Genomic DNA, 44,678 nt, shown 5'->3' on the forward strand with positions numbered 1-44,678 from the left:
TGACCAATACCTCTTTTAGCAGGTATTTTAAAACGCGTGTATATAAATCATTTTCAGATTTTCTTAAAGAGATCAGGATTGAGTACGCCTGTAAATTACTTAAGGAAGAAAAATTGAACATTGACCGTATAGGGTATGAATGTGGTTTTCAAACCTTATCTAATTTCAATAAACAGTTTAAAATGGTCATAGGCAAACAACCACATCAATACAGAAGCGAATATGTGAAAGTAGCCGTTGATGCTTACAGGGACTTTTAGGATAAACGGCCTTATCCGTACATTTGTTAATGCCGGCCCACAAAGGCGAAGATGACGTATTACATGAGATCAGCGAAGGACTGCATGAAACAGTTCGAGATCATGCATCCGACCATTCAAATTGTGTATAATGAAAACAATAAGGGTTATCGAAAGGATTGTGTAAGTGCAAATAGAATCAATGCGCTTAAAGAACCAACGATTTTTAGGGCATAGCAGCATGGAAAGCACACAGATATATTTGTTTATAATTCCTGCTGTTGCAAATATGGCTACAGAACCTTGTAACACCTAGTGACTATTCAAATATAGCATTATTATTAAAAAAAAATCGAGAGTTCGAATCCCTCCCTCTCTGCTGTTGTTACTCATAACTAATTTAAAATCAATTAGTTGGTGATTTTTGTTTTTGTTATGGGGCTAAGTGTGGGGCTAATAATTTAAAAATGTAACGATGTGATATTGCTGTCTTACAAGCAAAGGGTCACTGGTTCGAACCCAGTAACTCCCACTAAAAGGGAATTCAAAGTTCTCCAAAAGCCTGTAATCGTATGATTTACAGGCTTTTATGTTTTAAGCCCTGCCAAATCAAACCAAAGAATTTCAAAGTTTAGGATACCTATTCGACTACCTGTTTTTAGTTTTTTACATTTGAGGTATTCAAAAGTGGCTTATTTAACTGTAATACAGTTACTTACAACATTAAAAATTAGCTTAAAAAGCGCGTTTTTTAAGCATGTTTGAGGCCGTTTTCGATACCAACTTAATGTTTGAAACAGGTCATATTTGGCGTATTTTATTACTAATCAATAAGTTCATGAAAACAACACAGTCATTTGGTATTGATTTCACAATTCGTTCCGATAAAAAAAAGGATGGAAAATCCCCTATCTACGCATGTATTACCGTTAACAGCAAAAAGTGTTTTTTTGCCGTTAAGCAAAGTATTGATTTAAAAACTTGGGATAATCGTAAAGGGCTGCCAAAAGGCAGTAAAGAAGAAGCCAGAGCGATTTCGTCTTATTTGGAGAACCTTCGTCGCACTTTAGGCAATATCTATCAGCAGATGCTTCTGAAAGGCGTGTACTTAACAGCAGAGGCGGTAAAGGACAATTATTTTAAGACAGAGATTGCTATCTATAAACTTTCAGATCTTTTTCAGTACCATAACGAAACTGCATTAGCTACGATAAAGGCAATTACGCTATTCATTGAAAAAAAACTAATTGTTAACCAGTTTTAACAACTTGGTTTTAAAGTCGTCTTCCTCAGGTCGCATGGCGTTTACATCAACTACCGCTCCGTTTTTATTTACCAGCGCGTAATGGGGTATGCCATCGATATTAAATTTGCTGGCTAATACGTTCCAAACATCAGTGCTCACACGGTAATGCTCGCCCTTAATGTTTTTTATTACGTTATTGTAAGCATCCACCGGAGATGATTGGTTGGTAATATATAGGAATACTACATTTTCATTTTTCAGATCCTCTTTAATAGGCGCTATGGTTTCAATACCCATGCGGCAGGGAACACACCAGGTAGCCCAGAAATCGACATATATGGCTTTACCTTTATATTTTTTTATAATTTCTGCAAATGCGCTGTCGACAGGGGTTTTTGGGGTTTCGTTGGCAACAGACTCTCTAATTTTTATACTGGCCGCAATTTTATCACGGACTTTTGTATTCTGATCAACAAGCGCCTGGTACAAATAAGGGTATTTATAATCTGGCTTAATTGCTGTTAATTGCTTTGTCGTTAACGGAATATAGGTATGGTCGATATTTTCAGACCCGATTTGTAAATTCATTACTTCTAATGCGAAACTAATATCTTTTTGTGCTACAGCGGTTAACTCACGTTTCCGTGAACTTTTTAGTTCCACCGTAAATTTTTCACTTAGTTGAACACTATCTTTGGCAAAAATGGCTGAGATAACAGAATGGTTTTTTTTATAAACGGCATTAATTACATCCTGATCATCTGAATTTGCCACGGAATCCATTGCGGCCAGTGCTTGTTTTTCTTCAGTGCTTAATGAAGTTTTGTTTTTTAATTCGGCAACGTATAACGATAAAATTTTTCTATTAACACTAACCAATATAATGTCCAGATATTTCAAACTTCTAATAAAATTGCCATAATCATTTGATACAACGTCCGCCTGGCTGTTTATATCAATATACTTAAGGAAGCTTAAATAAGTCGAGTCTAATTTTGCAGGAGGTATTGCATTAGTACGTTGTGTGGTTGGTATATTATGTTTTTTACGGTAAGCATCTTCACGTAAATAATTTACCTGTAGTAATCGTTGCGCAGCCTCATAATTAATGTTCAATACCGTAAGTTCATAACCCTTTTTGCTTAAATTGTGGTCGGCCCGATATTTTTCAAGATCGGCTAATTTGTTAGTCCGTTTGTCAAGTACAGCTTTCTTAAAAAGGTTTATCTCAAGGTCGGGATTATTGTCGAACACTTTACTGTAATCAAAAAATGTCATATATCTTGTCGCGTCAAGTTCATAATTTAAACGGGCGTTATCACCCATATAAGCCATGGGCAGTGACTTTTTTGTAATGTCGATAAACTGGAAAAGGTGTTTGCCTGGTTCAATAAAAACATTCGAATTAAAGCAGGGGATCCTTATAAAACACTCCTCAGGGTAGTTCATCGGCATCTTTGCCGAAAAGCTACCGTCGGCAGCTATGCTGATTAGGTAAGCATCCTGCCCGCCGGTTACAATATTATTAATAATTATCTGGCCTGTTTTATAGCCTAATTTTGACGAGTATCCATTTATGTAACCGTTATAATAAGCCGTATCATTTTTAAATACCGGTAAAGTAAATCCCTTACCGTCAGCAGCATACTTCATATCGCCCGGTTTGTCCCTTAATAGCTGCATGATTTTTTTAGTTTCCCCGGCATATATCCCGGTGGTATCATGTTTTACATACAACTCGCGGATATCCTTTCCGTGCTGCAATTTAATATCAATAATATTGCCGTCAGTTTTAACTTGTCCGTAGTTCCATACTGTATTATCATAAACAATTTTATTGTCGTAAAGCCCCAGTAGCCATTGTTTGCTGCCCTCGGTTTTGAACCAGTTACCCATTAAAGCAACAGGTATAACCGCCTGTTTTTTAACCGCCATCAATTCAATATCTACTATCTTAAAGCTGTTGTCGCTATCACTTTCTATGTAATCGATTTTTGGTGTATTTGGGTCAATAGGCGGAAAAGATATGGTAAAAGAAACTTTTCCGTTTTCAGGAGTGAATTGCTGGTCAAAAGGCATTCCCGAAATGGATTTAGCCACCAGTTTTTTATCGGCGGCAACTATATAAGAAGCGGACGATATACGGAACCAGGTTCCGGGCCAGTATTGGGCACTAAAATAAAGTGTGGTTGCCGTATCGCTCACTGCGACTTTGTCAATGGTTATTTCCTTCGCATTGGTTGCGCCTATTGCAGGCAGCATAACATTTTTTTGTGCCATTGCGCAAAAGCAGGATAAAGCAAGGCAAATAGATAAGGTGGTTTTTTTCATTACAAGGTTTAAGTATTTGATTTTGGAAGCATTAACGCAACTGGTTTAGTTCTATTTTATGCGCTTATGTTAAAACAGATGTAACTATACAAATTAAAAATATATAATGTTATAATCGTTTTCTAAAAAGGTGACTTAAAAGGCAATAAATGCTGTTTTAAGGCTGTAATTTAGAGCCAAATACCGCTCGCTTCATACGTTTCGTTATATTAACCTTGCTGTCAATACGTACACTTGATATTTCCTTGTATTGTAAGCCTTTCTTTTAACTCAGAAACTACATTTTTTTGCCTTTTAAGTCAACTTTTTAGAAAACGATTATAAGATATACCATTGTTAGCATATAGCCAAAAGCAGGTATGTTATGAACGACAGCGAAATTCATTCCTGCTTGTGCGGCAGCGAGGCTGGCGGCGGAATGAAACCCGCCGCCGCGATGGCCTGCGTGGTGCAATGCAGCCGCTTGCCGCATCTGTGTGGGTATTCGCCTAAAATCAACTTACATACCTAAACCCTGGCTTTGCTCGGGCCTCTTTTTTCTTTTCCTGCCTTCCGGGATGTTTGGCATATCTTTTTCTGCCCCGTTGTCGAATAATTTATCGAATATACTCCGTTGATGGTGAGATTGCTGGCGTTCTTGCTTTACGGTCTGTTCTTCCTTTCGCTTTTCTTTCATTTCCTGCCGTTCCTCATAATCTCCATGCTTTAGGGTATTGGCATATTTAAAAGTTTCTTTTAGTTCCCGCTCATAACTAAACATTTTATCAAACCGTTTTTCAGTTGCCTGTTTGAACGCCACACGGTCAAACTGTCCCACCTTTAGGCTATGCGCCTGGTTCTTACCCCTGGAATTATTCAGGGGACTAAGTTTTATACTGTTACTGGCATCTTTCCGACTGACAATAATTTGAACGTGCATCTGTTCGCCGGGTTTCTGATCGCCTTTTTTTGTATGGCCGTTTTTTACTTCTTCATCTTTGTAGGTATAATATCGGTGATTTTCCAGCTTACCAAAATACACCAGGTCTTTATTGCTGTTAATATTGTTACGCTTAAAGTTCAGGGCGTAATCATTCATCACCTGGTTAGCGTATTGTTTCAAGTGTTGTTTAGCACCGTCTTCACCATACTGTTCCTTTAGGTAGCTAATTTCCTTTTCACTCGGACTGATATTGATTAGAAAAAACTTTGTTTCATCTCTGGATAGTTTGGCGATGTTATTATCAATGGTATATCGCACATCATAAGGCTGTATATTGTTTCGCTCATGGTTAAACCAGTATTCTGGCTGATTAAGCTTTTCAGCAACACGGTTTTCCTTTTCTAAATAAGTAACCAATTGCCCGCTACTGCCTTTATTGTTACCTGTCTCATTTTGTGCGATATTGATATACATGGTTATAGCTATTACATTACAAGTTCTTTACCTGTTGCCGTACATGGCAGGTATAGAATTAATGACTGATATACAGCATTTTGAACTTGTAAAGTAACAAATAAATAACACTAAGATGTTATTTACTCAATATAATTGGCAAATAAAGCCATACTTAATTTTTAGTTTTAAGTTTCTGAGGCTAATAATAAATAAATTTATTTCAATCCCTCCCTCTCCACTAAAAACTTCGGTACTACCGAAGTTTACTCAACAAAACCCGCTTATTTTCATAAGTGGGTTTTTGCTTTTTTCTCCAGAACGTGCAAAATAGTTCGATACAGGTCCCGTCAACATATTTAAAATCTATGCTTATTATGCTCTTATGTGGCTACTGTATTCTTTTTACCCCATTCGGCTAATAGCTGCATTACATCATTGAGCGACATCCCCTTTTCAGTGAGGGTATACTCCACCTTTGGCGGGACTTCGGCATATACCTTCCGATTGATGATACCGTCAGCCTCCAGTTCTTTTAAATGCCTGGATAATACCTTTAGTGCTATACCTTCAATTGTTTTATGAAGCTCACCAAATCGTTTGGGGCCTGATAATAACATCCAGATAATAACGGGTTTCCACTTGCCGCTTATGATATTAATTGATCCTATTATTGAGCAATCACAATCCGGCTCTACTTTTTTTTCAATTATTTTTTCTGCTATCATGCTGATAATGTGTATTAGTGTCTTTAATGTCAATACTTGACAAATGTGACATTACTTGACAAAAGTAAAGTTATGGATTAGTTTTGTTAAAAAAAGTGAATATGAAAATATTAATTATAGGTGCCGCAGGTACCATTGGAAAACACGTAACCGCCGCATTACAAAAAGATCATGAAGTAATTAAGGCAGGTTCAAAAAGTAGTGATATACAGGTAGATATATCGTCAACCGAGTCGATAGAAAACTTTTATCAACAGGTCGGAAAATTCGACGCCTTAATTTGCGCTGCCGGGGATGCACAGTTCGGGCCGTTGGCATTTATGAAGGATGCTGATTTCAGGATTGGCGTGAACAGTAAATTGATGGGCCAGGTTAACCTGGTTTTGATTGGCCAGCATTACATTAATCCGAAAGGGTCGTTTACTTTAACATCAGGTGCATTAGCCGATGATCCGATTGTAATGGGAGCAAACATCAGTACGATGAATGGAGCGATCAATGGATTTGTAAAGGGCGCAGCAATAGAGCTGGAGAACGGGGTGCGTATCAATGCGGTGGGTCCTGATATAGTTGAAGAATCTACAGCCTATTTTTCATATTTCCCTGGACATGTTCCGGTTACCATGAGCCGGGTTACACAGGCTTATATCAAAAGCGCTTTGGGCGGACAAACCGGTCAGATCTATAAAGTATTGTAACAGGCACTCAAAAATTAAAAAAATAAAATAAAAAGATAAAAATGGTTTGTGTTCAATAAATGAATTAACAAACAAGTAAAATAAATATTATGAAAATACTCATTTTAGGGGCCACCGGTAGAACCGGTCGTCTTATTGTTGAAGAGGCACTAAAGCACGGCTATGATTTAAATGTTTTGGTGCGAGATAAAAACAAAATATCCTTTAGCTCAAAATCAATTAAAGTATATCAGGGAACACCTACCCGCATAGCGGATTTAGCGGCTGCAATGCAAGGCTGTGATCTGATAATAAGTGCTTTGGGTATCGTCAGAGCCTCAGATGCTCCCTGGTCTAAATTAATAACCGCCAAAAATTTCATATCTGAAAGCATAAAAAATGTTATAGCTGAAGCGGATCAACAAAGCCTGAAACGTTTAATTACAGTCTCTGCGTGGGGTGTTGGGGATACCAAAATGGAGATCCCTTTTTGGCTCAGATGGTTAATTAACTATACCAACCTCCGCCCCGTCTACGCGGAACACGAATTAGGGGAAAAACTATTAGCAAATTCAAACTTAAACTGGACGGCTGTACGGCCTGTTGCCTTAAATGATTCCAATAAGATAAAAACTTTAAAGGTGAGTTTTAATAACTTACCTAAGCCAAGTTTATATATCAGCAGGCAAAGTGTAGCTAAATTCATTGTTGATATCGTGAAATCCGATAAGTACGATATGAAAAGACCAACTATTTCTGAAAATTAATAAGGCTGGGAGGTGCCAACAAAAGGTCTTATCGGTGATAAAACCTACAAGGGCAGCACCCTGCATCAGTAACTAAGGATTTGGTTAGTGAAAAAATTAGCAGAACATCCAAGGGTCTCCGCCTTGTTTTTTATGTCGTTAAAACATATAAGCTCAAAATTAGAATAGTATGAAAGCAGTAAAAGTAATTGGATTTATTCTACTTGGGTTGTTGGTAGTAGTGGCTGCCGCCGGGACTTATGTAAAAGTGGCATTACCAGACACAGGCGCAGCTCCTCAAATTAAAATAGAACGCACAGCGGAACGAATAAAACGCGGCGATTATTTAGCCAACCACGTTTCTGCTTGTATGGACTGCCACAGCACTAAGGACGAGAGTTTGTACGGGGGCCCGGTGGTGGGCGGCTTCGGGGCTGGAGGCGAAAAGTTTGATCAGCAGATGGGCCTTCCCGGCAAGTTTTACGCATCTAATATAACCCCTTATAAATTATTTAGTTGGACAGATGGCGAAATATTCAGGGCGCTGACTACCGGGGAGAACAAATTTGGCAAAGCCATCTTTCCACTAATGCCCTGCGATCATATAGGGCAGATGGATAAAGAGGACGTGTATAGAATTATTGTTTATTTGCGTTCAATTTCTGTAATTAAAAAAGACATACCGGCGTCAGAAATTGACTTTCCGGTCAACTTTATAATTAATACCATGCCGCATAAGGCCAATTTGGGTAAGCTACCATCGGAAAAGGATACCATCAAATATGGCGCTTATCTCGTTAACGCAGCGGCTTGTGTAGATTGTCATAGTAAAAGGTATCATGGGGATATAATCCCTGGAACGCAGTTTGGCGGTGGAATGGAATTTAAACAGCAAGGCGGTGTTGTACGTTCTGCAAATATCACACCGGATAAATTAACCGGCATTGGATCATGGAGTAAAGAGCTATTCATCCAACGATTTAAAAGCTTTGAAGGTAAAGAAGAGCAAGCTGCTAAGCTTAATCTCGGCGATCCACAAATACCAATGCCGTGGTATTTGTATGCCGGAATGAAGGCCAACGATCTTGCAGCAATATATGCTTATTTGAGAACTGTTAAACCAATCAAGAATCAGGTTATTGCGTTCAGAAGTTTTGAAAGCTTGTGAACCCGCTCCTTTATAGTTTAGAAAATCAATTTGTTTTGATGGACTTTTTTTTGAAAGGTGGCAGGACTTCGAACCGATACCGTATTGATTTACAGCAAGTTAATATCTGTCAAAAATGATTGAAAAAAAACCGCCTTTAAATCTCTTTAAAGGCGGTTTTATTGGTATCGTCGGGATGGCAGGATTCGAACCTGCGGCCTCCACATCCCAAATGTGGCGCGATACCGGGCTACGCTACATCCCGAAAATTTTACTTTCAGCCGCAAATATAGTTTTTTTGTTGGTTTTGAATTGGTGATAATCGGGCTATTCCTTTATGGGTATTGTAAACCTGAAAGTTGTCCCTATACCCTCGGCGCTTTCCACATCGATCTTGCCGCCATGCTGAGTTACGAAATCGTTGACCAGGAACAGGCCCAGACCGCTGCCCGTTTCATTATTGGTGCCTGAAATTGAATTAAGGCTCACTTTATTAAACAACTTTTCCCGCATATCCATGGCCATGCCCACACCTGTATCTTCTACAAAAATGCAAACCCTATCTTGTTCCAGTTTGGCATCAATGGTAACAGAACCGCCTTGGGGTGTATATTTAATGGCATTGGTTACCAGGTTCTGAACAATTGACCGTAACATTAAAGAGTCAGCCTTTACATAAATATCCTGCGATGTTTTATTCTCCAGTTTAATTCCCTTATGCCCGGCAAGAGCCCTTAAAAGCTCTAATGCATCTTCAATCCGCTCTTTAAGGCAAATCAATTCAGGATTAAACTGCACCTGCTGACTTTGTTTTTTAGACCAGTCAATAACTTCATTCAACTGAATAAGCAGTTTATTAGAAGTACGATAAATGATCTGCGAAAGTTGTTTGATCTGATTTGGGCTCAAATTTTCTGCATCTTCATTTAATTTGCCGGATGAGGCGAGGAGAGCGGTAAGCGGGTTGCGCAGGTCATGAGAGATAAGTGACAGGAACTTATCTTTGGATAAATTGAGTGCTTTTAATTCATGGTTCAAGTTTTCCAGTTCCATTGTACGATCCAAAACCCGCTTTTCAAGTTCGTGGTTCAGCTGCAACAGATCATTATTGATCCGCTGCACTTTTTCCTCCTGTTTTCTTAAAAGCTGGTTCTTTCTGTGTAATTCGGCAAATACAGCAACTTTAGACCTCAATATTTCCGCATTAAAAGGCTTTCTTATAAAATCAACAGCACCGGCCTGGTAACCCTTAAACATCGATGCCTCTTCATAATCATGCGCTGTAATAAAAATGATCGGGATATGCTTTAACTTGTCGCGCTGATAGATCAGGCCGGCAGTTTCATATCCGTCCATAGTAGGCATTTTCACGTCCAGCAGAATGAGAGAAAAATCCTCCTCCTTTAACAATATACGTAGCGCTTCCCTGCCAGATAAGGCCTTAACGAAAACATAGTTTTCTCTTTCCAGAGCCACTTCCATGGACAATAAATTGTTCTCATTGTCATCAACCAACAGGAGCTTTATGACAGAGTCTGGCACTGATTTTTCACTTTCCATTACTTTTTCTTTGAACACTATTTGATCAGCCATACGCGCATTAATGACAACAACTGGTCCGTTTTAACTGGTTTGGTAATATAATCTGATGCCCCCGAAGAAATGCACTTCTGGCGGTCGCCGATCATCGCTTTGGCGGTTACCGCTATAATCGGTAAAGTTTTATTGCGGGGTTCTTTACGGATGATCTGTATGGTTTCATAGCCATCCATCTCAGGCATCATGATGTCCATCAGCACAATGTCTATCTTTTTATCATTATTCAATATTTCCAGCGCATCCCTGCCGCTTTCAGCCGTGATAACTTCGATATTCGATCTTTCGAAAACGGCGGTCAGCGCAAACAGGTTTCGCACATCATCATCTACAACCAGTACCTTTTTCCGGTCAAGTATATCGGTTTTATCCCGGATGCCATCAATCAATTTTAATTTGCCTTCGCTGATATACTTTTTATTAATATGGAGCAACACCAACATTTCCTCCAGCAGGTAAATATGAGATGAAGGCGTTTTGGTAATTACTTTGTGGTTGAGCCGCTTTAACTGGATCTGCTCATCCTGTGTGAAATCGCGTGCTGAGTGCAGGATAATAGTGGTTTGCGGCTGTTTTAACAGATTGATCTTATTTAAAAGATCCAAACCATTGGCATCAGGCAATACAAAATCAAGGATGATACAATCAAACAGCTCCTTTTTTAAAACAGAAAGCGCTTTTTTTGCAGTAGCCGCACCAAATACTGCTATTTGATCATTAGCCAGTAGGTCAGACAGCCTTTGTAATTCGGTTTCATTGTCTTCTATCACCAATACCCGTTTTTTTGTATGTTCATTGAAACTTACAATTCCGTTGATCAGTTCATCCAGTGAGTTGTTTGATAAGGGTTTCAAACTAAATGTTTTTGCACCAAATTTCATGGCCATTACCTTGTTATCCTCTCCAGAGATCACATGTACCGGGATATGCCTCAAATTAATATCGGTTTTTAGTAATTTGAGGATCTTCCATCCGTTTGACTCCGGCATATTTACATCAAGCGTAATGGCAATGGGGTTATATTTAATAATGCTGTCGAAAATTTCCAGGTAACTGATAGCGACCACCACTTTCAGGTTTAGATCATGCCCCTTATCGATTAGGATCTTGGTAAACCGGAGGTCGTCCTCTATCACCAGCAGCACCCGGTCTTCGGCCACAATATTGTGGCGGTCATCATCTATGACCAATTCGGCTGTATCGATCAGGTTAGGCCGCAGATGCGAAACCGGATAGGCTTCTTTCACTTTAACCGGGATTAATTTCTCTTCGTTATACTTTAGTGGTAAGTATAAAGTAAACACGCTTCCTTTACCTAATTCGCTGCCTACGGTAATAGTACCACCTAAAAGCTCAGCAAAACCCTTACTGATGGATAATCCCAAACCGGTGCCACCATATTTGCGGCTGGTAGAACCTTCGGCTTGCTGGAAGGCCTCGAATATAATGCCCTGGGTGTTTTTTGAGATCCCAATACCCGAATCTTCAATAGAGAAAGCAATAACCGACTCATTAGTGCTTAACGGATTTTCATGACCAGGCCCCGGCCTGAAAATATGTAATTTAACCCGGCCCTTTTCAGTGAATTTAAAGGCGTTGGAAAGCAGGTTTTTAAGGATCTGGTTCAAACGCTGCATATCTGTTTCCATCAGTTCAGGAAGCCCTTCCTGCACATCGATCTCAAACTTAAGGTTCTTAGCTTCAGAGATCGGCTTAAAAGTAGATTCGGCAAAAGCAGCGATCTCCTTAAAGCTTACCGGCATTACATCGGCAGCGATAACGCCTGATTCTATCTTGGAAAGGTCAAGGATATCATTGATCAATTGGATGAGGTCGTCCCCGCAGGAGTGGATGGTTTTGGCGAACATCCTTTGTTTTTCGGTCAGGTTTCCTTCCGGATTTTCGAATAACTGCTGGGCAAGGATCAATAAACTGTTAAGGGGGGTACGCAGCTCGTGCGACATGTTGGCCAAAAACTCCGATTTATATTTGGATGTAAGTGTCAGTTGTTCTGCTTTTTCCTCTAACGAACGGCCCTTGTCATGCAGCTCATCATTAGCGCGCCTTAACTCTTCCTGCTGGGAGGAAAGTTCACCGGCCAGCGATTGTGATTGGGATAACAATTCTTCCGTACGGGTATTGGTTTCTATATTGTTTAGTACGATACCGATGCTTTCGGTCAGCTGATCCAAAAAGTCGATGTGTGTATCACTAAAATTCTCGAATGAAGCTAGTTCGATAACAGCTTTTATATTGTTTTCAAATAGCACAGGTAAAATTACCAGGTCAATTGGTGCGGCACTGCCAATGCCCGAACTGATCTGGAGGTATTCAGTAGGTACGTTAGACAGCCTGATCCTTTCTTTGTCAGTAGCGCACTGCCCAACCAATCCTTCACTAAGCGAAAACTCCTGGTTTATTAATTTCCGGCTTTTCTGTGCATAGCCTGCAAATAGCTTTAGTGTAGGTTCGTCTGAGGCTTCAGGCTGTTCCAAAATATAAAACGCGCCATAACGGGCATTTACCAGTTCGGCTAATTCTGATAATACTTTGTTGGCCACCGCATTCCTGTCGCGCTGGCCCTGCAGCATCTGGGCAAACTTAGCCAGGTTAGATTTAAGCCAATCCTGTTCGTGATTACGTAACGTTGTCCCTTTCAGGTTGGCGATCATCTGGTTAATGGTATCCTTCAGGGCTTCCAGCTCACCTTTGGCTTCCACCCGGATAGTCCGGGTAAGGTCACCTTTTGTTACCGCCGATGCTACCTCGGATATGGAACGCACCTGGGTGGTAAGGTTTTGTGCCAGCTGGTTTACGTTCTCCGTTAAATCCTTCCACGTACCGGATGCACCCGGTACGCTGGCCTGGCCTCCTAAACGCCCCTGCACACCTACTTCACGCGCAACGGTTGTTACCTCATCGGCAAATACAGCAAGTGTATCAATCATTTCGTTAATGGTATCGGTAAGCTGCGCCACCTCGCCCAAAGCGTTAATGGATAAGCGTTGTTTCAGATTGCCTTTTGCAATACCGGTTGCTACTTTTGCAATACCCCGGATTTGCCCGGTTAAATTGGATGCCATCTGGTTTACCGAATCCGTTAGATCCTTCCAGGTACCGCCTACACCTTTTACATGCGCCTGGCCGCCAAGCTTGCCTTCGGTGCCCACCTCCCTTGCCACACGGGTTACTTCCGATGCGAAAGAGTTGAGCTGATCTACCATGGTATTAATGGTGTTCTTTAAATCCATGATCTCACCTTTTACATCGATGATCACCGTTTTAGAAAGGTCACCGCTTGCCACCGCCTTGGTTACTTCTGCAATATTCCGTACCTGCGAGGTCAGGTTACTTGACATCTGGTTCACCGAATCCGTTAAATCCTTCCAGGTACCTGCAACCCCGGGTACAAAAGCCTGGCCGCCAAGGTTACCATCCGTACCTACTTCACGCGCCACACGTGTTACTTCAGATGCAAAGCCACGCAGCTGATCAACCATCGTATTAATAGTTTCCTTTAGCTGCAAAATTTCTCCGCGTACGTCTACCGTAATTTTCTTTGATAGATCACCATTAGCTATCGCGATAGACACATCGGCAATATTACGTAACTGTGCAGTCAGGTTCCCCGCCATTTTATTTACTGAATCCGTTAGATCCTTCCACGTTCCATCTACACCCGGTACGTTGGCCTGCCCCCCTAATTGTCCTTCAGAGCCTACCTCACGCGCCACACGTGTTACTTCGGAAGCAAAAGCCCGCAGCTGATCAACCATTGTGTTGATAGTATCTTTTAGCTCAAGCAATTCTCCTTTGGCGTTTACGGTGATCTTGCGTGAAAGATCGCCTTTAGCTACCGCTGTTGTTACCTCGGCAATATTCCGCACCTGCGAGGTCAGGTTATCCGCCATTTTATTCACAGAGTCGGTTAAATCCTTCCAGGTTCCGCCTACACCCGGTACGTTTGCCTGCCCCCCTAATTGTCCTTCCGAACCAACCTCACGGGCCACACGTGTTACTTCCGAGCCGAATGAGTTGAGCTGATCTACCATGGTATTGATGGTGATCTTTAACTCCAGCATTTCACCCTGTACGTCTACCGTTATTTTTTTTGATAAATCGCCTTTTGCTACTGCGGTTGTTACTTCAGCTATATTGCGCACCTGGCCTGTTAAGTTACCTGCCATCTGATTTACAGAGTCTGTCAGATCCTTCCAGGTACCACCTACACCGGGCACATTTGCCTGGCCTCCCAGCTGCCCCTCTGACCCTACCTCGCGCGCCACACGGGTTACCTCGAAAGAGAATGAGTTAAGCTGATCCACCATCGTATTGATCGTGTTTTTTAATTCCAGGAGCTCGCCTTTTGCGTCTACCGTAATCTTTCGGGACAGATCCCCCTTTGCTACCGCCGTGGTAACCCATGCAATGTTACGCACCTGGTCGGTAAGGTTACTGCCCATTTGGTTTACTGAATCCGTCAGGTCCTTCCAAACCCCGCCTACTCCTTTTACCCGTGCCTGGCCGCCCAATTTACCTTCTGTACCAACCTCAAGTGCCACACGCGTTACTTCTGATGCAAATGAGTTAAGCTGATCCACCATCGTATTGATGGTCTTTTTCAGTTCCAGCATTTCTCCTTTTACGTCTACCGTGATCTTTTTAGAAAGGTCGCCATTGGCCACCGCGGTGGTTACACCCGCTATATTTCGTACCTGGGAGGTTAGGTTACCAGCCATCCGGTTCACGGAGTCGGTTAAATCCTTCCAGGTTCCGGCAACTCCGGGTACTTTGGCCTGTCCACCCAGCTTACCTTCGGTACCTACTTCCAGCGCCACACGGGTTACTTCGGAAGAGAAGGAGTTAAGCTGATCCACCATGGTATTGATCGTGTTTTTCAGCTCCAGGATCTCGCCTTTTGCTTCTACCGTTATTTTCCGGGAAAGGTCACCTTTTGCTACCGCCGTAGTTACCGCCGCCACATTACGTACCTGGGCGGTCAGGTTCCCGGCCATCTGGTTTACGGAGTCGGTTAATTCAGCCCACACCCCTGCTACCCCTTTAATTTTGGCTTGCTCACCTAATTTGCCTTCAGAGCCCACCTGGCGTGCTACCCGGGTTACTTCCATTGAAAACAGCTGCAGCTTGGAAAGCATCTGATTGGATTCTTTTGCGATCCGCAAAAATTCTCCCTTTAAGGGATGTCCTTTTATCTCTAACGGAATATGTTTAGACAGATCGCCATTAGCTACCGAATTGATCATGCCGGCTATTTCCAGCGTTGGAGAAGTTAGGTCTTCAATCAGGTTATTTAACGAATTTACGCCACCGGCCCATTCACCTTTAGCATCCGGTAATTCAATTCTTTTTGATAAATTTCCTTTTTTCCCAATCGTAATTTCCGCTGAAGAGATCTCTGTCACCAAACGCTGATTCATTTCAATAATGTCATTCAGCACTTCGCATATCCGCCCGTTTATCCCGGCCTGGGTAACCGGCATTCTGACATCAAGCTTTCCGTTTTTAACAAGTGAAAGAACGCTTAAGAGCTTTTTTACATCAAGAGAGTCTTCAATGCCGTTGAGGTGGGGTGTTTCTTTTTGCTTTAGGCCAAGCACATCTTGTTCCATTAATTTTTAAGTAATGTTTTCGGTTAATAAATATCTATGTTGTGTCCCGGCAGTTTACACCCTATAAAACGGGCGCAATTACCAAAATATTAGTAAATATATATATAGAAATATTATTATGAAAATTCAATATGGCAGAAGCCAGAAAAAAATATAGACTTAACAATATTTGAGAATGTTTGTTTAAACAAAGGCTTTTAAATCTAATGAAATCTGTAATATTATTACATTTTGCTGACCACCAATGAATAACGGCAGAAGGTTTTTCATAAAACAAGTCGAGTTGTTTCGTCAATTTTACCGTTGGCAGCAAGGCTAAACAACCGCGCAGCCAACGCCTTACCAACACAGCTCAAATCAGCTTCATTTTGCCTTCCTTGAAAATTTTCTCAAAAAATTTGCGTAGTCAAATAACTACATATATGTTTGTAGCCAAATAGCTACGCAATGAACTTAAGACGAGACGTATTTCAAGCCATCGCCGACCCGACCAGGAGGGCAATACTGCTGTTGGTTGCTACGCAAACCATGACAGCAGGGGCGATAGCCTCAAACTTTGACACAGCCAGACCAACCGTTTCAAAACACCTGCAAATACTCACCGAGTGCGAGTTACTGGAACAAAAACAAAACGGAAGGGAAATTTACTATCACATTAATGCAAAAAACATGAAAGAAGTAGCTGACTTTATTGAACCATTCCGCAAAATGTGGGATGAAAGGTTTAACAAACTCGAAACCATAATGAAACAATACAAATCCAAAAAATAGAATAATATGGAACAAAAAACAAAAATCAATGCCGAAGATGGCAAACAGGACCTGCTGATCACCAGGGAATTTGATCTGCCGTTGGAATTACTTTTTAAAGCTTATGCAGAGCCCGAAATTATTGAGCAATGGATGGGAACGAAAGTGCTGAAACTTGAAAATAAAAAGTACGGCGGCTGGCAATTTGAAACAACAGACCCCAAGGGGAACGTGGTATTCCAGGCCAGTGGGGTGATCCACGAGTTTAGCCCGAACCGGAAGATCACACGGACATTTGAGATGGCGAACACACCTTTTGGCGTACAGCTTGAGATAACAGAATTTGAAAAGCTTACCGATGACACCAGCAAAGTGAATATGCACGTAATATATGAATCGGTTGCAAAAAGAGACCAGGTGCTGGCTTTACCCTTTGGCCAGGGAATAAACTGGGCACATAACCGATTGCAAGAGATATTAAGCAAACTAAAATAATTGAAAAATGGAAAAGAGAAAGCTAATTTGGTATTGGATAATTACCGTAATATTATCCTTTTGTGTTTTTTTGGGCGGACTGGCACAGGCTATGCAGGTAAAAGGGGTGATACAGGGTTTTAAACCCCTTGGGTATCCTACTTACTTTATTTCGATTATTGGCGTTTGGAAGGTATTGGGCATAATTGCGATATTAATTCCGAAATTTAAATTGCTTAAGGAATGGGCGTATGCAGGCATATTTTTTGTCCTGACCGGTGCGGTGATCTCGCATATTGCCAGCAGTGATGTGTCAATGCAAATAATTGCCCCGGTTTTACTGGCCGTTTTTACCGTGTTATCGTGGTATTTGAGGCCGGCGGATAGAAAAATCATTTCAGTTAATCAATAAAAGAATAGGATGAATCCTAATTTGCTTTGAAATAAATTCGGCCAATTATGAACAACATTAATAACAATAAAAAGGAGTTGTCACCAGAACAATGTGATGAACTACTCGGCACATTGAAAGCCCGTTTTGAGAAAAACATGAACCGCCATAAGGGTGTTGAATGGACTAAAGTACAAGCAAAGTTGGAAGCTAATCCTGAAAAACTGTGGTCGCTCAATGAAATGGAAAGAACTGGCGGTGAACCGGATGTTGTTGCTTATGATAACAAAACGGGCGAGTACATTTTTTATGATTGTTCGGCCGAAAGTCCTAAAGGCCGCAGAAGCCTTTGTTACGACCGTAAAGCGCTGGATGACAGGAAAGAATTTAAACCAGAAAACAGTGCTGTTGATATTGCTGCGGCTATGGGTATTGAGCTTTTAACGGAAGAACAATACCGGGGATTGCAGCAGCTTGGAAACTTCGATTTGAAAACATCGGGTTGGATAAAAACCCCTGCCGGTATTAGAAAACTTGGCGGAGCCATCTTTTGTGATCGCCGCTATGATACTGTCTTTGTTTATCACAACGGAGCAGAATCCTACTACGCCGCAAGGGGTTTCCGTGGCTCGCTAAGGGTATAGATATTGCACAAAATAAGATACTATGAATCCTAAAGTTGATTTTTATTTTAATAAAGCCAAAAAGTGGCAGAAAGAACTGGAGCAATTGAGAACGATAGCTCTCGACTGCGGGCTTACCGAAGAGTTGAAGTGGGGTTGTCCCTGTTACACGTTTCAGAAAAGTAACATGGTTTTAATACATGTGTTTAAAGAATACTGCGCGTTTTTGTTTTTCAAAGGAGTATTGTTAAATGATGCACATGGGATCCTGGTACAGCAAACGGAGAATGTGCAGTCGGCCCGGCAGGCCCGGTTTACCAATGTTGGGGAAATAGCCGACCTAAAAGCCACCTTGAAAGCCTATATTTATGAAGCCATTGAAGTGGAAAAAGCCGGTTTGGAAGTGGATTTTAAAAAGACGGAAGAATTCACCGTCGCCAAAGAATTTCAATATAAATTAGACCGGATCCCTGCCCTGAAAGCTGCCTTTGAAGCATTGACCCCGGGGCGGCAAAAAGGGTACCTGCTTTATTTTTCTCAAGCCAAACAATCAAAAACCCGCGAGGCAAGGGTTGAAAAATATATACCCCAAATTTTGGATGGGAAAGGGTTGGATGATTAGTAAATTCGATAATCCTTGTTGAGGTATCGTAGTATTTCATACCTACGAAAAAAAAATCGCTCCGGGCTTTGCGTCGTAATCAGAACTTTATACATTTAATATAATAAGCGTACAAACAGATTATGCGTCAAACCTAGTTTCACTGTTAACTTGAATAACCATTGACAACTAAAATTACCTCAAAATGAAAAAGACAGCATTAATAATTTTAGGACTTGCAGCAACATTTTGTCTTGGTTTCTCCTTCAAAACAATCATTACAAAACAAATAGACAATAACAGTAAGATAAAAAAAGAAAGAATTATGAAATTAGGGGCATTTTCAGTTAGTCTTAATGTCAAAGACATTAACGTTTCAAAACAATTTTATGAAAACCTTGGCTTTAAAGTTTTTGCAGGGGGCATGGAAAAAAATTATCTCATAATGAAAAATGAAAATTCGCTCATCGGGCTGTTTCAGGGAATGTTTAAAGGTAACATTTTAACTTTCAATCCGGGCTGGGACGAAAATGCTAAAAACATAGAGGAGTTTGATGACGTCAGAGAAATTCAACGACAACTGAAGAACAAAGGAATTAAATTAACGACTGAAGCTGATGACAAAACTTCCGGCCTGGCAGGTTTTATGATAACTGACCCAGATGGGAATGTGGTGCTAATTGACCAACATCGCTAAATAGCTATAAACATTGGTGACCATGACTAGTGTTGTGTCACCTATAAATTGACATTTAGTCCTGAGTCAAAAAGTCTTTAGTTCTAAGTCAGAAAAAGGCAAAATTTGATTTAAGACTTACGACTAAAGACTCTTGACTTAACACTAATAATTCCAACCGCAGGGTTAACGATTAAAACTTGTTTACTTTGATTGTTTTGACAAATCGACCACATCAGTCTTTCGTGACACAGGTGTAACTACCAAATCCGTGAGCTTGCCATTCACTATCCTACCCTGAACTGTGGTATTATAAGGCGCGTTCAGTTTAAACTCTGTATTGCCCCACTCTTTCGGCCAGGCCGGCAGCAGGATGATTTTTTTACCGTCTATCTGCATTAGCATTTCCTGCAAGCCGTTCTCGCCATTACCGCCATTGTCTTCATCCGGCGCATAATCATGTCCGGTTGCCCAAAATGCCGGGAACTTAAGGGTAGGTTCCTTACGGGCCAAATTGAAAGTTACATAAGTCCTGGCAACATCCGTCAAGCCAAGCATGGCAGCCTGTATCGGGTCCTGTACCCAGCAACCCTTGTCTTTAAATCCGCGCGCATTAAAAGTATTGATCGCTAATTGCAGGTCGGGCTTGCCAAGTCCGTATAACCTGAACGGATAAACCGCGTATAATTCCGGATTTTCCAGGTTTCGCCCCTTAACAGTTTGGGGACCGGTATACGGCAACAATACCTGTTTGCCATCTTTCTCACCTACCGGCAGATCGGGAAGTTCACCGTAGAACCTTTTCCAGTTTTCCCGCGATTTTTCATCGGTTAAATCGGGCGGCAGGGTCATTAACCGGGCCACAACTGCATGTAAGCCGGCAATATCGGGCGCTGGATTATGCACTTTCCAGAACATTTCAATGGAATTGTCGGGATCAAGCAATAATTTCCCCCCGGCATCCCGGCCAAAATGCTTGTCAAAAAATTCCACGCCTGCTGATGCTATTGGCAAAAGCGTTTCCCTGGCAAATTTTTTGTCGCCGGTATACTCATAGTAATCCAGCATCATCATGCTTAACTCCAGTATCGGGGTAAAGTAGTGGCCGGTCCAGTTTTCCTCCACCTCCGGCCCCATGTAAGGCAAGCCACCCCAAAAAGGCGACGTTTCCTGAAAATAGCAGCCACCGTGATGGTAATACCTCTCTACCTGCGCTTTATTACCCGGTAACATATCAAGGTACATTTTAAACAGGGGCAGCATTTCGTCAAAATCACCTGCCATAAGGCGCGGCCAATACATTGGGCGGGTATTTTGCAACCAATATTGCCCACCCCATTCGCGGTAATCCGCATCTATCGCTATTGCCGGAGCTCTTTCGTTCGCCTTAAATTGCGGGTTGTCCACTACGAAAATGGAGCCGTTAAATTTAATAGGATAAGCTCCCCTGCCCGCGCAGGCAGTAATATAGCGTTGCAGGAGATATCCTTGTGTAGTTGTTTTAGCAACATCGTCACCATTTACAAAGATCCAGCTCCGGAGCCAGAATTTACTCCACCATTGCTGATGGGCCAGCCGTTGCTGTTCAAGCGGCAGGGCGTCTATTCCGGTAATTTCGCCATTCAACTTGGCGGACCATTGGTCGGAGGTCAGGTTCTTTGTAGTTAAAGGATAAACCGAGACTAACAGATCATTAACAGCTTTAGTTGTTTCCAGGGTAGTATCATCCCTGGTCACCAGCCCTTTTCCCTTAATAATTCCGCCAAAAACAATGCCGTGCAGGTGTTGGTCGGCATAATCCGGATTTTGATGATACCAGGTAATTTTATTGGCTTGTTTCGGTAAAATGGTATCACCCCCGCCAACCCGCCAGTTATCCAGCGTAACTTTTACTGAAACCGGCTTTACACTTTTTGATTCGACCCTTATAACCGGGTGGTTTGCATCCACCCAAACCCTCAATTGAACAGCATCGGCACCGGTGCCTTCCTTAACCAGGATCTCGCTGTTATGCAGTTTTAGTATTTGCCGGAAAGGGCTTCCCTGCTGTGCCATCGGATTTGGGCTTACGGACACCCGCACTTTTCCCAGTTTCATTAACACGCCGCCATCTTTTATCCAGCTGTTTTTTTCTGTAGCCGCGGCTGCCCCCCAGGCATCGGTTTTCCCTATAAAAAAGCAAAGATCGCCGTTGGGTTCAACCCATACGTTGAGGCCGATATCGCCATTGCCGGTTGGCATGGATTGCATTGAAGTTGGCCCGGGCGTGTTCCAACTTACATTAAAAGCATTCAAAAAGGGAACAATATTAAATTCCTTCTTTTTTACTTGTGCGTTGGCCGTTACGTGTAGCAACACGCCTGTCAATAAGGCGAATAAGGCATTTAAAAATTTATTATTCATTTGGTTACAATTATTTCCTTTTAACAGGCGGGTATTTATAGGTTTAATTATTTGAAGCGATATTAACGATAGCTCATTAATAAACTATTAATTATGGCTTAATTCATCCAAATAGCTGCAAGTTAATAGGGTTTAGATAAGATATAGCAGGGAGCGGCTTATCCGGTCAGCTTTAATAAGTAAGATGTCAGCATTCGAAGCATCATTTTGGTGATTACAAACATTTATACATTTGTACAAAATCATTATAAAAACCAAAAGTGGTTGTATCAAAAGTAAAATCACAAAGGACCGAACAAAATTAAATTTGGGGAAATAAAAAACTCCGTGCCTCTCTGTGTCTCCTTTATGTACTTTGTGGTTAATGATTTTTGCCGCAGAGATCACAAAGAAGGCGCGGAGATCACAGAGACCAAATATTATTTTGAGTATTTTTTAGATTTAAGTCTTTTGATACAACCTCTTCTGATGGTCCCTTCGATGGCAGGACAATTTCCGAAGCATTTTTTTGCGGGACTTAAAGAAATTAACGAGTTGATTATTAGCATTTTACTTCCATGCTGAACTTTTAACTTATTCGTAAGTTGACATGGTCGTCCTGGACGGTCGACTATTGGCAACCCGGCGTTAACCAACTTAATCACAAAATGAACCCATTTGATTTACTTAAATGGTATTCATATTGAAAGGCAGTTTCCTGATCCGCTTCCCTGTCAAATCATAAATGGCATCCGTTAGTGCCGGCGCGAATGGTGGCAGGCCCGGTTCTCCCACGCCACCTGCATCAGATGTATTTTCCATAATATGTACTTCAACAAGGGGCGCATCACTCATGCGCGGCATCAGGTAGTCGTAAAAATTATTTTGTTCCACCAAGCCGTTTTTAAAAGTGATTTCGTGTATGGTGGCTGCGCCCAGGGCCATAACGACCGAACCTTCCACTTGCGCTTTGATAATATCGGGATTAACATACCAGCCGCAGTCCATCACTGCCCAAACCTTGTCGATCTTAACTTTTCCGTCTGGACGCCTGGAAACCTTCACCACTTGTCCCACAGTAGTTTCAAAACACTCAGTGATCGCAACGCCATATCCTTCGTTCTTTTTCCTGGATTTCCAGCCTGACACCTCTTCCATTTTATCGATCAGGTGCTGGCAGCGCTCGTCTTTCAAATATTTTCTCCGAAAGTCAAGCTGATCCTGTCCGGCTAAAACAGCCATTTCGTTCATAAAGCTCTCATACGCAAAACCATTGGTGGAAGCATAAACTGAGCGCCACCACATATTGGGTAAAGGCATTTCGTAAGGAACATCGGCAAAACTGATATTTTTGATGCTGTCGTAATAGGGCTTTAGAAAACCTTCCGAAGTGCTGCCATTTGCCTTATCCCGCGCTGGTCCGTTCCAGTGATCTATATTTTGCCCGGCCATTTTAAATTTCAAAGCACTGATCTCGCCATTTTCAAGCGATCCCTGCCCCCTGTAGGAGATGCCGGCACGATAGGGCCCTTGCCTGATATCATCTTCCCGCGTCCAAACGACCTGAACTGGTGCGCCAATTTCTTTTGATATCGCAACAGCTTCGTAAGGATAATCCAGGAACGCTTTTCGTCCGAATCCCCCGCCTAAAAAGGTCATATTGACGATCACTTTTTCTTTGGGCATCTTGAATTTAGTACTAATATCACCAAGCACCCAATCGGGGGCCTGTATCGGTCCCCAAATCTCAATTTTGTCGGGTTGGTAATGCGCCACGCAATTCAATGGTTCCATAGCCGCATGCGACTGATATGGGGTTTGATAGACCACGTCGATCTTTTTGGCAGCCTGCGCTAAGATATTATCCGGATCACCTTGCTTTTTGAACGAAAGCCCTTCTTCCTTTTTAAGCAATTCCTCGTGGGCTTTATAAATATCGGCGGTATTCACATGGTCAAAACCGCTGTCATCCCATTCAACACGTAAGGCTTTTCTGCCCTGCATGGCTGCCCAGGTTGAATCGGCAATAACCACTACGCCATCGCGGGTAGTATTAAAAACCATCATTTGGATCTTAAATACCTGCTTAACACCAGGAACCTTCCGTGCCGCGGAATCATCAAAGCTTTTTACTTTTCCTCGCAGTCTCGGATTACGTTCAACCGCCGCATATAACATTCCGGGCAGTTTTTTATCCAAACCGAAGATGGCCCCGCCATTGGTTTTCATAGGCGTATCGAGCCTTTGAAGCGGTTTGCGGATCAGCTTATACTCTGAAATATTTTTGAGCTTAACCTCTTTCGGCGGTGAAAGCTTTGATGCGTCCGTCACCAATTCACCGTAATTAAATTTTTTGCCGGAAGGCTTATGGATAACGTGCCCTGACTCGGCGTAGCACTCGCTTGCCGGAACATTCCATTTGTTTGCTGCCGCTGTGATGAGCATTTCACGCGCGGTTGCACTTAATTTCAGCAGTTTTTTATAAGATCCCCTAATGGTGGAACTACCGCCGGTGATCTGGCTCCCGTATTTAACCGGATCACCTATGGCAAATATTACATTGATATCTTTAAGGTTAACTTCCAGCTCTTCGGCAATGATCTGGGGCACCGACTGATAAGAGCCCTGTCCCATTTCTGCACGATGATCGGTCAAGGTAACTTTTCCATCCGTGTCAATACGCATCCAGGCATTAAATTCAAAACCTGGTTGTTCTGCCATTGCTGCTGAGCCCAGTTGCTCTTTTTTTGCGTTTGCAGGAAAATAAAAGCCTAAGCAAAGCGCGGTTCCGGCAACACTGGATACCCGGAGAAAATTCCTTCTTGATATTGCGTTAGTTTCCATAATGACTAATCTAATCTTTTAAATTCTTTATTTTGCCTTAGCTGAAGGGGCATAAGCACCTTTAGCTATCCATAAACGTACTTGTGCGGCAAAAGCCTGCCTGGTCATTGGTGGTAAAGTACGGCCATCGCCGGGGTGCCAGGCCCAGCCAACTAGGTCATCATTGGCCATGTGGTCAATCAGCTGTGCCTTCGTCCGTCCGCCGTTCTGTTTAGGATCCAGCAATTGCAATGCTAATTGGCGCGGTGTACGGCCCTGGAATACCATGCGCATATCGGCAGGCGGCAATCCCCATTTAGGATTTCCAGGCGGCATATGTAAGCCCGCCACATTCTCTGCCTGGTGACAATTGCTGCAGCGCACGGAATAAAGGCCCTTACCGTCAATACCCCGCTTAACATTCATCGTGTGAATATGGCTATCGTCTCCTTGCAATGGTGCATCACCGGACGGGTGGCAGTTCATACAGCGGGAACTCTTCAAAACCCTGTAAACGGCCATAAACGCTTTGGCTGAGCCAACGCTATCCTTAGGCAAGGTTGCATATTTATTCGTCTTTACCGGTGCCGGCCGGAATGACAATGTGATAATGCCTGCTATTAATGCTATGGCACTTATGACGATCAGTTTTCTCATATTTTGGCTCCTCCCGTCTGCATTGTTGCTGCTTTGTGGATCGCAGCACGGATGCGCTGATACGTACCACAGCGACAGATATTGCCTGACATCGCATCGTCAATATCCTGATCGGTTGGGCTCGGATTCTCGCGTAACAACACTGCAGCAGACATGAGTTGTCCGGATTGGCAATAGCCACATTGCGGAACATTCATTTCGTTCCAGGCTAGTTGTAAGGGATGATTATTATTAGTGGATAACCCCTCGATGGTCACAATCTTTTGGCCGGCCGCCCGGCTTATTTGAGTGACGCAGGAACGCACAGCTTCGCCGTTCAAGTGAACAGTACACGCTCCGCATTGCGCGGCTCCGCATCCATATTTAGTGCCGGTTAAGCCCAAAATGTCCCGGAGAACCCACAGCAGCGGCATGTTCGGGTCAGCATCTACCTCGTGGTGTTGCCCGTTGACAGTAATGTTGATCATAAGCGAATATTTAGTTAAGTAAATTTAACTCAAAAATCAATATAAAGGTCGGTTGAATTTTGCTTTTTTGATAACGATATTCAAATAAAAAGTTAAGCTTTTCAAGCAGGTTGTTTTCTGGCGATATTATTCGCGGCTGGAGGGCTTTCTTTATAAATAATATTTTTTGTGCAACCAAAAGGAAATGGCTAGAAAAGTTAATAAAAATCTTTCCCCGCCGGTTCTTTACCAGGGATATTGGGGAAAAATCCCGACAAAACCTTCTTAGCCATTGCCGTATCCATTTTTTGTGACCAGGTAAACTGATTTAAAAAAAGACTAAGAAAAAGAAAGGCTGATAATTTCTTCATAAAAATTAAAATTGGTTAATAGCTGTTCATTAGCAGGGAGATACCTATGTGTCATTCAATAATATGCATTTGTTTGCAGAGGATAGAAGATAATTGATTAAAATTCGCGACTATAAAATATATCTGACCTGTTATCTCCACGCGGCGTTCCTTACCGTAGCGGGTATTGATCATCGTGTTTTAGTGTTATTGCCAATCAATGAACTTACTTGATCTAAAACCATCCTGGACTCAGGCAAAAAAGACGCAAGGGCCCAATCATGAAACATTTCCTGGTAATAAAAATAATTTACTGGTATTCCTTTCCTGTTCATCATACTTTTAAATTTGCGGCAATCTGCTAACAAAATTTCCTGTCCTCCAGTAAAAACACTAACCTTCGCCAGGCCATTCAAATTTCCATAAATGGGGCTTACCAGATAATTCGTCGTGCTCAACTTCCCGGCCCAGGCCTTACCAATCATTTTCAGGAAGGTTACCGCCACCATGACGTCTTTTTTCTCGAGTGATTTAATGCCGGGATTAGTCATCGTTGCATCGAGCCAGGGGGAAAGCAATATCAACTGCGACGGTTGAGGCACACCTTCTTTTTTCATCTGCTCGGCAAGAGCAAGGGCAAACCCGCCACCAGCACTATCACCCATAATCACAACGCTATCAGGCGGAACCTTTGAAAGTAAGTTTTTATACACCTGATCTATCTGCACAAAGCCCTCTTCAGCGGTATGTGCCGGCGTAAGCGGATAGTCGGGAAAGATAACTGTTGCATTTGTTCTTCTCAGCAGTTCACCAATCAAATCCCAATGATAGCTGCCAATACCATACATGTACCCGCCGCCGTGAAGGTACAGGATGTATTTGCCGGATGTTTTATTTTTTGGCGAGACCGTGTACACATTGCGCCCTGTTACAACAGCCGAATCCACATTAAATTCTTCTGTATATTTTGGGGGCAAGGGCGCAGCGGCCTGGTTAAAATTTTTTGTTTCGAAGTCCTTTATTTGACTGGTTTTAAAATCCATTTTCTGTAACTCAGCTTTCAGTCCCTTAGCTTCAGCGCTCATCGGTTTGCTCCAGGTAAAGGTTATACCCGTATCCGCTGCCGGTTGTGCAATTGCACTTTTCACTAAAAGTAAAACAACAAATAAACTCAGTAATTTTTTCATCATTGATTTCGTTTTAACCAAGGTTTTACCGTCGGCGTTTAAATTATATTATTTATAACGTGTTTAGCGATTAGATTTTGAGGGGGTAAATTTCAAAAACATGAAGAAAAAAGCCATGCATCTCACTGAAAATCAGTATCTTAATAGTGTAAATTCTCACATAAACGCTATTGAACACATGCATGACTTAATGGTAAATTTCCACAAAATGCTTCAAATTACCAACTCCGCGCTCAAACAAGATATGAACCAGGATGGGAATCTCCATTTTTATCCACGTAAGCCCACCAAGCTTTCTGACACTGAAATCATTGCATTGTCACTATGTCAGGAATGCCTGGGAATTGATAGCGAGAATTGGTTTTTAGCTAAGTATTAGCAACGGATATATGCCGGTGCCATTATTGCCAAACCAGCCATTGCAGATTCGAACCAAATTAATGCTGATTTACAGACATTTATATTTTTCACAAAATATCGAAAAACAAAAAACCGCCCCTAAATTGATTTAGAGACGGCTTTGCCTGTTGCGTCGGGATGGCAGGATTCGAACCTGCGGCCTCCACATCCCAAATGTGGCGCGATACCGGGCTACGCTACATCCCGAAAGTTTTTCTTTGGGCTGCAAATATAGTTTTTTTATTGGGGATTAAAATGACTTGGCTCAACAATCGGTTAATTGGGCCAGGGCGCATTTCTCTCCGAAGAGTTAAACAAAAAAGGGGTGTAAACACCCCCTTGAAATTCAACTCTTTGCCCTTGGCTTTAACAAAACCCTATCGCCATGCTTTATATTGATTGATCAGCCCATTGGTTGATGAATCGTGTGTATTTACATCGTTATTATCTTTTAGCTCAGGTAATATTTTGCCGGCCAGTTGTTTGCCCAACTCAACTCCCCACTGGTCAAAGCTGTAAATGTTCCATATAATTCCCTGTACAAAAATCTTATGCTCATACATTGCTATTAACGAACCTAAACTGCGCGGGGTTATTTTTTTAAGCAATATTGAATTGGTAGGGCGGTTACCTTCAAACTCTTTAAACGGTGCAATCTTTTCAATTTCCGCATCAGTTTTGCCAGCTTTCTTCAACTCGTCAACAACTACCTCGCGGGTTTTGCCATTCATCAAGGCCTCTGTTTGTGCAAAGAAGTTTGATAACAGCATGTTATGATGTTCACCAAGCGGGTTATGTGATTGTGCCGGTGCGATGAAATCGCAGGGGATCAGTTTTGTTCCCTGGTGGATCAGCTGATAAAAAGCATGCTGGCCATTTGTGCCCGGCTCACCCCATATGATAGGGCCTGTTTGGTAATCAACCGGTTTGCCATTACGATCCACATGTTTACCGTTACTTTCCATATCGCCCTGCTGAAAATATGCGGCAAAGCGGTGCATGTACTGGTCGTAAGGTAAAATGGCATTAGTTTCAGCCTCAAAAAAGTTATTATACCAAATTCCAACAAGCGCTAATGCCACAGGCAGGTTTTGCTCAAGTTCAGCAGATTTAAAATGATTATCCATGGCGTGGGCGCCATCTAAAAGCTCAATGAAATTATCATAGCCTATGCTTAATGCAATAGACAAACCAATGGCACTCCATAAAGAGTAACGACCGCCAACCCAATCCCAAAATTCAAACATGTTTTTGGTATCGATGCCGAATTTAGCAACACCCTCGCTGTTTGTAGAAAGTGCCGCAAAATGTTTAGCCACGTCAGCGTCTTTACCACCGCCGGCAATAAACCAATCGCGGGCGCTGTGGGCATTGCCCATAGTTTCCTGCGTGGTAAAGGTTTTTGATGCTATCAGGAATAATGTAGTTTCAGGGTTTAATCCCTTTAACGTTTCAACTATATGCGTTCCATCCACATTGCTGACAAAATGCATGTTGAGGTGATTTTTATAAGCCTTTAATGCTTCGGTAACCATTACCGGCCCCAAATCTGATCCGCCTATCCCAATATTTACCACATCTGTTATGGTTTTGCCGGTATAACCTTTCCATGTGCCTGAAATGATTGCTTCGCTAAAAGTTTTCATATGCTCAAGCACGCGGTTTACATCAGGCATTACATCTTTCCCATCAACATAAATAGGTGTGTTACTGCGGTTACGCAAGGCAATGTGCAACACCGGCCTGCCTTCGGTTGCGTTAATTATCTCGCCGCTAAACATGGCTTCAATTGCCTTATTTACTGAACACTCCCGCGCCAGCTGCATCAACAAAGCTACAGTTTGCTCATCAACTCGGTTTTTTGAATAATCAAGTAAAATGTCTTCAAACTGAAGCGAAAATTTATTAAAACGTTGATTATCAACTTCAAATAGTTCTTTTAAGCTTTTTGATACAATATCAATGTAGTGGTCAGCCAGGTATTTGTATGACTGAGTGGTAGTAAAATCGGTATTTGGCAGCATAATTGATGATTTTTAAAACAAATGTAATAAGTTAACACTTTGACCAGTATTAAAACCTAAAAGTATGACATCGAAGTGTTATTTCAACCTAAAAGTATGACATATAGTGTTATTTAAACACACCTTACATAGTGTTTGTTTTACAATAAGAGAATTGTCATATTTTCAACAATTTTTGAATATTGTTTGGAGATTCAAAACAAATATTTGATATATTTGCTTAGGTACTAAATAAATAGAGTTTTTTTATCAAATTATTAATCTGCTTAACTCATATAATCCAATGTTTGAAAAACTGTTTATACTTGTCAAAAATAACGCCGGGACGGCTGTTATAGACAACCCTGCAATTCCTGTTAAATATCATGAAGCGGTAATTAACGAAGCTTCAAGTTCTATTATCGAGGTTTTAAAAAACCAGCTGGAAACAGGTAAGATAAAAGAGTTGGTCAAATTTTTTCAATTTTCGGGTATTTACAATAATGCATTAGTATCAAGCATAATAAACAAATTTGCCAACAAGCTCAATAACTTTTATGGTATTGAGCCGGATTCGGCTATGCGTACTGCCAATTCCTTAATAACTCCTGTTATGGCCGAGTTGGTTAAAGAATCAAAAGATGCAAAAAATATAGATTTTGGCTTAAGTAACCTGCTCTCAAAGTTAAATGGTAACCGTACCGATATGAGTGCACTGGTTAACCAGCTGATGGTTGCCTGATCAGATATAAAAGTTGTAAGACATTTTAAGGGCTGTAAGGTTGATACTTTACAGCCTTTTTTTATTGGAAAGAATATTGATAGAACACCGCATTCCAAAGCGGCGCTTAATGGCCTAAATTAATGACATTGCCCGAAGCCCTGCCGCAGATCACCCAGGGCAAATGCATTAAAAGGAGGCTCCGATGGAGCCCAAACAGGAATATTGCGGTTTTCTACAAACGGGATACTCCTTGATTACCGAACGCTTAAATTCTCTTTAATAATGCATCCGCTCTTCCTGAATTGTCTCTTTCATTCGTTTACTTTTTGTGTAAACTCATTGTAGGACAAGCCATTCATAAAGTATATCAATAACTATCATAACTCCTGCAAAACAACCTGTAACAATTAATACAACTTTGAGACTTCTTCTGGCTTTAATTTTTTCCAGGGCATAGTATTTAAACGATTTAACGTATAAAGAATCACTCAGGAGAGATTGTTGAGTTGCAAAAGTGCTTGTCGGCTTAAAATAATCCGAATTAGGATTATTAAGGTTCTTTTTAACCAATTTCTTGTCTGCTTTATTGTATTTGAAATGACGGGCATCTTTTTTTGCCGCCTGCACTATCGAAACAGAATCCTGGATAAGGGTACTTGCATTTGATTGAGCAATAAAAGCAAACATTAGGAATGCGATAATTGAAATAGGTTTCATGGCGATGCCGGTTAGTGGGAATTTATTTAAAGCTATTGACTTACAATTAGATACACAATAGCCAGGTGAAGTCATTTATTCCGGCACAAAGTTAGCTATACCATCCTTAGCGCACCACATTTGGGAAAGTGAAAGCCGCAGATCCCAATCTTCTCATCCCGACGACTCCTGTGTGTACACATCCCTTTTTATTTTTGACTATCAATTTATGTTTTGGGGGCCGCACTTAGTTGAAATCTCTTATAAAATCAACAATGACCCAGAGGATCTACCCATTTGTAGAAACATAAGATTTATTCTTTTTGACTCGTAGAGTCTACCCTTCGCCCATCTAAAGGTCTTGCGGATTAAAGGTAGCCTCTATGAGGCATTAAATTTTGTTGTTATATTTTTCTACAAATGGGTAGATCCTCCGGGTCATTACTCAACAGGACTATTATCCGTACAGGCAATGGTGATCTTTATTTTTCACAGCTGACCTATTGTTCAATTATCCCCGTTAACGTAGTTATCGAGCGGGCTGGTATCAATATTGAATTTTTAACAGCAGTAATTTTTCCGGGTTCCAGTTCTGCAGTTTGCGAGGTGGTATAGGCACGTATAAACCCAACCTTTCCGTTGCTGATGTTTAAATTTATAAGTGCATCATTAACATTGTTATTTATAATGACAGTAGAAAGGTTTTTACCGTTTTTAAATGCCGAAACAAGGAGCGGGCTTTTTAAATCCTGTCCACCGGCGGCATCCGCATCAATCCTTATGGCGTCGGGCCTTACAAAGCGGCTGTAATTACCCAATGCCCAAAGCATTTTGCTGGCGTAGTAGTTACCATCGGTTTTATTTTTATCAACATAAATGAGTCCGTCTTTATAATCATAGGCAGATATTGCTGTCCACCATTGCCAGGCCGAGGCATTTGCAGTAGTAAGATCTGTATGGATAACCTTTGCCAGATACAAGGCGGCGTTGATACCAAGGTCGCGTTTATCGCCATTTATCTCGCCTGCATTATCCCCTAAAATACAATATTCCGATTGCCAGAACGACAAACCCGGGATAGTAGCGATGCTATCGGCAAGCGCATTACGCGTTTTTATAGCAGCAACAATCGGCGAGGTGGTAAAATAGCTGTGCGCCGCAATTGTTTTGCTTACATTTTGCAGGTCGCCAATATAGTTGGGTGAGCCGGTTTTGAAAAAATCATTAACCTGGTTGCCCTTATTCGGTTTGTCACTTTCGGAGAACAGGTAATTAATGCTTCCGGCCTCAGCTACCAATATTTGAGTTTTGATATGATCTTTAACAAACGCCGTATTAATGCTTTTTACCAAGCCTGCAATTTCGTTATTGGTATAGGGGCAGCCTTCCTGTCCGCCATCGCTCCAATCCCATTGCGGCTCATTAACCGGGCTTACATAATTGAACGCAACCTTACTTATCCGCTCAACGCCTTTTATTACATTGGCCAGGTAGCCGGCAAATGCATTGTATTTATCAGGAGTGATATTTATTTTGCCACCGCTGGCATAAGCCTTGCCATTTACGGTAAACTGCACCGGCGGACTATTATTAAAACCCAAAAACTGTGTTACGCCGCGTTGTTTGGCAGCCTTTAAAAACCATATTTGCCCGGCTTGCTTTTGCCAGTTATAGCTGCCGTCATTATTTAAAAATGATTCGGCCCGGCGCCATTCGTCCTTTATGCCGCTTTGCCGGTCTTGTTGTGTGCTGCCTGCGCCAATATTGAACCGCCATAAGGATAAAGCGATCCCTTTGGGTGCCCCGGTGGCGAGCGTATCGCCGCTAAAAAGCAGGTCGGCAATTTTATTTCTTTTTTCATCAGGCCAGTTCCCTATGAACTGGCACGACCAGGCATCGGATGCCCCGAAGTTACTTATAGTTTGATGGGTTTTTAAAAGGTCGATTGTTACGGTAATTGCTTTATCCTGGCCGTTTGAAAACACGGCAGACAGCATCAGTAATAAAATAGCTGGAAGGATTTTTTTAAAGGAATGGTTTAATATCATTGTTGTACGGGAAAATTAAAGGATTATCTTTTTGTTTCTTAGTTAATTTGCCCCCGGGTTAAACAACTGCGCCGTCCACACTTTATAAAAAGAACTTTCATGTCCGTTTCCCGCAGAGGCATAATCGCAAAGGGTTATGCTTACCGGGCCTTTGGCATTTTCGGTATATGATTCGGGAATAAACTTTGCTTTAAAGAGCATATAAACATCATCCGCCGTATTATTTGAAATTTCAGAAAGCTCAATATGGCTGTTGCTATCAGTTACAGGTTTTAGTACAGCCTCTATCCCGGCACCTTCAAACCTTGCGTCGCGGGCCAAAACAATTGGGCCTCTCATAATTGCTATGCTGCGGTTACTTATCCCGGTTTCAATTACCCGGCCCCTCATGTCAAGCTCAAGTGAGATCTTATCCCCGGTTTTCCAGGTGCGCTTTATTGTGGCATATTGCCCCGGTTGCACATTATTAACAGCTATACCATTTACGCTCAGCTTTGTGTTTTTGCTCCATCCTGGGATCCGGATCTTAATTGCCAGATCCTCAGGTTTTTGAAAGTCGATGTCCATGTCTATAATTCCCGTTTTAGGGTAACCTGTGTGCTGGGTTAGCGTAACATTATTACCTTGCGGACTTTTAAGCTTAAAAGTTCCATCGGCAAAATAGTTAACCTGTAAGCCTTCTTTTCTTTCCATAACCATGTGCATCGGGATATTAAAGAGACCTCTTGGCCCGTTGGCTTCACAGCAGTTCAGGCCCATTTCGCATTGTTGGCTTCCCGGTAACCGCTGCCCGTTTAAGGGTGTATATTTTGCCCACGATGTACCGTGCCCGCTCATGGAAGCCAATAAAGCATTGTAATAGGTTCTTTCAGCTTCATCTGCATACTTAGCCTCCCCGGTAAGGCGCAGCAGTTGCTCCGTAAACTTAAGCCATGTTACAGTAACACAAGTTTCCTGGTAATGAACAATCGGGTTAGTTTGAATTGCTTTTCCTCCAAACCACATCTCGGCCGAGGCGCCCGAACCTACAATGTTGATCTCTGTGTCGCGGATGTTTTTCCATGTTTCTTCCGCTGCCTTTTTATAAGATTCATTTCCCGTAAGCCGGTAAAGCTCGATCAGGCCTTCATAGCATGACATCATTTCATAGGCCTTTTGACCTTGTTCCGGACTGTACCAATTTTTAGGTTTTGGAAAACGTGCGCCAACGTTTACACTTGCTTTACTTATTAAGTGCGGCCCTTCGGGAGTTTCCCATTGCCGTACAATTTCCAGCGCAAAATCCAGGTATTTTCTACTCCCGGTATATTTATAAAGCAGGCAGACAGGTTCCAATACCGATGATGCCGCCATCCCCCTGAAATTACCCTTAGTTACAATTATGCCGTCTTTTTTATGGAGATCACTTAGCAGGTTGTCGGCAATACGGGTTGCACCGGTAAGGCTCTTTTTGTCTTTAGTTATATCGTAGTAAGCCAATAATCCCAGCATGCAGTATTTCCTTCCCCAAATATCCCACTGTTCCAAACGGTGGTCGGCAGCATAATTACCAATATAGCCGTCGGGCGTTTGGGTAGCCAGCAAGCCCGAAACGGCATGATCAAGCACTTTTTTCAACCGGGCATCCGGGTAGTATTTATAAGCAAGCACTGCAGACATAAACCATTTACCCCAAAATTCACTTTGCCACTGCCTGGTTTCAGTCCTGTTTGCAGGTTTAAATGGTTCAATAAGCCGGTCTGCATCCTGTACAAGGATGCGGTTATTTAAACAATCACTTAATTTATCAGCTAAATATCCTTTTAAATGCACCGTCTGCGAAGGATCTAATACATCATTTACCGCTTGCCTGTTATTATTCTGAGCGAATATATTGCCATGAAAAATGCAAATAAATACAAAGGCTATACGTGACATTGCTTTTAAAGTACACATAATTGATAAGTGTTAATGAAGATCCGGGCAGGATCAATATTATTTACTAATTAAAGATAATTATATTGTTAATGCCGCTATTTTCTCAAATCACTGGAAAATGGTTGGATTTGTGCAATCGGGTGTTAAAAGAAAGCAGTTTGTATAACGATTGTGACTTTATTAATAATATGATTGCCCGGAACTAATTGCGGAATAGTTTTTATATTTGTATATATTAAAACGTTATGCCAGAAATAACTATAAAATATAAAAGCGCAAAAGCATTGAAGGCTTTACAGAATTTAACTAAGCTATTCGACATTACTATTGAAGGCCCCGTTGGCAAGGTGGCATCAAAAGATGAAGAAAAAGCCGCAACCTTACCTATAACTTTTGCTAAACATCCGGATGTTAAAGCTCTTGCCGGGATTTGGCAGGGGAAGAATATTACTTTAGAAGAATTACGAAAGAAAGCCTGGGGGGATAGGGTTTGAGTTTTGTACTTTGCGATACCAATATCTTCATTTCACTATTTCGGAATATTCAGCAAACGGTTGAAGAATTAGAAATAATTGGCAGCGAAAATGTGCTAATTCCTTCAATTTCTGTAATGGAATTGTACCGGGGAATGCAGTATAAAAAAGAGATGGCTGAAATGCAAAAAAAGATAACTCAATATAACATTTTGCATTATAATGAAGAGGTTTCAAGAAATGCAATCTGGCTAATTAACAAGTTTAAATTATCGCATAATTTGCAAATTCCGGATGCAATTATTGGAGCAATGAGTATTGTTTATAATATAGAATTATTTACCTATAATTTGAAAGATTTTAAATTTATCCCCGGGATTAAGCTCTACACTTAAAAGTTTTATAATATCTCAAAGAGATCAAAGCGCAAGAACTTCTCATCCCGACAAAAAATAAACCGTTTTCAAATAGTGAGCGGTTTTTTGCGTCACCTATATTCCCAAAAACCATAGCGCCTTTTTATTGTAATTTAATAACCGGCTTTTCATAGGCCTGTTGTTGAAAATAAACATTTCTATATAATAAAATCGTAACTTAAACATTCGTGTTCTAATACTAATAGCCAATGTCGCTATTTCATACATCCGGCATGAAAAAAAGGGAGGAAAAGAAATATTTTGATAAAGAGTGGAAGGCAATGAAAAGCAGCCTCAGTACCTTTTTTAAGAAAGAAGCGCAGGAAGATCTGCATCATTTCAGGGTGCAGGTTAAAAAACTACGTGCCTTTATCATATTATCAGACAGTACGGATCATCACCCCAATTTGGCTCAGCACTTTAAACCCGTGAAAAAGATCTTTAAAGAGGCCGGCGAAATCCGGAATGCCTATGTGAACCAGCAATTGGCAAAGGCGCACCAGCCAGCCAGCAATGATTTTATGAGCAGTCAGCATCAGCTGCAGACAGATGCCACCACCAGGTTTAAATCAATGAAGGTTAAACATCTTGAAAAAATAAAGGATGCACATGCAATAATTAAAGGAAAGATAGGGTCAATTAGTAATGTGCACACCAGCCTGTTTTATCAAAACCTGCTGAAGCAAATATCAGGTACTTTGGCAAACCTTAAATTTAATGAGGCGCTTCATGACTGCCGCAAACAGGTTAAAATTTTAATTTACAATCATAAGCTGGTCCACACAGTGCTGGCTATTGGGTTTAATGAAGATTACCTGCACCAGGTACAAACTGCTATTGGCGACTGGCACGATAATGTGCTGGCAATAGAACTGTATTCGGGAGATAAAACAATGGTGACCAACTTAAAGAAACAGGGAACAAAACTAAAGAGAGATATTACGGCACTTACAAAAGATTTTTTTAACCAGGCAACAACAGTTGTTGAATTGCCGGTTGAACAACTAAGTTAATAAAAGTTATGGGCGTAGAAATTGAAAGAAAATTTTTGGTTAATCATGATGCCTGGCATAAGCTGGATAAGCCGGACGGCAATCATTACAGGCAGGGTTATATTTTAAATGACAAGAACCGGGTTGTGCGGGTGCGGGTTACAGATAAACATAGTTACCTTACTATAAAAGGTGGCGGAACCGGTAATATCAGTCGGAAAGAATTTGAGTATGAGATCCCGATGCCAGACGGTGAAGAACTATTAAAGTCGTTCACCGAAAACGGCACTGAAAAAATACGTTACCCCGTCCCCTTTGCTGGCTTTACCTGGGAAGTAGATGAGTTTTTGGGGGATAACGAGGGCCTGATAGTGGCCGAAATAGAGCTTAAGGACGAGAACGAAAAATTTGAAAAACCAGCCTGGGTAGCAAATGAAGTAACGGATGACAGGCGTTACGCCAACTCCAGCTTATCGGTTCATCCGTTTAAGGATTGGGGCAAGTAATTTTCGATGGATTGAGCAGATATGAAATCCATCAATGATATCCTTATTTTACTTTACCCGCATTTTCTGCTACCAAAACAACGAGCTGATCAACAAAAGGCACGGAAAATGAAAAAAATATCGTAAAAACTATTTTTACGAAGATTTTCCTTTTAAAATTCATGACAAACTATTTTGATTAATCTAACAAAAACGGATTAGGAGTAAAAATGTTTAGCTCTCCCGCTAACCCTACCGTGTACCCACATCTTTTTGTCAGGCATATTTTTCTTGACCCATAGGGTCTACCTCTTTGTAGCTATTGGAAAGAAAGATATTTTGCCCCGTAGGCGGCTTCCCTTTACCACCATTTCCGGTACGATACGGGTACGATTGTTACAAATCTGACGGCTGGGTAGCCTCTATGAGGCAAAAATCTTAATCGTTATTTTTCTACAAAGCGGTAGAGCCTACGGCTCATTGCCATTCACGTGTTCTTAAAAATTGTGGGTACACGGTAGCCCGAGGAGGGAGACTTTAGCTTCGCACTTTTTTGTTTACATCACTATAAGAACCGGGCATAGTGGGATTGGACAAGTAAAATAATTTATTACCGGGACCAGGCGCACCAAAAAGACCCTCGTGTTAATAAATTAGAGGCTATATGTTTAATTAAGTATTATAAAGCGCATAATATTTCACGAACCCGTACCCTTTACAGGTATATTTTGACCTTCAACAGGGTGAAACTTGCCTCTTTAATGTTTTATCTTTCTATTGTTAATTGAGTGATAAATGATTTGATATTTAATTAATATTAGTACAATATTTTAATATTGGCATTTTATAAAATCATACTCTAATGCCTCTCAAAGAGAAGATTGCTGTTTTTGCTTTAAACCGTGGCGTGACTGACGATGATCAATCCGTTATAGGTTACTGTGACGTTGACCTTTTTTGCCGTTATGCTAATAACGCACATTTACATTGGTTTGGAAAGGCTCCCGATCAAATCATCAATAAATTGTTTTTGTGGGAGTTGTTGGGGCCTTTCCTGTTTAAGAATAGCCGTAATTATATTGACAAGGCACTGCAGGGAAAGACACAGGAGTTTGAATGCCTGGTAGTAATTTCTTCGGGCGAGATAAAAAAGGCAAAAACAATTTATGTTCCGGATATTGAAAATGGGGCTGTAATTGGTTTTTTTATATACAGTTTTGATGTCAGGCAGCTAATTGCTTCACCAGAAAAAGCGGATTCGCGGGGGATTGAAAAGGAAAAAACGTACGTTATATCTTCAACTGATTTTATTATAGATGCCGTTGTGCAAACACTGCGATCATGTGTTTTAACAGGATTTCCGGGCATTGAAAAGCTGTCAAAAAAGCACTTTATTTCTGAATCTAAACTTAAAACAGCATTTAAAAAAGCACACAACACAACCATTTTTAATTACTACCGGAATTTACAGATGGAAGTGGCACATGATTATATTACCCGCAAAATAGCCAACAAGGGCCAGATGGCAATAAAGTTTAATTTTTCAAACCCTTCAAATTTTTCTTCCCGTTATAAAAAGTATTTAAAGGAAAAACATACAAAAAATATAGGTCATCAAAATAGAGCCGGTCAAATTTTAAATGATAATAATGAGCAATACAAAAAGTTTATTGAACAGCTCCCTACCGCATCGGCTATGATTGATAATGACTTTATATATATGGCTGTTTCGCAAATGTGGTACTCCGTTTTTAAAGTAGATTGCCATGATTTAAAGGGGAAAAGTTTTTTTGTTATTTCACCTGGCTCGGAAATAAAATATAGAAAAATACTTATGAACTGTTTAAATGAAAATGACACCCATTTGGACGAAGAATTTATAGAAAAAGTAGACGGTTCATATGCCTGGATGCGATGGGATGTAAAGCCGTGGTACAAATCAACGGGAGAGGCCGGCGGTCTTTTGATTTTTACAACGGATATTACAACTTTGAAAATTAAAGCTGAGGAGAATAAAAGATATAAAAAAACAGAGCAGGCTTATTTATAGTAAAATAAAGCTTAGTGTAGATAACAAATAGACAAAAGAAGATATTTTAATACCCCTTATAGTCATTTTGGTTGACGGAATAATAGCATGAACTCTTTCATTTTGTTTTATTTTAATGGTTATTGAATGTATGGATTATACACAAGGCAATCGAGTTATCAAATACCGGCGGGGAGTTATTGAATAAATAATGTGGCCTGTTGCCCGGGCAGCAGGCCACATTATTTATTTAGGCGTGTACCTCAAATGCGCCAACTTTGTAAGTTCCTACCAGGGGACGGAAGGCGATATTAATGCGATTGTAACTGTTAATGGTTATAACCGCTATGGTTAAATCAATTAATTCCTGTTCTGAAAATTGTTTGCTTGCTTCGTCATAAACATCATCAGGCACATTTCCGCCTGTTATTTTAGTAACGGCCTCGGCCCAGGCCAGTGCGGCACGTTCGCGGTCGGTGTAAAACGGGGTATCGCGCCATGCGCCAAGTACATAAAGCCTTTGTTCGGTTTCACCCTTGGCGCGCAGATCTTTTGAGTGCATATCCAAACAAAAAGCACAGCCATTAATTTGCGATACCCTGAAATAAATTAAATTTAAAAGTGCTTGTTCTATAGACGATTTAGCAAGATAGATCCCTAAACCATAAACTGCCTTCATTGCGTTTTGACCTTTTTCGAAAACATTAATTCTCTGTTCCATTTTGTTTATTAGTTATTTATTGAATTATACCCCCAATGACGAATGGGATTTAAGAAATGGGACATGGAAAAGATCTTTTATTAAGAAGTATCGGTTGGCATCGGAAACGGATTAATAAAACCTTTTATATTTACAATATCCAAAGCCTGATGCCACTCTATTTGATAAAAATCACCAGCATGAAATTAGTTTACCTGCTTTTTCCAATTGCCCTGATCTTTGCCTGTAATCCAGGTGCATCCGGCCAAAATAATCCACGGCTAACATCATTAATGAACACGGTAAATGGGATCAGTAAGCAACTTCCTGTTGAAAAGTTATACCTGCAAACAGACAAAGAAAACTACGTGCAGGGAGATACCATCTGGCTTAAAGCCTACCTGCTTGATGCGGATTATCTAATACCATCCATGCGCAGTGGCCTGCTTTACGCAGAGCTTGACGACGTTGATAACAACTGCATTAAGCGAATGCTTTTACCGGTGATAAACGGGCTCAGTTGGGGCAATATGGCAATTGATGAAAAAGACATCCCTGAAGGCAGTTATACCTTAAGGGCCTACACTAACTGGATGCGGAACTTTGGCGAAAATTATGTGTTTAAGAAAAATATTTATGTAGCGGCCACCGGCAGCCAGTCGCCGCTTGTTGTGGCGGGGTTTAAACAGGTAAATAATAATATCCGGGCAAATATCCTGCTTACGGGCCAGGATAGACAGCCTGTACGTTTGCATGATCTGCAGGTAAGGGTTTTAAATGGAAAACGTACCCTGTTTAAAACAAAAATGTCTACCGGGGTTGACGGCAGGCTGGATCTGAATTTTAATCTGCCGAATAATACACCGGCTAAAAATCTTTCTATTGTAACTAAGGAAACTATAAAAGGGGAAGAAACACGAAGCCTTACCATTCCGGTTATGCTTAACCGGCCTGAAAACACCGACCTGCAATTTATGCCCGAAGGCGGGTACATGATAGGCGGGATTGCTGCAAAGATAGGTTTTAAGGCTATTGGAGAAGGTGGCAGGGGTATACAGGTAAATGGCAAAATATATAACAGCAAACGCCAGGAAGTAGCATCGTTCAGTTCATCCGGTAAGGGTATGGGCGCATTTGAGTTGATGCCACAATCAGGCGAAATTTATTCCGCCCGGCTTACGCTGCCTGGCGGAACAACAAAAAACTATCCGTTGCCGCCAGTTGATCCCTCGGGCACAAGCCTCCGGATAAGAAAAACCGGCACCGATACCCTGGAGGTGATTGTTGCCGCTAAAACTATTGCACCTGCTGATTATTATCTTATAGGGGAGTCAAGAGGGATAGTATGCTACGCGGCACATCTTATGCCTGAAAACGGAATGCCGGTTACAAAGATCCCGCAAAATATATTTCCTACAGGCATTGCCCGTTTTATCTTGTTCAATAACAAAAATCAGCCGCTTAATGAACGAATGATATACATTGACCAGCATGATGACTTGTTGGTTAACGTAAATAGCAATCAGCAAACCTATGCCCCGCATGACAGTATTGCTTTAAGTTTACAGGTAACTGATAAAAATGGAAAGCCGGTGCGCGGGAGCTTTTCAATGGCGGTTACCGACGATAACCAGGTAAAACCCGACAGCCTGGGCAGTAATATTATTAATAATATGCTGTTCACGGCTGATCTGAAAGGAACAGTTGAAGATCCGGGGTATTATTTTGAAAGCCTGTCACCCCAAAAAGAAAAAGAGCTTGACAATTTATTGCTTACACAGGGTTGGGTGGGATGCAACTGGAAACTGCCACTAAATCCCGCTGTAAAACCCTTATATACGGCAGAGCCAGCCTTTACTATAAACGGAAAGGTTACAAATATTTTTAATAAGCCTTTGTCAAAAGCCGGCATTGTATTATTATCAAAAAAACCTACGCTGGTAAAAGATACGGTTACCGATAAAGATGGCCGGTTTTCATTTAAAGAGATCTTTCCTGTTGATACCGCTTTATTTGTGATCCAGGCGAAGCGCAAAAGCGGGAGTAATTTTAATATGGGACTGGAGGTGGATGAATTTACGCCGCCGGTTTTTGCGCAATTCGTAAGGAAGATGCCATGGTATATTAATACCGATACCTTATTGCTGCAAAATCGCGACAATAAATTATCACAACGGATGGCCGAAGAAAAGATACTGGGCAGCGGCACAATGTTAAAAGAAGTTGTTATTAAAGACAAAAAGGCAATAAAAGGCTCAAAGAACCTTAACGGCCCCGGCGGAGCTGACTTTGTGCTTGATGAAAAAGACATGGAAAAGGCAAAAAAACTGTCGTTATATGAACTGCTGGGGAAAAAATACCCGAATTTTTATAAAATGTCAGAAGGCGGTATTTGGGTATACAGGTTGAGGAACCATGTGGTTAATTTTATTATTGATGGCGTATTTATTAGTAAAGTATTGCTGCCGGTAGATCTGTTTATGGAAAATCTTACAGCTGAAGATATAAAAGGCATCGAAATAATGTATTCCACAAAATATGCACTGGCGTATGATCCTTATTTTATGGCGAAAGGAGCCGGGCTTCCGGACAGATATATACCCATATACCTTGAAATAACCACCTATTCGGGCAATGGCGCTTTTATGAAAAAAGTGCCGGGAATGTATATTTATAAACCCATACCTTTTAGCCTGCCAAAACAGTTTTATCGCCCAAAATATACTGCAAAAAGTACCATAACGGGAACAGACCAGCGCTCCACCATTCACTGGGAACCAAATATTGTAACAGACAGTGCAGGTAAGGCAGCGGTTTCTTTTTATAGTGCCGATAAACCTGCCCGCTACACTATAATAATACAAGGCACTGATTTAAACGGGCAATTTGGATTTGCATGGAAAAAGATATTGGTACGCTAACAAAAAAAGTGCTGCAATAGCCCGCATGGCTTTTAAATTATTTTTTATTTTGCACATTATTAATTATTTAAGCCTAAATACTGTCGCATGAAAAAGCCTGTATTCTTTGTAGTAATTACGGTGGATGTTTAATAAGTCTTAACGCATATTACCAGCATAGCCTTTTAAATGCTATCCTGGCCTAACCTTATCTATAACCTGCATCCCGTTCTGTCACTTATGAAACAAAAAGCTAAATGGCCCTTTAAAATTATACCTGCGCTTGGTGTTATCACACTATTTGGTTTTATCCCCTGGGAAGTGGTATTTTCCATGGAGATCAGGAATGAAACTTTACAAAACCTTGCCAATGGACAATTGGCCTGGGGGGCCTTGTTTTTTTTGATCTGCGCCTGTTTCGCTAAGCTGCTGCAGCTCACCAAAGGCTGGCTGCAGGGAATGCTTTTCATGCTTTTTCCAATACTATTATTCTTTACAGGTTCTATCTGGGCTATCAGCGTAACATGGCTATCGCCACAGTGGCGCGATCAGGGTATTTATCGTAATGGTGATGATTACCTGGTTGTGCAAATTATAGAATATGGGATTACCGGCGACCATATAGAATCTCGATTGATCCGTACTGCATCGCCATATGGGATGATCAGGGGGATTGAAGAACAACATCCGCTTAATTCCAATGATGATATTTTTACCAGGGGCGCTAATGAAGCAATTTATGCCAACAAAACCTGGCATAAATTACCAAATGCAAGGTAAAGTAAGGGCATGCTGTGTTACTTAAAAAACCGGGAAGTATAAATACTTAGCGAATATTTTTCCGGATGCGGCTTAATGATGTTGGGGTTACGCCGATAAATGAAGCGAGGTATTTTTGAGGTATTTTTTGGATATAAGGGGGTTGGGTTAGCAAATTGAGGTAACGCTGCTCGGCAGAATCCCTTTGCAGGGCGGTAAAGCGGTCAAGAAGAGTTAGTATGGCATCCTCCCAAAAGCACCGGATCATTTCCTGCATTTTTGGATGGCTTTGGTATAGTTTATTCAGCTCGGTTTTGGGCAGGTATAAAATTTCACTGTCTTCAATGGCCTGCAGAAAATAGCGGGAAGGCTTTCCGCTTATAAAGCTGTAAATATCAATGGCCGATGAGTTATTAAATGCAAACCAAACCGATACCTCTATATTATTAGTTATGTAATACAACCGCAGGCAGCCCTCCTCTACAAAAATAAGATCCTTGCAAACTGCGCCCTGGCTAAGCAGGAAATCGTTTTTTTTTACCGTACGGGGCTTAAAGCGGCTAACAATTTCATCCAGCTCATTTGCTTCGAATGTGGTGTATTGATTGATAAAATTTTTAAGCCCTGCAGACATAAGTTGAATTGATGTTTTAAAGATAAGCTTATGGGTTTAAAAATGGAAATAATGATAGCCAGGCAGGTTGGAAATTCAAGTCGATGTAATAAGATACATGTTTGATTTTCCGCCCTTGTTGATGCTGTTGCCAATACTGTTCGGAAGATTATAAAAAGCCCGGCCCCGTGCGATTTCCTCCTTTGGGAGGGCACAGGGAGGGGTTTCTATACCGGGCTTTTACGCTTATAAGGTTTGAATAGCCTATCTGCTTGGCTTATTGAAGCCTCGCAGAATTTGGCTAAAGCCCTATTTTTGATGACCCATTATCCGTTGGCTGAAGTGGCTGTTGCACGACTATGAGTTGTTGATTTATTTAAGTTAAGCCTAATCCAATTACTTCGATTACATTGAATTTGTATAATTGATTTTTAGTCGAAAAGATCAGC

General features: G+C 41.2%; 38 protein-coding genes and 2 tRNA genes. 21 read left to right on the forward strand and 19 right to left on the reverse strand.

What is annotated here, in order from left to right; translation table 11 throughout:
- Positions 1-260, forward strand: a 260-nt coding sequence (locus tag JWQ54_RS10835) for an AraC family transcriptional regulator (protein WP_299584357.1), incomplete at its 5' end; no start/stop codon positions are given.
- Positions 261-1,077: 817 nt separating this feature from the next.
- Positions 1,078-1,503, forward strand: a complete 426-nt coding sequence (locus JWQ54_RS10840) for an Arm DNA-binding domain-containing protein (RefSeq protein WP_299584360.1) — start codon at positions 1,078-1,080, stop codon at positions 1,501-1,503.
- On the opposite strand, the gene JWQ54_RS10845 is transcribed toward JWQ54_RS10840, so the two are convergent.
- Positions 1,483-3,816: a TlpA disulfide reductase family protein gene (locus JWQ54_RS10845; RefSeq protein ID WP_299584363.1), complete on the reverse strand. Its 2,334-nt coding sequence runs from the start codon at positions 3,814-3,816 to the stop codon at positions 1,483-1,485. The two genes, JWQ54_RS10840 and JWQ54_RS10845, sit on opposite strands and share 21 nt — an antisense overlap.
- A gap of 333 nt (positions 3,817-4,149) precedes the next feature.
- Here JWQ54_RS10845 and JWQ54_RS10850 point away from each other — a divergent pair, with 333 nt between their 5' ends.
- Complete coding sequence (locus JWQ54_RS10850) at positions 4,150-4,308, forward strand: hypothetical protein (protein WP_299584366.1); 159 nt, start codon at positions 4,150-4,152, stop codon at positions 4,306-4,308.
- A 7-nt stretch (positions 4,309-4,315) separates the two neighbouring features.
- On the opposite strand, the gene JWQ54_RS10855 is transcribed toward JWQ54_RS10850, so the two are convergent.
- Together JWQ54_RS10855 and JWQ54_RS10860 are read right to left on the reverse strand one after the other, a co-directional pair.
- Complete coding sequence (locus tag JWQ54_RS10855; RefSeq protein WP_299584369.1) at positions 4,316-5,212, reverse strand: DUF5712 family protein; 897 nt, start codon at positions 5,210-5,212, stop codon at positions 4,316-4,318.
- A 362-nt stretch (positions 5,213-5,574) separates the two neighbouring features.
- On the reverse strand, positions 5,575-5,919 hold the full coding sequence (locus JWQ54_RS10860; protein WP_299584372.1) for a helix-turn-helix domain-containing protein: 345 nt from the start codon (positions 5,917-5,919) through the stop codon (positions 5,575-5,577).
- Positions 5,920-6,020: 101 nt separating this feature from the next.
- On the opposite strand from JWQ54_RS10860, the gene JWQ54_RS10865 reads away from it, so the two are divergent.
- The 3 genes from JWQ54_RS10865 to JWQ54_RS10875 all read left to right on the forward strand — a co-directional run bounded on the left by JWQ54_RS10865 (position 6,021) and on the right by JWQ54_RS10875 (position 8,510).
- Positions 6,021-6,617, forward strand: coding sequence for a short chain dehydrogenase (locus JWQ54_RS10865; RefSeq protein ID WP_299584374.1), 597 nt, complete (start codon positions 6,021-6,023; stop codon positions 6,615-6,617).
- 89 nt (positions 6,618-6,706) lie between these two features.
- Entirely contained in the window at positions 6,707-7,363 is a 657-nt protein-coding gene (locus JWQ54_RS10870) for an NAD(P)-dependent oxidoreductase (protein WP_299584378.1), read from the forward strand.
- Between the two features lie 169 nt (positions 7,364-7,532).
- On the forward strand, positions 7,533-8,510 hold the full coding sequence (locus JWQ54_RS10875) for a c-type cytochrome (RefSeq protein ID WP_299584381.1): 978 nt from the start codon (positions 7,533-7,535) through the stop codon (positions 8,508-8,510).
- A gap of 170 nt (positions 8,511-8,680) precedes the next feature.
- Here JWQ54_RS10875 and JWQ54_RS10880 read toward each other — a convergent pair.
- The 3 genes from JWQ54_RS10880 to JWQ54_RS10890 form a co-directional block, all read right to left on the reverse strand.
- Positions 8,681-8,754, reverse strand: a tRNA-Pro gene (locus tag JWQ54_RS10880).
- Positions 8,755-8,816: 62 nt separating this feature from the next.
- On the reverse strand, positions 8,817-10,082 hold the full coding sequence (locus JWQ54_RS10885; RefSeq protein ID WP_299584384.1) for a hybrid sensor histidine kinase/response regulator: 1,266 nt from the start codon (positions 10,080-10,082) through the stop codon (positions 8,817-8,819).
- Positions 10,067-15,715 (reverse strand): HAMP domain-containing protein, encoded by a 5,649-nt coding sequence (locus JWQ54_RS10890; protein WP_299584388.1) that lies wholly within the window; start codon positions 15,713-15,715, stop codon positions 10,067-10,069. Before JWQ54_RS10890 ends, JWQ54_RS10885 begins: the two co-directional genes overlap by 16 nt.
- A 447-nt stretch (positions 15,716-16,162) precedes the next feature.
- On the opposite strand from JWQ54_RS10890, the gene JWQ54_RS10895 reads away from it, so the two are divergent.
- The 6 genes from JWQ54_RS10895 to JWQ54_RS10920 all read left to right on the forward strand — a co-directional run bounded on the left by JWQ54_RS10895 (position 16,163) and on the right by JWQ54_RS10920 (position 19,251).
- Entirely contained in the window at positions 16,163-16,486 is a 324-nt protein-coding gene (locus JWQ54_RS10895; RefSeq protein WP_299584391.1) for a metalloregulator ArsR/SmtB family transcription factor, read from the forward strand.
- A gap of 6 nt (positions 16,487-16,492) precedes the next feature.
- Positions 16,493-16,960 (forward strand): SRPBCC domain-containing protein, encoded by a 468-nt coding sequence (locus tag JWQ54_RS10900; protein WP_299584394.1) that lies wholly within the window; start codon positions 16,493-16,495, stop codon positions 16,958-16,960.
- A gap of 7 nt (positions 16,961-16,967) precedes the next feature.
- A complete protein-coding gene (locus tag JWQ54_RS10905) occupies positions 16,968-17,351 on the forward strand; it encodes a DoxX family protein (protein ID WP_299584397.1) in 384 nt (127 codons plus the stop codon).
- A gap of 56 nt (positions 17,352-17,407) precedes the next feature.
- Positions 17,408-17,974: a DUF4256 domain-containing protein gene (locus tag JWQ54_RS10910; RefSeq protein WP_299584453.1), complete on the forward strand. Its 567-nt coding sequence runs from the start codon at positions 17,408-17,410 to the stop codon at positions 17,972-17,974.
- A 22-nt stretch (positions 17,975-17,996) separates the two neighbouring features.
- Complete coding sequence (locus JWQ54_RS10915) at positions 17,997-18,575, forward strand: DUF1801 domain-containing protein (RefSeq protein WP_299584400.1); 579 nt, start codon at positions 17,997-17,999, stop codon at positions 18,573-18,575.
- Positions 18,576-18,759: 184 nt separating this feature from the next.
- Positions 18,760-19,251 (forward strand): VOC family protein, encoded by a 492-nt coding sequence (locus tag JWQ54_RS10920; protein ID WP_299584403.1) that lies wholly within the window; start codon positions 18,760-18,762, stop codon positions 19,249-19,251.
- 183 nt (positions 19,252-19,434) lie between these two features.
- Here JWQ54_RS10920 and JWQ54_RS10925 read toward each other — a convergent pair whose 3' ends face one another.
- From JWQ54_RS10925 to JWQ54_RS10950, 6 genes are all read right to left on the reverse strand, one after another.
- Positions 19,435-21,633 carry a DUF5703 domain-containing protein gene (locus tag JWQ54_RS10925; RefSeq protein WP_299584406.1) on the reverse strand — a complete coding sequence of 733 codons (2,199 nt, stop codon included), beginning with the start codon at positions 21,631-21,633 and terminating at the stop codon, positions 19,435-19,437.
- Between the two features lie 666 nt (positions 21,634-22,299).
- Positions 22,300-24,456, reverse strand: a complete 2,157-nt coding sequence (locus tag JWQ54_RS10930) for a molybdopterin cofactor-binding domain-containing protein (protein WP_299584409.1) — start codon at positions 24,454-24,456, stop codon at positions 22,300-22,302.
- 27 nt (positions 24,457-24,483) lie between these two features.
- Positions 24,484-25,092: a hypothetical protein gene (locus JWQ54_RS10935; RefSeq protein ID WP_299584412.1), complete on the reverse strand. Its 609-nt coding sequence runs from the start codon at positions 25,090-25,092 to the stop codon at positions 24,484-24,486.
- Positions 25,089-25,559 carry a (2Fe-2S)-binding protein gene (locus JWQ54_RS10940; RefSeq protein ID WP_299584415.1) on the reverse strand — a complete coding sequence of 157 codons (471 nt, stop codon included), beginning with the start codon at positions 25,557-25,559 and terminating at the stop codon, positions 25,089-25,091. Before JWQ54_RS10940 ends, JWQ54_RS10935 begins: the two co-directional genes overlap by 4 nt.
- A gap of 197 nt (positions 25,560-25,756) precedes the next feature.
- Positions 25,757-25,909 (reverse strand): hypothetical protein, encoded by a 153-nt coding sequence (locus JWQ54_RS10945; protein ID WP_299584418.1) that lies wholly within the window; start codon positions 25,907-25,909, stop codon positions 25,757-25,759.
- A 170-nt stretch (positions 25,910-26,079) separates the two neighbouring features.
- Positions 26,080-27,078 (reverse strand): alpha/beta hydrolase, encoded by a 999-nt coding sequence (locus JWQ54_RS10950; protein WP_299584421.1) that lies wholly within the window; start codon positions 27,076-27,078, stop codon positions 26,080-26,082.
- A gap of 97 nt (positions 27,079-27,175) precedes the next feature.
- On the opposite strand from JWQ54_RS10950, the gene JWQ54_RS10955 reads away from it, so the two are divergent.
- Positions 27,176-27,454, forward strand: coding sequence for a hypothetical protein (locus tag JWQ54_RS10955; RefSeq protein WP_299584423.1), 279 nt, complete (start codon positions 27,176-27,178; stop codon positions 27,452-27,454).
- A 153-nt stretch (positions 27,455-27,607) separates the two neighbouring features.
- Here the strand turns inward: JWQ54_RS10955 and JWQ54_RS10960 are convergent.
- Positions 27,608-27,681: transfer RNA gene (locus tag JWQ54_RS10960), tRNA-Pro, on the reverse strand.
- A gap of 170 nt (positions 27,682-27,851) precedes the next feature.
- On the reverse strand, positions 27,852-29,498 hold the full coding sequence (pgi, locus tag JWQ54_RS10965) for a glucose-6-phosphate isomerase (protein ID WP_299584425.1): 1,647 nt from the start codon (positions 29,496-29,498) through the stop codon (positions 27,852-27,854).
- Positions 29,499-29,781: 283 nt separating this feature from the next.
- Here pgi and JWQ54_RS10970 point away from each other — a divergent pair, with 283 nt between their 5' ends.
- Entirely contained in the window at positions 29,782-30,219 is a 438-nt protein-coding gene (locus tag JWQ54_RS10970; protein ID WP_299584427.1) for a hypothetical protein, read from the forward strand.
- Positions 30,220-30,537: 318 nt separating this feature from the next.
- Here JWQ54_RS10970 and JWQ54_RS10975 read toward each other — a convergent pair whose 3' ends face one another.
- From JWQ54_RS10975 to JWQ54_RS10985, 3 genes are all read right to left on the reverse strand, one after another.
- Positions 30,538-30,918, reverse strand: coding sequence for a hypothetical protein (locus tag JWQ54_RS10975; RefSeq protein ID WP_299584429.1), 381 nt, complete (start codon positions 30,916-30,918; stop codon positions 30,538-30,540).
- Positions 30,919-31,397: 479 nt separating this feature from the next.
- On the reverse strand, positions 31,398-32,945 hold the full coding sequence (locus tag JWQ54_RS10980) for a glycoside hydrolase (protein ID WP_299584431.1): 1,548 nt from the start codon (positions 32,943-32,945) through the stop codon (positions 31,398-31,400).
- Between the two features lie 42 nt (positions 32,946-32,987).
- On the reverse strand, positions 32,988-34,880 hold the full coding sequence (locus JWQ54_RS10985) for a beta-L-arabinofuranosidase domain-containing protein (protein ID WP_299584433.1): 1,893 nt from the start codon (positions 34,878-34,880) through the stop codon (positions 32,988-32,990).
- A gap of 227 nt (positions 34,881-35,107) precedes the next feature.
- Between JWQ54_RS10985 and JWQ54_RS10990 the strand changes: the two genes are divergently transcribed.
- The 5 genes from JWQ54_RS10990 (at position 35,108) to JWQ54_RS11010 (ending at position 39,278) form a co-directional block, all read left to right on the forward strand.
- A complete protein-coding gene (locus JWQ54_RS10990) occupies positions 35,108-35,356 on the forward strand; it encodes a hypothetical protein (protein ID WP_299584435.1) in 249 nt (82 codons plus the stop codon).
- Positions 35,353-35,730: a type II toxin-antitoxin system VapC family toxin gene (locus JWQ54_RS10995; RefSeq protein WP_299584437.1), complete on the forward strand. Its 378-nt coding sequence runs from the start codon at positions 35,353-35,355 to the stop codon at positions 35,728-35,730. Before JWQ54_RS10990 ends, JWQ54_RS10995 begins: the two co-directional genes overlap by 4 nt.
- A 230-nt stretch (positions 35,731-35,960) precedes the next feature.
- A complete protein-coding gene (locus tag JWQ54_RS11000; RefSeq protein ID WP_299584439.1) occupies positions 35,961-36,764 on the forward strand; it encodes a CHAD domain-containing protein in 804 nt (267 codons plus the stop codon).
- A gap of 8 nt (positions 36,765-36,772) precedes the next feature.
- Positions 36,773-37,249: a CYTH domain-containing protein gene (locus JWQ54_RS11005; protein WP_299584441.1), complete on the forward strand. Its 477-nt coding sequence runs from the start codon at positions 36,773-36,775 to the stop codon at positions 37,247-37,249.
- A gap of 841 nt (positions 37,250-38,090) precedes the next feature.
- On the forward strand, positions 38,091-39,278 hold the full coding sequence (locus tag JWQ54_RS11010) for a PAS domain-containing protein (protein ID WP_299584443.1): 1,188 nt from the start codon (positions 38,091-38,093) through the stop codon (positions 39,276-39,278).
- A gap of 229 nt (positions 39,279-39,507) precedes the next feature.
- On the opposite strand, the gene JWQ54_RS11015 is transcribed toward JWQ54_RS11010, so the two are convergent.
- Positions 39,508-39,978 (reverse strand): carboxymuconolactone decarboxylase family protein, encoded by a 471-nt coding sequence (locus JWQ54_RS11015; protein WP_299584445.1) that lies wholly within the window; start codon positions 39,976-39,978, stop codon positions 39,508-39,510.
- A 179-nt stretch (positions 39,979-40,157) separates the two neighbouring features.
- Here JWQ54_RS11015 and JWQ54_RS11020 point away from each other — a divergent pair, with 179 nt between their 5' ends.
- Both JWQ54_RS11020 and JWQ54_RS11025 read left to right on the forward strand, forming a co-directional pair.
- Positions 40,158-42,878, forward strand: coding sequence for a hypothetical protein (locus JWQ54_RS11020; RefSeq protein ID WP_299584447.1), 2,721 nt, complete (start codon positions 40,158-40,160; stop codon positions 42,876-42,878).
- Between the two features lie 219 nt (positions 42,879-43,097).
- On the forward strand, positions 43,098-43,637 hold the full coding sequence (locus tag JWQ54_RS11025) for a hypothetical protein (RefSeq protein ID WP_299584449.1): 540 nt from the start codon (positions 43,098-43,100) through the stop codon (positions 43,635-43,637).
- A 46-nt stretch (positions 43,638-43,683) separates the two neighbouring features.
- Here JWQ54_RS11025 and JWQ54_RS11030 read toward each other — a convergent pair whose 3' ends face one another.
- Positions 43,684-44,250: a Crp/Fnr family transcriptional regulator gene (locus JWQ54_RS11030; protein ID WP_299584451.1), complete on the reverse strand. Its 567-nt coding sequence runs from the start codon at positions 44,248-44,250 to the stop codon at positions 43,684-43,686.
- Between the last annotated feature and the right edge of the window lie 428 nt (positions 44,251-44,678).

It is taken from the genome of Mucilaginibacter sp., assembly GCF_028288225.1.
Taxonomy (GTDB): Bacteria; Bacteroidota; Bacteroidia; order Sphingobacteriales; family Sphingobacteriaceae; genus Mucilaginibacter.

Excerpts from the sequence above, each read along its gene's own strand:
- JWQ54_RS10840 (WP_299584360.1), top strand. The coding sequence starts at position 1,078 with ATGAAAACAACACAGTCATTTGGTATTGATTTCACAATTCGTTCCGAT.
- JWQ54_RS10845 (WP_299584363.1), bottom strand. The coding sequence starts at position 3,816 with ATGAAAAAAACCACCTTATCTATTTGCCTTGCTTTATCCTGCTTTTGC.
- JWQ54_RS10855 (WP_299584369.1), bottom strand. The coding sequence starts at position 5,212 with ATGTATATCAATATCGCACAAAATGAGACAGGTAACAATAAAGGCAGT.
- JWQ54_RS10860 (WP_299584372.1), bottom strand. The coding sequence starts at position 5,919 with ATGATAGCAGAAAAAATAATTGAAAAAAAAGTAGAGCCGGATTGTGAT.
- JWQ54_RS10865 (WP_299584374.1), top strand. The coding sequence starts at position 6,021 with ATGAAAATATTAATTATAGGTGCCGCAGGTACCATTGGAAAACACGTA.
- JWQ54_RS10870 (WP_299584378.1), top strand. The coding sequence starts at position 6,707 with ATGAAAATACTCATTTTAGGGGCCACCGGTAGAACCGGTCGTCTTATT.
- JWQ54_RS10875 (WP_299584381.1), top strand. The coding sequence starts at position 7,533 with ATGAAAGCAGTAAAAGTAATTGGATTTATTCTACTTGGGTTGTTGGTA.
- JWQ54_RS10885 (WP_299584384.1), bottom strand. The coding sequence starts at position 10,082 with ATGGCTGATCAAATAGTGTTCAAAGAAAAAGTAATGGAAAGTGAAAAA.
- JWQ54_RS10890 (WP_299584388.1), bottom strand. The coding sequence starts at position 15,715 with ATGGAACAAGATGTGCTTGGCCTAAAGCAAAAAGAAACACCCCACCTC.
- JWQ54_RS10895 (WP_299584391.1), top strand. The coding sequence starts at position 16,163 with ATGAACTTAAGACGAGACGTATTTCAAGCCATCGCCGACCCGACCAGG.
- JWQ54_RS10900 (WP_299584394.1), top strand. The coding sequence starts at position 16,493 with ATGGAACAAAAAACAAAAATCAATGCCGAAGATGGCAAACAGGACCTG.
- JWQ54_RS10905 (WP_299584397.1), top strand. The coding sequence starts at position 16,968 with ATGGAAAAGAGAAAGCTAATTTGGTATTGGATAATTACCGTAATATTA.
- JWQ54_RS10915 (WP_299584400.1), top strand. The coding sequence starts at position 17,997 with ATGAATCCTAAAGTTGATTTTTATTTTAATAAAGCCAAAAAGTGGCAG.
- JWQ54_RS10920 (WP_299584403.1), top strand. The coding sequence starts at position 18,760 with ATGAAAAAGACAGCATTAATAATTTTAGGACTTGCAGCAACATTTTGT.
- JWQ54_RS10925 (WP_299584406.1), bottom strand. The coding sequence starts at position 21,633 with ATGAATAATAAATTTTTAAATGCCTTATTCGCCTTATTGACAGGCGTG.
- JWQ54_RS10930 (WP_299584409.1), bottom strand. The coding sequence starts at position 24,456 with ATGGAAACTAACGCAATATCAAGAAGGAATTTTCTCCGGGTATCCAGT.
- JWQ54_RS10935 (WP_299584412.1), bottom strand. The coding sequence starts at position 25,092 with ATGAGAAAACTGATCGTCATAAGTGCCATAGCATTAATAGCAGGCATT.
- JWQ54_RS10940 (WP_299584415.1), bottom strand. The coding sequence starts at position 25,559 with ATGATCAACATTACTGTCAACGGGCAACACCACGAGGTAGATGCTGAC.
- JWQ54_RS10945 (WP_299584418.1), bottom strand. The coding sequence starts at position 25,909 with ATGAAGAAATTATCAGCCTTTCTTTTTCTTAGTCTTTTTTTAAATCAG.
- JWQ54_RS10950 (WP_299584421.1), bottom strand. The coding sequence starts at position 27,078 with ATGATGAAAAAATTACTGAGTTTATTTGTTGTTTTACTTTTAGTGAAA.
- JWQ54_RS10955 (WP_299584423.1), top strand. The coding sequence starts at position 27,176 with ATGAAGAAAAAAGCCATGCATCTCACTGAAAATCAGTATCTTAATAGT.
- pgi (WP_299584425.1), bottom strand. The coding sequence starts at position 29,498 with ATGCTGCCAAATACCGATTTTACTACCACTCAGTCATACAAATACCTG.
- JWQ54_RS10970 (WP_299584427.1), top strand. The coding sequence starts at position 29,782 with ATGTTTGAAAAACTGTTTATACTTGTCAAAAATAACGCCGGGACGGCT.
- JWQ54_RS10975 (WP_299584429.1), bottom strand. The coding sequence starts at position 30,918 with ATGAAACCTATTTCAATTATCGCATTCCTAATGTTTGCTTTTATTGCT.
- JWQ54_RS10980 (WP_299584431.1), bottom strand. The coding sequence starts at position 32,945 with ATGATATTAAACCATTCCTTTAAAAAAATCCTTCCAGCTATTTTATTA.
- JWQ54_RS10985 (WP_299584433.1), bottom strand. The coding sequence starts at position 34,880 with ATGTGTACTTTAAAAGCAATGTCACGTATAGCCTTTGTATTTATTTGC.
- JWQ54_RS10990 (WP_299584435.1), top strand. The coding sequence starts at position 35,108 with ATGCCAGAAATAACTATAAAATATAAAAGCGCAAAAGCATTGAAGGCT.
- JWQ54_RS11000 (WP_299584439.1), top strand. The coding sequence starts at position 35,961 with ATGTCGCTATTTCATACATCCGGCATGAAAAAAAGGGAGGAAAAGAAA.
- JWQ54_RS11005 (WP_299584441.1), top strand. The coding sequence starts at position 36,773 with ATGGGCGTAGAAATTGAAAGAAAATTTTTGGTTAATCATGATGCCTGG.
- JWQ54_RS11010 (WP_299584443.1), top strand. The coding sequence starts at position 38,091 with ATGCCTCTCAAAGAGAAGATTGCTGTTTTTGCTTTAAACCGTGGCGTG.
- JWQ54_RS11015 (WP_299584445.1), bottom strand. The coding sequence starts at position 39,978 with ATGGAACAGAGAATTAATGTTTTCGAAAAAGGTCAAAACGCAATGAAG.
- JWQ54_RS11020 (WP_299584447.1), top strand. The coding sequence starts at position 40,158 with ATGAAATTAGTTTACCTGCTTTTTCCAATTGCCCTGATCTTTGCCTGT.
- JWQ54_RS11025 (WP_299584449.1), top strand. The coding sequence starts at position 43,098 with ATGAAACAAAAAGCTAAATGGCCCTTTAAAATTATACCTGCGCTTGGT.
- JWQ54_RS11030 (WP_299584451.1), bottom strand. The coding sequence starts at position 44,250 with ATGTCTGCAGGGCTTAAAAATTTTATCAATCAATACACCACATTCGAA.